The 54,645-nt window shown below is 63.6% G+C and carries 50 protein-coding genes (1 of these 50 only partly in view); 35 read left to right on the forward strand and 15 right to left on the reverse strand.

Translation table 11 applies throughout. The features are described 5' to 3' along the window. The 5 genes in view from ileS to dut are tightly spaced (at most 55 nt apart) and all read left to right on the forward strand, a layout consistent with a single transcriptional unit that may run on beyond the window. A protein-coding gene (gene ileS / locus IAG25_RS25640; protein ID WP_187607339.1) for an isoleucine--tRNA ligase crosses the window boundary here: on the forward strand, positions 1-620 show its 3' end. It extends 2,212 nt beyond the left edge of the window; only the last 620 of its 2,832 coding nucleotides appear in the window; the start codon falls outside the window, past its left edge; its stop codon occupies positions 618-620. Beyond that, entirely contained in the window at positions 620-1,126 is a 507-nt protein-coding gene (lspA, locus tag IAG25_RS25645) for a signal peptidase II (protein WP_187607340.1), read from the forward strand. The genes ileS and lspA overlap by 1 nt, the downstream gene beginning before the upstream one ends. Before the next feature lie 55 nt (positions 1,127-1,181). Continuing rightward, positions 1,182-2,390, forward strand: coding sequence for a bifunctional phosphopantothenoylcysteine decarboxylase/phosphopantothenate--cysteine ligase CoaBC (gene coaBC, locus IAG25_RS25650; protein ID WP_187607341.1), 1,209 nt, complete (start codon positions 1,182-1,184; stop codon positions 2,388-2,390). Between the two features lie 4 nt (positions 2,391-2,394). Beyond that, positions 2,395-3,396, forward strand: a complete 1,002-nt coding sequence (locus IAG25_RS25655) for an LLM class flavin-dependent oxidoreductase (RefSeq protein WP_187607342.1) — start codon at positions 2,395-2,397, stop codon at positions 3,394-3,396. A gap of 10 nt (positions 3,397-3,406) precedes the next feature. After that, entirely contained in the window at positions 3,407-3,853 is a 447-nt protein-coding gene (gene dut / locus IAG25_RS25660) for a dUTP diphosphatase (RefSeq protein WP_187607343.1), read from the forward strand. Between the two features lie 69 nt (positions 3,854-3,922). Here dut and clpA read toward each other — a convergent pair whose 3' ends face one another. Together clpA and clpS are read right to left on the reverse strand one after the other, a co-directional pair. Further along, on the reverse strand, positions 3,923-6,226 hold the full coding sequence (clpA, locus tag IAG25_RS25665; RefSeq protein WP_035497886.1) for an ATP-dependent Clp protease ATP-binding subunit ClpA: 2,304 nt from the start codon (positions 6,224-6,226) through the stop codon (positions 3,923-3,925). Beyond that, positions 6,223-6,537, reverse strand: a complete 315-nt coding sequence (clpS, locus tag IAG25_RS25670; RefSeq protein WP_014190611.1) for an ATP-dependent Clp protease adapter ClpS — start codon at positions 6,535-6,537, stop codon at positions 6,223-6,225. The genes clpA and clpS overlap by 4 nt, the downstream gene beginning before the upstream one ends. Positions 6,538-7,056: 519 nt before the next feature. Between clpS and IAG25_RS25675 the strand changes: the two genes are divergently transcribed. Then, on the forward strand, positions 7,057-7,263 hold the full coding sequence (locus tag IAG25_RS25675) for a cold-shock protein (RefSeq protein ID WP_035497884.1): 207 nt from the start codon (positions 7,057-7,059) through the stop codon (positions 7,261-7,263). Between the two features lie 157 nt (positions 7,264-7,420). Here IAG25_RS25675 and icd read toward each other — a convergent pair whose 3' ends face one another. Next, complete coding sequence (gene icd / locus IAG25_RS25680; RefSeq protein ID WP_187607344.1) at positions 7,421-8,677, reverse strand: NADP-dependent isocitrate dehydrogenase; 1,257 nt, start codon at positions 8,675-8,677, stop codon at positions 7,421-7,423. Positions 8,678-8,882: 205 nt separating this feature from the next. Here icd and IAG25_RS25685 point away from each other — a divergent pair, with 205 nt between their 5' ends. The 10 genes from IAG25_RS25685 to IAG25_RS25730 all read left to right on the forward strand — a co-directional run bounded on the left by IAG25_RS25685 (position 8,883) and on the right by IAG25_RS25730 (position 19,923). Next, complete coding sequence (locus IAG25_RS25685) at positions 8,883-9,458, forward strand: pseudouridine synthase (protein WP_187607345.1); 576 nt, start codon at positions 8,883-8,885, stop codon at positions 9,456-9,458. Between the two features lie 384 nt (positions 9,459-9,842). Then, positions 9,843-10,049 carry a hypothetical protein gene (locus IAG25_RS25690; protein ID WP_075583803.1) on the forward strand — a complete coding sequence of 69 codons (207 nt, stop codon included), beginning with the start codon at positions 9,843-9,845 and terminating at the stop codon, positions 10,047-10,049. Positions 10,050-10,301: 252 nt separating this feature from the next. Next, complete coding sequence (locus IAG25_RS25695) at positions 10,302-10,766, forward strand: DUF192 domain-containing protein (RefSeq protein WP_035497881.1); 465 nt, start codon at positions 10,302-10,304, stop codon at positions 10,764-10,766. Positions 10,767-10,980: 214 nt separating this feature from the next. After that, entirely contained in the window at positions 10,981-13,086 is a 2,106-nt protein-coding gene (gene fusA, locus IAG25_RS25700; RefSeq protein WP_035497880.1) for an elongation factor G, read from the forward strand. Positions 13,087-13,176: 90 nt separating this feature from the next. Beyond that, complete coding sequence (locus IAG25_RS25705; protein WP_187607346.1) at positions 13,177-13,659, forward strand: cupin domain-containing protein; 483 nt, start codon at positions 13,177-13,179, stop codon at positions 13,657-13,659. A 145-nt stretch (positions 13,660-13,804) separates the two neighbouring features. Continuing rightward, the gene (locus tag IAG25_RS25710; RefSeq protein WP_187607347.1) at positions 13,805-15,466 is read left to right on the forward strand and encodes an ABC transporter substrate-binding protein; all 1,662 of its coding nucleotides are present in this window, start codon (positions 13,805-13,807) and stop codon (positions 15,464-15,466) included. After that, positions 15,467-16,486, forward strand: coding sequence for an ABC transporter permease (locus IAG25_RS25715; protein ID WP_187607348.1), 1,020 nt, complete (start codon positions 15,467-15,469; stop codon positions 16,484-16,486). Next, the gene (locus IAG25_RS25720) at positions 16,483-17,346 is read left to right on the forward strand and encodes an ABC transporter permease (protein ID WP_187607349.1); all 864 of its coding nucleotides are present in this window, start codon (positions 16,483-16,485) and stop codon (positions 17,344-17,346) included. The genes IAG25_RS25715 and IAG25_RS25720 overlap by 4 nt, the downstream gene beginning before the upstream one ends. Further along, positions 17,343-19,412 carry an ABC transporter ATP-binding protein gene (locus IAG25_RS25725; protein ID WP_187607350.1) on the forward strand — a complete coding sequence of 690 codons (2,070 nt, stop codon included), beginning with the start codon at positions 17,343-17,345 and terminating at the stop codon, positions 19,410-19,412. The genes IAG25_RS25720 and IAG25_RS25725 overlap by 4 nt, the downstream gene beginning before the upstream one ends. A gap of 91 nt (positions 19,413-19,503) precedes the next feature. Continuing rightward, the gene (locus IAG25_RS25730; RefSeq protein WP_187607351.1) at positions 19,504-19,923 is read left to right on the forward strand and encodes a hypothetical protein; all 420 of its coding nucleotides are present in this window, start codon (positions 19,504-19,506) and stop codon (positions 19,921-19,923) included. A gap of 12 nt (positions 19,924-19,935) precedes the next feature. On the opposite strand, the gene IAG25_RS25735 is transcribed toward IAG25_RS25730, so the two are convergent. Next, complete coding sequence (locus IAG25_RS25735; RefSeq protein ID WP_187607352.1) at positions 19,936-20,784, reverse strand: aldo/keto reductase; 849 nt, start codon at positions 20,782-20,784, stop codon at positions 19,936-19,938. Positions 20,785-21,600: 816 nt separating this feature from the next. Between IAG25_RS25735 and IAG25_RS25740 the strand changes: the two genes are divergently transcribed. Beyond that, positions 21,601-22,599 (forward strand): LysR family transcriptional regulator, encoded by a 999-nt coding sequence (locus IAG25_RS25740; protein WP_187607353.1) that lies wholly within the window; start codon positions 21,601-21,603, stop codon positions 22,597-22,599. Positions 22,600-22,677: 78 nt separating this feature from the next. On the opposite strand, the gene IAG25_RS25745 is transcribed toward IAG25_RS25740, so the two are convergent. Beyond that, positions 22,678-23,184: a plasmid fertility inhibition factor family protein gene (locus tag IAG25_RS25745; RefSeq protein WP_035497871.1), complete on the reverse strand. Its 507-nt coding sequence runs from the start codon at positions 23,182-23,184 to the stop codon at positions 22,678-22,680. A gap of 234 nt (positions 23,185-23,418) precedes the next feature. Here IAG25_RS25745 and IAG25_RS25750 point away from each other — a divergent pair, with 234 nt between their 5' ends. From IAG25_RS25750 to pdeM, 4 genes are read left to right on the forward strand one after another with little or no spacing between them, the layout of a single operon-like run. Next, on the forward strand, positions 23,419-24,447 hold the full coding sequence (locus IAG25_RS25750) for a ligase-associated DNA damage response exonuclease (RefSeq protein WP_187607354.1): 1,029 nt from the start codon (positions 23,419-23,421) through the stop codon (positions 24,445-24,447). Then, the gene (locus IAG25_RS25755) at positions 24,444-26,099 is read left to right on the forward strand and encodes an ATP-dependent DNA ligase (RefSeq protein WP_187607355.1); all 1,656 of its coding nucleotides are present in this window, start codon (positions 24,444-24,446) and stop codon (positions 26,097-26,099) included. The genes IAG25_RS25750 and IAG25_RS25755 overlap by 4 nt, the downstream gene beginning before the upstream one ends. Beyond that, positions 26,096-28,702 (forward strand): ligase-associated DNA damage response DEXH box helicase, encoded by a 2,607-nt coding sequence (locus tag IAG25_RS25760; protein WP_187607356.1) that lies wholly within the window; start codon positions 26,096-26,098, stop codon positions 28,700-28,702. Before IAG25_RS25755 ends, IAG25_RS25760 begins: the two co-directional genes overlap by 4 nt. Further along, positions 28,703-29,392, forward strand: coding sequence for a ligase-associated DNA damage response endonuclease PdeM (pdeM, locus tag IAG25_RS25765; RefSeq protein WP_187607357.1), 690 nt, complete (start codon positions 28,703-28,705; stop codon positions 29,390-29,392). On the opposite strand, the gene IAG25_RS25770 is transcribed toward pdeM, so the two are convergent. Further along, a complete protein-coding gene (locus IAG25_RS25770) occupies positions 29,355-29,798 on the reverse strand; it encodes a hypothetical protein (protein ID WP_255503924.1) in 444 nt (147 codons plus the stop codon). The two genes, pdeM and IAG25_RS25770, sit on opposite strands and share 38 nt — an antisense overlap. 311 nt (positions 29,799-30,109) lie before the next feature. Here IAG25_RS25770 and IAG25_RS25775 point away from each other — a divergent pair, with 311 nt between their 5' ends. Beyond that, positions 30,110-31,282 (forward strand): MFS transporter, encoded by a 1,173-nt coding sequence (locus IAG25_RS25775; protein ID WP_187607358.1) that lies wholly within the window; start codon positions 30,110-30,112, stop codon positions 31,280-31,282. Between the two features lie 22 nt (positions 31,283-31,304). Beyond that, a complete protein-coding gene (locus tag IAG25_RS25780; protein WP_187607359.1) occupies positions 31,305-32,465 on the forward strand; it encodes an MFS transporter in 1,161 nt (386 codons plus the stop codon). A 654-nt stretch (positions 32,466-33,119) separates the two neighbouring features. Here the strand turns inward: IAG25_RS25780 and fahA are convergent. Then, positions 33,120-34,406, reverse strand: a complete 1,287-nt coding sequence (gene fahA / locus IAG25_RS25785) for a fumarylacetoacetase (protein ID WP_187607360.1) — start codon at positions 34,404-34,406, stop codon at positions 33,120-33,122. Further along, on the reverse strand, positions 34,403-35,740 hold the full coding sequence (hmgA, locus tag IAG25_RS25790) for a homogentisate 1,2-dioxygenase (RefSeq protein WP_187607361.1): 1,338 nt from the start codon (positions 35,738-35,740) through the stop codon (positions 34,403-34,405). Before hmgA ends, fahA begins: the two co-directional genes overlap by 4 nt. A 252-nt stretch (positions 35,741-35,992) precedes the next feature. Here hmgA and IAG25_RS25795 point away from each other — a divergent pair, with 252 nt between their 5' ends. From IAG25_RS25795 to IAG25_RS25825, 7 genes are all read left to right on the forward strand, one after another. Next, on the forward strand, positions 35,993-36,817 hold the full coding sequence (locus IAG25_RS25795) for an EAL domain-containing protein (protein ID WP_187607396.1): 825 nt from the start codon (positions 35,993-35,995) through the stop codon (positions 36,815-36,817). A 584-nt stretch (positions 36,818-37,401) separates the two neighbouring features. Beyond that, positions 37,402-37,899: a hypothetical protein gene (locus IAG25_RS25800; protein WP_187607362.1), complete on the forward strand. Its 498-nt coding sequence runs from the start codon at positions 37,402-37,404 to the stop codon at positions 37,897-37,899. Further along, entirely contained in the window at positions 37,896-39,275 is a 1,380-nt protein-coding gene (dalD, locus tag IAG25_RS25805; protein WP_187607363.1) for a D-arabinitol 4-dehydrogenase, read from the forward strand. The genes IAG25_RS25800 and dalD overlap by 4 nt, the downstream gene beginning before the upstream one ends. A 170-nt stretch (positions 39,276-39,445) precedes the next feature. Then, entirely contained in the window at positions 39,446-40,927 is a 1,482-nt protein-coding gene (gene xylB, locus IAG25_RS25810; RefSeq protein ID WP_187607364.1) for a xylulokinase, read from the forward strand. Between the two features lie 28 nt (positions 40,928-40,955). Continuing rightward, on the forward strand, positions 40,956-41,198 hold the full coding sequence (locus tag IAG25_RS25815) for a DUF4160 domain-containing protein (protein ID WP_187607365.1): 243 nt from the start codon (positions 40,956-40,958) through the stop codon (positions 41,196-41,198). Further along, on the forward strand, positions 41,182-41,436 hold the full coding sequence (locus IAG25_RS25820) for a DUF2442 domain-containing protein (protein WP_187607366.1): 255 nt from the start codon (positions 41,182-41,184) through the stop codon (positions 41,434-41,436). Before IAG25_RS25815 ends, IAG25_RS25820 begins: the two co-directional genes overlap by 17 nt. Positions 41,437-41,545: 109 nt before the next feature. Continuing rightward, positions 41,546-42,493, forward strand: coding sequence for a sugar-binding transcriptional regulator (locus IAG25_RS25825; RefSeq protein ID WP_187607367.1), 948 nt, complete (start codon positions 41,546-41,548; stop codon positions 42,491-42,493). Between the two features lie 4 nt (positions 42,494-42,497). Here the strand turns inward: IAG25_RS25825 and IAG25_RS25830 are convergent, their stop codons facing one another. The 7 genes from IAG25_RS25830 to IAG25_RS25860 all read right to left on the reverse strand — a co-directional run bounded on the left by IAG25_RS25830 (position 42,498) and on the right by IAG25_RS25860 (position 49,613). After that, entirely contained in the window at positions 42,498-43,361 is an 864-nt protein-coding gene (locus tag IAG25_RS25830) for an MOSC domain-containing protein (RefSeq protein ID WP_187607368.1), read from the reverse strand. Positions 43,362-43,498: 137 nt separating this feature from the next. Next, positions 43,499-44,635 carry an ABC transporter ATP-binding protein gene (locus IAG25_RS25835; RefSeq protein ID WP_187607369.1) on the reverse strand — a complete coding sequence of 379 codons (1,137 nt, stop codon included), beginning with the start codon at positions 44,633-44,635 and terminating at the stop codon, positions 43,499-43,501. Between the two features lie 46 nt (positions 44,636-44,681). Beyond that, positions 44,682-45,395, reverse strand: coding sequence for an HAD family hydrolase (locus IAG25_RS25840; protein ID WP_051626597.1), 714 nt, complete (start codon positions 45,393-45,395; stop codon positions 44,682-44,684). 10 nt (positions 45,396-45,405) lie between these two features. Next, positions 45,406-46,197 (reverse strand): carbohydrate ABC transporter permease, encoded by a 792-nt coding sequence (locus IAG25_RS25845; RefSeq protein ID WP_371881123.1) that lies wholly within the window; start codon positions 46,195-46,197, stop codon positions 45,406-45,408. A 56-nt stretch (positions 46,198-46,253) separates the two neighbouring features. After that, on the reverse strand, positions 46,254-47,192 hold the full coding sequence (locus tag IAG25_RS25850) for a carbohydrate ABC transporter permease (protein WP_035497854.1): 939 nt from the start codon (positions 47,190-47,192) through the stop codon (positions 46,254-46,256). Between the two features lie 68 nt (positions 47,193-47,260). Further along, on the reverse strand, positions 47,261-48,628 hold the full coding sequence (locus IAG25_RS25855) for an ABC transporter substrate-binding protein (RefSeq protein WP_187607371.1): 1,368 nt from the start codon (positions 48,626-48,628) through the stop codon (positions 47,261-47,263). 211 nt (positions 48,629-48,839) lie between these two features. Next, on the reverse strand, positions 48,840-49,613 hold the full coding sequence (locus IAG25_RS25860) for an L-iditol 2-dehydrogenase (protein WP_187607372.1): 774 nt from the start codon (positions 49,611-49,613) through the stop codon (positions 48,840-48,842). 51 nt (positions 49,614-49,664) lie between these two features. Between IAG25_RS25860 and IAG25_RS25865 the strand changes: the two genes are divergently transcribed. From IAG25_RS25865 to IAG25_RS25885, 5 genes are all read left to right on the forward strand, one after another. Next, the gene (locus IAG25_RS25865) at positions 49,665-50,690 is read left to right on the forward strand and encodes a hypothetical protein (RefSeq protein ID WP_187607373.1); all 1,026 of its coding nucleotides are present in this window, start codon (positions 49,665-49,667) and stop codon (positions 50,688-50,690) included. Between the two features lie 129 nt (positions 50,691-50,819). Next, entirely contained in the window at positions 50,820-51,278 is a 459-nt protein-coding gene (locus IAG25_RS25870; protein WP_187607374.1) for a Fur family transcriptional regulator, read from the forward strand. A gap of 41 nt (positions 51,279-51,319) precedes the next feature. Beyond that, complete coding sequence (locus IAG25_RS25875) at positions 51,320-52,201, forward strand: metal ABC transporter solute-binding protein (protein ID WP_187607375.1); 882 nt, start codon at positions 51,320-51,322, stop codon at positions 52,199-52,201. After that, complete coding sequence (locus IAG25_RS25880; RefSeq protein WP_187607376.1) at positions 52,198-53,085, forward strand: metal ABC transporter ATP-binding protein; 888 nt, start codon at positions 52,198-52,200, stop codon at positions 53,083-53,085. The genes IAG25_RS25875 and IAG25_RS25880 overlap by 4 nt, the downstream gene beginning before the upstream one ends. Before the next feature lie 8 nt (positions 53,086-53,093). Then, positions 53,094-53,882, forward strand: coding sequence for a metal ABC transporter permease (locus IAG25_RS25885; RefSeq protein ID WP_187607377.1), 789 nt, complete (start codon positions 53,094-53,096; stop codon positions 53,880-53,882). The last annotated feature ends 763 nt before the right edge of the window (positions 53,883-54,645 follow it).

A 54,645-nucleotide genomic window follows, 5' to 3' on the forward strand; every position in this document is an offset into this window, starting at 1 on the left:
CGGAAGACCTCGGCGGCTTCTATCTCGACGTGCTGAAGGACCGTCTCTACACGACGAAGGCCGATTCGCGCGAGCGCCGCAGCGCGCAGACTGCGCTGTACCACATCGCGCATGGCCTGCTGCGTCTGGTAGCGCCGTATCTTTCGTTCACGGCGGAAGAAGCGTACAAGGTGCTCAAGCCCGGTCAGGACACGATCTTCACCGAGGTCTACGCGCAGTATCCGGAGATCGCGAGCTCGGGCGAACTGCTCGACAAGTGGACGCTCATCCGCAACGCGCGCGGCGACGTGACGAAGGCGCTGGAAGAAGCGCGCACCGCGAACCAGATCGGCTCGTCGCTGCAGGCCGAAGTGGTGGTCCGCGCGAGCGGCGCGCGTTACGACGCGCTCGCAAGCCTCGGCGATGCGCTGCGCTTCGTGCTCATCACGTCATCGGCCGGGCTGGAAAGAGTGGCGAGCGAAGCGGAAGAAGGCGTCGATGTCACCGCGTCGAGCTACATGAAGTGCGAGCGCTGCTGGCACTACTGCGCGGACGTCGGCTCGCACGCGGATCATCCGGGTCTGTGCGGCCGTTGCTTCTCCAACCTCTTCGGCGCCGGCGAAACGCGAGGCGCAGCATAATGGCTCGAACGATGGCGAAACAAACTTCCAGCAGTGGATCGCTTGCGCCGTGGCTCGGCGTCGCGCTGATCGTGATCCTGTTCGACCAGTTGACGAAGATCGCCGTGCAGCGCGTGTTCGCCTATGGCGATCCGCACGCGCTCACGCCTTTCTTCAACCTGCTGCTCGTCTATAACCGCGGCGCGGCGTTCAGCTTCCTCGCGATGGCGGGCGGCTGGCAGCGCTGGGCGTTCACGGCGCTGGGCGTCGTCGCGGCAGTCGTGATCTGCTATCTGCTCAAGAAGCATTCGGGACAGCGGCTCTTCTGCACGGCGCTCGCGCTCATCATGGGCGGCGCGATCGGCAACGTGATCGACCGCATCGCGTACGGGCACGTCATCGACTTTCTGGACTTTCACGTTCACGCGTGGCACTGGCCGGCGTTCAATCTGGCCGACAGCGCGATCACCGTCGGCGCGGTGTTGCTGGTGTTCGATGAATTGCGGCGCGTGCGCGGTTCGAAGTGATGTTTCCAGTGCGGCTCCCTTCACGGAGCCGCTCTTTCTTTGCGATGGAGGCAAGTTGGAACTCGCGGGCAAACATCTCGTTTTAGGGCTGACCGGCGGCATCGCCTGTTACAAGATCGCGGAACTCACGCGCTTGCTTATCAAGGCCGGCGCGACCGTGCAGATCGTGATGACCGAAGCGGCCACGCAGTTCATCACACCGGTCACGATGCAGGCGCTTTCGGGCCGTCCCGTGTACACGTCGCAGTGGGATGCGCGCATGCCGAACAACATGCCGCACATCGATCTCTCGCGCGAGGCGGATGCCATCGTCATCGCGCCCGCTTCCACCGACTTTCTCGCGAAGCTCGCGCACGGCATGTGCGACGACCTGCTCTCGACGCTCGCCATCGCGCGCGACTGTCCGCTGCTCGTGGTTCCGGCCATGAACCGGCAGATGTGGCAAAGCCCGCCGACGCAACGCAACGTCGCGCAGCTTCGCGCCGACGGCGTCGAAGTGCTGGGACCGGATTCGGGTTCGCAGGCGTGCGGCGAAGTCGGCGACGGCCGCATGATCGAGCCGGAAGCCGCATTCGAAGCGATCTGTGCGTTCTTCCAGCCGAAGATTCTGCGCGGCCAGCGCGTGCTCATCACGGCGGGCCCGACCTTCGAGCCGCTCGATCCGGTGCGCGGCCTCACCAATCGCTCGTCGGGCAAGATGGGCTTCGCGCTCGCGCGCGCGGCGGCGCAGGCGGGCGCGGACGTGCATCTCGTCGCCGGTCCGGTGTCGTTGCCGACGCCCTGGGGCGTCTATCGCGAGGACGTGCAGACCGCGCAGCAGATGCACGACGCCGTCATGGCCGCGACGCCCGACGCCGACATCTTCATCGCGGTGGCGGCGGTCGCGGACTGGCGCGTGGATCATGTCAGCGCGCACAAGATCAAGAAGACCGGCGATGCGTTGCCCACGTTCAGCTTCGTCGAGAATCCCGACATTCTCGCGACGGTGGCGAAGCTGCCGAACCCGCCCTACTGCGTCGGCTTTGCGGCCGAGAGCGGCGATCTCGACGTGCACGGCGCCGAAAAACGCCAGCGCAAGGGCGTGCCGCTCCTGATCGGCAATATCGGACAGCTCACGTTCGGCCGCGACGACAACGAAGTCGTGCTCTTCGAAGCAAGCGGAACGACGCCGCTGCCGCGCGCCGGCAAGCAGGAACTCGCGCGCACGCTGATCGCGGAAATCGCCAAACGTGCGCCGAAAACCGGCGGCCCGCTGCTCTCCTGACACGATGACCAAGCTCTCCGTTCTCGACCAGACGCCGGTCATCCACGGCCACAGCGTCGCTGACGCCATCGCGGCGACGCTCGACCTTGCGCAGCTCGCCGATGATCTCGGCTATACGCGCTACTGGTGCGCCGAGCATCACGGTTTGTACGGCGTGTCGAACCCGTGTCCCGAAGTGATGCTCGCGCGCATCGGCAGTCTGACGAAGCGCATCCGCATCGGTTCGGGCGGCGTGATGCTGCCGTATTACTCGTCGTTCAAGGTCGCCGAGCAATTTCTGATGCTCGAAGCGCTGTTCCCGAATCGCGTGGATCTCGGCGTCGGTCGCGCGCCCGGCGGCGACATGCACACGGCGCAGGCGGTCGCAGCGGGTTCGTACAATCGCGGCGATATATTCCCGCAGCAAGTCGCCGAACTGATCGCGCTGTTCAACGGCAAGCTTCCCGACGATTCGCGCGCCAAGGGCGTGCTGTTGCAACCGCAGATCGACACGCGTCCCGAACTTTGGATGCTCGGCTCGAGCGATTTCGGCGGCTTGCTCGCCGCGCAGCTCGGCATTCGTTTCGCGTTCGCGCATTTCATCAACGCGCAATATGGGCATCGCGTGGCGGAGGCGTATCGCGAGCGCTTCACGCCGGGTCACGAAGCGAAGCCGTATCTCGCCGCTGCGGTGTTCGTGATTTGCGCCGATACGGATCGCGAAGCCGAAGCGCTCGAACGCGCGGTCGACCTGCGCCGCGTGCAGATGGCGTACGGGCTCAATCAGCCGATTCCATCGATCGCGCAGGGCATCTCGCAGGTCTATGGCGAGCGCGAACTCGCGGTGATCGCGCATGAGAAAGCGCGCAGCATCATCGGCACGCCGGAACGCGTGACGGAGAAGCTGCACGCGCTGCAGGAACAATTCGAAGCCGACGAACTGATCGTGATAACGGTCGCCGGCAGCTACGCCGCACGCACGCGGTCCTATCAACTTTTGGCCGAAGCGTTCGAGCTCGGCCGCTGAACATCGATCCATGAAACTCGACGTCAAGATTCTCGACGCGCGCATGCGCGACTTCATGCCCGCCTACGCCACGCCCGGCAGCGCGGGCCTCGATCTGCGCGCGTGTCTCGATGCGCCGCTCGTTATCGAGCCGCATCAGACCGTGCTCGTGCCGACCGGCCTCGCCATTCATCTCGCCGATCCAGGCTACGCCGCGCTGATCCTGCCGCGCTCGGGTCTGGGCCACAAGCACGGCATCGTGCTCGGCAATCTCGTCGGGCTAATCGATTCGGATTATCAAGGCCAACTGATGGTCTCGACATGGAATCGCGGCGACACCGCATTCACGCTCAACCCGATGGAACGTCTCGCGCAGATGGTGATCGTGCCTGTCGTGCAGGCGGCGTTCAATATCGTCGATGACTTCGAGGCGAGCGAGCGTGGCGCCGGCGGTTTCGGCAGCACGGGCAAGCACTGAGCTTTCTCGGCACGAAAAAAAACGGCGCGGTCGAAACCGCGCCGTTTTCACTTCCAAAGACCCCAACGATTAATCCACTTCGATTGCTTCCGGATTCGGATTGCGCGGCGGCGTCGAGTTCTCGTCGAACGTGAGCTGCACCTTGTCGTCCGCATCGACATCCACCGTCACGCGGCCGCCGTTGAGCAGCTTGCCGAACAGCAGCTCGTCGGCCAGTGCACGACGGATCGTGTCCTGAATCAGACGCTGCATCGGGCGCGCGCCCATCAGCGGATCGAAACCGTGCTTCGCGAGATGCTTGCGCAACGCATCGGTGAAGACCGCGTCGACCTTCTTCTCGTGCAGTTGATCTTCCAGTTGCATGAGGAACTTGTCGACCACGCGCAGGATGATTTCCTCGTCCAGCGAGCGGAAGCTGATGATCGAGTCCAGACGGTTACGGAACTCCGGCGTGAACATGCGCTTGATGTCGGCCATTTCGTCGCCCGACTCGCGCCGCGACGTGAAACCGATCACCGACTTGCCCATCGTTTCGGCGCCCGCATTCGTCGTCATGATGATGATGACGTTGCGGAAGTCCGCCTTGCGGCCGTTGTTGTCCGTCAGCGTGCCGTGGTCCATCACCTGCAGCAGCACGTTGTAGATGTCCGGATGCGCCTTCTCGATTTCGTCGAGCAGCAGCACGCAATGCGGCTTCTTCGTGACGGCTTCAGTCAACAGACCGCCCTGGTCGAACCCGACATAGCCCGGCGGCGCGCCGATCAACCGGCTGACCGCATGACGCTCCATGTATTCCGACATGTCGAAGCGCAGCAACTCGATGCCGAGCGTGAACGCCAGTTGCTTCGCGACCTCCGTCTTGCCGACGCCCGTCGGGCCGGAGAACAGGAACGCGCCGATCGGCTTGTCCGTCTTGCCGAGGCCCGCGCGCGCCATCTTGATCGATGCCGACAGCGCATCGATGGCCGGGTCCTGACCGAACACGACTGCCTTCAGATCGCGATCGAGCGTCTGAAGCTTGCTGCGGTCGTCCTGCGACACGCTCTGCGGCGGCACGCGCGCGATCTTCGAGATGATCTCTTCGATCTCGCTCTTGCCGATGGTCTTCTTCTGCTTCGACTTCGGCAGGATGCGTTGCGCGGCACCCGCTTCGTCGATCACGTCGATGGCCTTGTCCGGCAAATGACGATCCGTGATGAAGCGCGCCGACAGTTCCGCCGCCGCCGACAGCGCACCCGACGAATACTTCACGCCGTGATGCTCCTCGAAGCGCGTCTTGAGGCCGCGCAGGATCGCGACGGTCTGCTCGACGGTCGGCTCGGTGACATCCACTTTCTGGAAACGACGCGACAATGCCGCGTCCTTCTCGAAGATGCCGCGATATTCCGTGAACGTGGTCGCGCCGATGCACTTCAACTGCCCCGACGACAGCGCCGGCTTCAGCAGGTTCGATGCATCCAGCGTGCCGCCCGAAGCCGCGCCCGCGCCGATCAGCGTATGAATTTCGTCGATGAACAGAATGGCGTGCGGACGCTCCTTCAGTTCCTTGAGCACCGTCTTCAGGCGTTGCTCGAAATCGCCGCGATACTTCGTGCCTGCGAGCAGCGCGCCCATGTCGAGCGAATACACCTGCGCATCCGCCAGAATGTCCGGCACTTCGCCGCGCGTGATGCGCCAGGCGAGGCCCTCGGCGATCGCGGTCTTGCCGACGCCAGCTTCACCGACGAGCAGCGGATTGTTCTTGCGCCGGCGGCACAGCACCTGCACCACGCGCTCGACTTCCAGCTCGCGGCCGATCAGCGGATCGATCTTGCCGTCCTTCGCGAGCTGATTGAGATTCTGCGTGAACTGCGCGAGCGGCGTTTCCTTCTGCGCGGCGGCGTCTTCCGATTCCGGATTGGCTTCGCTGTTCGTCTTCGCGGCGTCGCCGGTGTTCGTCTTGGCGATTCCGTGCGAAATGAAATTCACGACATCCAGACGCGTCACGCCCTGCTGCTGCAGGTAGTACACCGCGTGCGAGTCCTTCTCGCCGAAGATCGCCACCAGCACGTTCGCGCCGGTCACTTCCTTCTTGCCGTTCGAGGTCGATTGCACGTGCATGATCGCGCGCTGGATCACGCGCTGGAAACCAAGCGTCGGCTGAGTATCGACGTCGTCCGTGCCCGGCACGGTCGGCGTGTTGTCATGAATGAAATTGCGCAGGTTCTGACGCAAATCTTCAATGTTGGCTGCGCAGGCGCGCAACACTTCAGCCGCGGTCGGATTGTCCAACAGGGCGAGCAAGAGATGCTCGACCGTTATGAACTCGTGCCGCGCCTGACGTGCTTCCATAAACGCCATGTGCAGACTGACTTCCAGTTCCTGGGCAATCATGCTTCCTCCATCACGCACTGCAGCGGATGTCCCGCTTGCCTTGCATGGCTAACGACTTGCTCAACTTTGGTCGACGCGATATCCCGCGTGTAGACCCCACAAACTCCCCTGCCTTCGCGATGAACCTTCAGCATGATCTGCGTCGCAGTCTCACGATCTTTATTAAAGTATTCCTGCACGACCATCACGACGAATTCCATCGGCGTGAAGTCATCATTCAGCAGCACCACCTTGTACATAGCCGGCTTCTTGAGCTTCTGCTCCTGCCGCTCCAGTACAGTGCCATCCTGCTTGTTGGGATTGATCGCCATACACCCATTCTAAACAACACGGACGTCCCCGCAATCACCGCTCCAGCACCAACCGCCCGGTCGGAATGAAACGCTGAAAACTGCAATTGCGCAGCTACCGTCCATCGAATCCTGCCGCTGCCCAACGCTTCGGCGCGGCCCGCTTGCACCTCGTCAAAACGAGTATCGCACAGCTTCAAAAAAAACAAACCGAGCACCAGGCGCCGCGGGCCGCCAGGTAACACACAAGTGAGTCGATTATGCGACTTTTCAAGATGGCGTGCTTGGACGGCAGCGCACACGCAAAGCAGGAATTACCCTACGAATGCGCTCTTTGCAACGAGCTTAACGGCCATCCCAAAAATTCCTTGACACCCGATTTAAGAGATTTAACAATCAAACTGGCACTTTTTTCCGGGGGCCAACCACGGACGAAAAAAGAGGCCGAGGTGAGCTTGTGAGGAGGGGGCGGTTCACATTGTGGGGTGGCCGCATTTCGAGCGTGCTCTGGGTGCGACAAGAGTTAGAGGGGAAGTACGAATGTCTACTGGTACGGTCAAGTGGTTCAACGACGCGAAAGGCTACGGATTCATCACGCCCGATGAAGGCGGCGAGGATCTGTTCGCACATTTCTCGGCGATTCAAATGAACGGTTTCAAGACTCTCAAGGAAGGCCAGAAGGTCAGCTTCGAGATCGTCCAGGGACCTAAGGGCAAACAAGCTTCGAACATCCAGGAATCGGCCTGACCGTTCGATCGGACTTTGCCTCGTGAAACCCGGCCCTGGCGCCGGGTTTTTTTGCGCCCCGCGCTTTCTCGCATATGAGGCACGGGCGCAATTTAAAAACCCCGAAAGGCATAGGCCTTCCGGGGTTTTTATTTAACACATCGAACCGAGGTGAGTCTCACATATTCTCGATCATCACCTGTCCGAATCCAGAACACGATACCTGCGTCGCGCCTTCCATCAGGCGTGCGAAGTCGTACGTGACGCGTTTCGAGAGAATCGACTGCTCCATCGACGCGATGATGCAATCCGCCGCTTCCACCCAGCCCAGATGTCGCAGCATCATTTCGGCCGAGAGGATTTCCGAGCCCGGATTCACGTAGTCCTTGCCCGCGTACTTCGGCGCCGTGCCGTGCGTCGCTTCGAACATCGCGACGGAATCCGACATGTTCGCGCCCGGCGCGATGCCGATGCCGCCCACCTGCGCCGCCAGCGCGTCCGAGATGTAGTCGCCGTTCAGGTTGAGCGTCGCGATCACGTCGTATTCGGCCGGGCGCAAGAGGATTTGCTGCAGGAACGCGTCGGCGATCACATCCTTCACGACGATGTCGTTGCCCGACTTCGGGTTCTTCACCTTCATCCACGGACCGCCGTCGATCAATTCCGCGTTGAATTCCTTCTGCGCGAGCGCGTAGCCGTAGTCGCGGAACGCGCCTTCGGTGAACTTCATGATGTTGCCCTTGTGCACGAGCGTCACCGAGCGGCGGTCGTGGTCGATCGCGTATTGAATCGCCTTGCGCACGAGCCGTTCCGTGCCCTCGCGCGACACAGGCTTGATGCCGAGCCCCGACGAATCCGGGAAACGGATCTTCGACACGCCCATTTCCTCGCGCAGGAACTTGATGACCTTCTTCGCCTCCGCCGATTCCGCCGGCCATTCGACGCCCGCATAGATGTCTTCGGAGTTCTCACGGAAGATCACCATGTCGATCTTTTCGGGCTCGCGCACCGGCGACGGCACGCCCTTGAAGTAGCGCACCGGCCGCAGGCATACATACAGGTCGAGCTGTTGACGAAGCGCCACGTTCAGCGACCGGATCCCGCCGCCGACAGGCGTCGTGAGCGGCCCCTTGATCGACACAACGTAGTCCTTCACCGCGTCGAGCGATTCGTCCGGCAGCCACACGTCCGGGCCGTAGACGCGCGTCGCCTTTTCGCCCGCGAAGATTTCCATCCATTGAATCTTGCGCTTGCCGCCGTAGGCCTTTTCCACCGCCGCATCGACGACCTTGATCATCACCGGCGTGATGTCGACGCCCGTGCCGTCGCCCTCGATGTACGGGATGATCGGCTGATCCGAAACGTTGAGCGAGAAATCCGGGTTGACGGTGATCTTGTCACCGTCCGCCGGAACCTTGATGTGCTGATACGGCATGGTCGACTCCAAATAAGGCCGGACTTGAATGGGAGCAAACAAACTGGATAGAGAGCGATGCGATGCAGCATGCGGGGGCGACGACGCACAGCCCCGATGTTGGTCACGACATCATTCTAACCATGATGGCCTGCCCCGGCGCGCCCGAGGCGGCCGTGCGCATGCATTAAGATGCCGCATCCGATCACGCCGCGCGCCGCCTCGCATGTCACTCATCGCCCTCAACAAGCCGTTCGGCACCATCTGCCAGTTCTCCGCGCACGAAACGCGCGCATCGCTCGGCGACTGGGTGAAGACGCCGGGCGTGTATCCCGCGGGCAGGCTCGACGCGGACAGCGAAGGCCTGCTGCTGCTCACCGATGACGGCGCGTTGCAGGCGCGCATCGCGGAGCCGCGTCACAAGCTCGTGAAGCGCTACTGGGCGCAAGTCGAAGGCGCGCCCGACGACGCCACGCTCGCGCGTCTCGCGAAAGGCGTCGATCTCGGCGACTATGTGACGCGTCCCTGCCGCACCGCGTTCGTCGATGAAGGCGACACCGGCGCGCTCTGGCCGCGCACGCCGCCGATCCGCTATCGCGCCGCCATCCCGACGACGTGGATCGAACTCGCCATCACCGAAGGCAAGAACCGGCAGGTCCGACGCATGACCGCGGCCGTCGGCTTTCCGACCTTGCGGCTCGTGCGTGTCGCGATCGGCGCGCTCGATATCTTCACTTTGGACATCGCGCCGGGCGAGACCGTTGAGGTTCCGCCGGGCGCGCCATGGCAGCGCCTTCGTTGAATCGCATTCAACTATCCCGAAAATAAGCGACATTGCTCGCTTCATTGCGATGCGCTTAAAGGCAGTGTCATGAAGATCGAGTAGCGCGTGTCTCGAATCGAATATTTTTTTGGTCTGCTGCGCAATTCTCTGTAAATCGCGTCAACCGACTCCTCTCGCGATGCGTTAAGGGCGTCAGATGCCGCGTAAAGCTATCCGGCATGAGCGAAAAACTGATTACAACAACCTGTGTGCTCCAGGGAGTTTGAAAGGTTCAAGCGTTCACAGTCGTATCGCGATTAATTTATCGAAGCGACTGTCAACCGAAAGGTAGGTGGCTCGTTTACCGACATGACTCAATGACCGGGTCGTTTGGTTAATTAACTCAAGCTGAGGATTCACAAGATGAACAAACTGATCGCTGCTCTCGTCGCTGGCCTGTTCGCAACTGCCGCTTTCGCACAAGAAGCTTCGGCTCCGGCCGCTGCTGCTCCGGCAGCTGCTTCGTCGGCTCACAAGTCGACGGCGCACAAGAAGTCGCACAAGTCGTCGCACAAGTCGCACAAGAAGGCAGCCGCTTCGGCTCCGGAAGCCGCTTCGGCAGCTCAGTAAGTTCGTTGTAAACGGCGGTATAGCGAAGTCAAGAACGAGCATTACCGCCGTTTTTACGGCGTTGAAGGGCAGATGGCCGCAAGGCGTCTGCCCTTTTGTTTTGTGCTTGCGCATCGAGTAACATGCGCGGGGCCGCCGGCTTTCCGGCACAACGTCTGTCTTGAGAGGAGCATCGTCGTGAATCTGTTGTTGCGTGCCTTGGTGTCACCATTCAGTTCGACGGCTTCGGCCCGGCGCTCGCGCATCGCCGCCATGATTCGCGCATGTGTGATCGCGTTGCTGCTGCCATTCGCGGCCGCGCCGCTCGCGCAGGCCCAGACGATGCCGCCCGGCGCCAAGCAACCATCCGATTTCCCGCGCGCGAAGCTCACCGCGGGCATGTACGTGATCGATGCCGCCGTCGCCGCGAACGATGCCGATCGCGAGCAAGGCCTCATGTATCGCACGCAGCTCGCGCCGAACGAAGGCATGCTCTTCGTGTTCAACGAAAACGCCGTGCATTGCTTCTGGATGAAGAACACGCTGATCCCGTTGTCGATCGCGTTCATTCGCGCGGACGGCACGATCACCGACATCGACGAAATGCAGGCCGAAACCGAGAACAATCACTGCCCGCGCAACAACGGCGTGTACGCGCTCGAAATGTCCAAGGGCTGGTTCGCCGCGAAGGGCATCAAGCCCGGCATGCAGCTCAAGGGCTTGCCGCGCGCGCAGTAAAGCCTTTTCGCCCGATCGGCAAACCGGCGTCGTCGCAGGACACGCCGGTTTTTTTGCGTCCGAAAAGTCCCTTCCTCCGGGCTGGCAGGATTCCTGCAAAGAGCTTGCCGACGCGCTATCCTAAAAAGATTCAGCGCGACGCATCTCACCACTTCAGGTCGCGCCGATGGCCGCCGCATGGTGGCCAGGGTCGACACATCCACAGGAGGTTCACGTGCCCCGCAAGACTCCCATAGAGCGCTATCGGAATATAGGAATCAGCGCTCACATCGATGCCGGCAAGACGACGACTACCGAGCGCATCCTTTTCTACACCGGCGTGACGCACAAGATCGGCGAGGTTCACGACGGCGCGGCCACAATGGACTGGATGGAGCAGGAGCAGGAACGCGGCATCACGATCACCTCCGCGGCGACGACGGCCTTCTGGAAAGGCATGGCGGGCAACTATCCGGAACACCGGATCAACATCATCGACACGCCGGGACACGTCGATTTCACGATCGAGGTCGAGCGCTCGATGCGCGTGCTCGACGGCGCGTGCATGGTCTACGACTCGGTCGGCGGCGTGCAGCCGCAATCGGAAACCGTGTGGCGTCAGGCGAACAAGTACAAGGTGCCGCGTATCGCGTTCGTCAACAAGATGGACCGCGTCGGCGCGGACTTCTTTCGCGTGCAGCGGCAGATCGCCGAGCGCCTCAAAGGCGTCGCGGTGCCGATCCAGATTCCGATCGGCGCGGAAGAGCATTTTCAGGGCGTCGTCGATCTGGTGAAGATGAAGGCGATCGTCTGGGACGACGACAGCCAGGGCATCAAGTTCAACTACGAGGAGATTCCCGACAATCTCAAGGAGCTCGCGCACGAGTGGCGCGAGAAGATGGTCGAGGCCGCCGCCGAATCGAGCGAGGAACTGCTCGAAAAATATCTCGAAGATCACGAGAGCCTGACGGAAGAAGAGATCAAGGCGGCGCTGCGCAAGCGCACCATCGCCAACGAGATCGTGCCGATGCTGTGCGGCAGCGCGTTCAAGAACAAGGGCGTGCAGGCGATGCTCGACGCGGTGATCGACTATCTGCCCTCGCCCGTCGATGTGCCCGCGATTCTCGGCCACACGGAAGACGACAAGGAAGCGGAACGCCATCCGAGCGATGACGAGCCGTTCTCCGCGCTCGCGTTCAAGATCATGACGGATCCGTTCGTCGGCCAGTTGATCTTCTTCCGCACCTATTCGGGCGTCGTGAATTCGGGCGACACGGTCTACAACCCGGTGAAGGAAAAGAAGGAGCGGCTCGGGCGCATCCTGCAGATGCACGCGAACGAGCGCAAGGAAATCAAGGAAGTGCGCGCGGGCGACATCGCGGCGGCGGTCGGTCTCAAGGAAGCGACGACCGGCGACACGCTGTGCGATCCGAATCACGTGATCATCCTCGAGCGCATGATCTTCCCGGAGCCGGTGATCTCGCAGGCCGTCGAGCCGAAGACCAAGGCCGACCAGGAGAAGATGGGCATCGCGCTGAATCGTCTCGCGCAGGAAGATCCGTCGTTCCGCGTGGCGAGCGACGAGGAATCCGGCCAGACGATCATCTCCGGCATGGGTGAGTTGCACCTCGAAATTCTCGTCGACCGGATGAAGCGCGAATTCGGCGTCGAGGCGACCGTCGGCAAGCCGCAGGTCGCGTATCGCGAGACGGTGCGCAACAAGGTTGAGGACATCGAAGGCAAGTTCGTCAAGCAGTCGGGCGGGCGCGGCCAGTACGGTCATGCGGTGATCGCGCTGGAGCCGGACCCGGGCAAGGGCTACGAGTTCGTCGACCAGATCAAGGGCGGCGTGATTCCGCGCGAATTCATCCCGGCCGTGGACAAGGGCATTCAGGAAACGCTCAAGGCGGGCGTGCTCGCGGGCTATCCGGTCGTCGATGTGAAGGTGCGGCTGACCTTCGGCTCGTATCACGACGTCGATTCGAACGAAAACGCGTTCCGCATGGCAGGCTCGATCGCCTTCAAGGAAGCGATGCGCAAGGCGAGACCCGTGCTGCTCGAACCGATGATGGCCGTCGAAGTCGAGACGCCCGAGGAATTCATGGGCAACGTGATGGGCGATCTGTCCGGCCGGCGCGGCCTCGTGCAGGGCATGGAGGACATCGCGGGCGGCGGCGGCAAGCTCGTGCGCGCGGAAGTGCCGCTCGCCGAGATGTTCGGCTACTCGACGTCTCTGCGTTCGCTGACGCAGGGCCGCGCGACCTACACAATGGAGTTCAAGCACTACGCCGAGACGCCGACGAACGTGTCCGAGGCGATCATCAACTCGAAAGCGAAATAATCGCGATCGAACCGTGTAGTATCGGAAGTCCGTTGCTCGCTCTGTTGGTGGCGGCAACGGACTTTCCTTATCCGCAGACGATAAACCGACATGAGCGACCCACATCAGCATACCGATTGGCGCGAACACGGCGTCAAGGTCATCAAGGGCGATCAGCTCGACACCAACACCCCGCAGACGCCGGGCATGAACCGCGCGGCCGCCATCAACGCGGCGCGCGTCGGCGCGCAGAAGATCTGGGCCGGCACGGTCACGATCCATCCGAATGCGAAGACGGGCGCGCATCATCACGGCGCGCTCGAGAGCGTCATCTATGTCGTGCGCGGTCAGGCGCGCATGCGCTGGGGCGAGCATCTGGAATTCACCGCCGAGGCCGGTCCCGGCGATTTCATTTTCGTGCCGCCCTACGTGCCGCATCAGGAAATCAATGCCAGCACCGACGATCCGCTCGAATGCGTGCTCGTGCGCAGCGACAATGAAGCGGTGGTGGTGAATCTCAACATCGATGCCGTGGAAAAGCCCGAGGAAGTCTATTGGGTCGATCCGATTCACAAGCATCCGCACGATCACTGAAGCGGGCGCGAGACACGCGCGACGCAGACTCGGCGCGCGCCTTGCTACCGGCCAAAGACGCGGCGGCGCTTTTCGGCGCGGCTAATCTGATCGCTCGCGCGGCGCGAAGCCCGGGCGAGCACGACAACTACAACATCCGCACACGATGAAAAAACCTTCGACCGACGCGCATCTCCTCGACCTCGCCCGCCCGCATGCGGGCGAACTGGGCAATCACGCGATCGACGAGTTCCTGGCCGGGCGCCTCACGCGCCGCGAGTTGCTGCGCCATGCGAGCATGCTCGGCGTGGCGCTATCGGCGGGCGGCCTCCTCGGCATGCCGTCCGCGCGCGCGCAAGGCGCGGCCAAGCCCGGCGGCACGATCCGCGTCGCGCATCTGACGCCCGCGGGCGCCGTCGATCCGCTCACCGTCACCGACGCGGCCGGTCTCGCGCTCATCAATCAGACGGGCGAATTCCTGATCGACGACGACAGCGAACATCTGACGCTCAAGCCCGCGCTCGCGCTGTCGTGGTCGTCGAATGCGAAGGGCGACGTGTGGACCTTCAAGCTGCGCCCGAACGTGAAGTTCCACGACGGCCAGCCGATGACCGCGAAGGACGTCGTCGCCACGTTCAATCGCCTGTCCGATCCGGGCGCGGGCTCGGCGGCGTTGTCGGTGTTGAAGGGCGTGCTGTCGAAGGATTCGGCGAAGGCCATCGACGATCACACCGTCGAATTCCATCTCGACGCGCCCAATGGCAATTTCCCGTATTACGTTTCCTCGGATACGTATAACGCGGTGATCCTGCCGGCGAATTTCACCGGGCCCTACGAAAAGACGTTCATGGGCACGGGCGCGCTGAAGCTCGAAAAATACACGCCGAAGGTCGGCGCGTCGTTCGTGCGGAATCCCGACTACTGGGGCGAGAAATCGCTGCCCGATCGCGTGACTTTCTCCTTTTACGCCGATCAGCAGGCGCAACTCCTCGCGATGCAAGGCCGCCAGGCCGACGTGATGGGCGACTTCACCGTGCAGGGCGGCGTTTCGATCCTCACGAATCCGCAGTTCAAGGTGCTCGGCACGAAGTCGAGCTCGCATCGCCAGATTCACATGCGCTGCGACATGGCGCCGTTCAAGGACAAGCGCGTGCGTCAGGCGCTCGCGCTTTCCATCGATCGCGAAGTCATCGTGAAGGGGCTGTTCCGCGGCCGCGCGACCGTCGGCAACGACAGCCCGTTCGCGCCGGTCTTCCCGTCGAGCGATCTCACGGTGCCGCAACGCAAGATCGACATCGCGCAGGCCAAGAAACTGATGAGCGAAGCCGGCGTCGCCAACGGCTTCGACGTCACACTCACCACCGAGAAGTACATGGAGATTCCCGATCTCGCCGTCGTCGTGCAGAACGCGGCGAAGGCGATCGGCATTCGCATCCAGTTGAAGGTGGAGAGCCAGGACCTGTATTACGGCTCGGGCGCGTTCGGCAAGTCGGACTGGCTGGATTCGCCGCTCGGCATCACGGACTACGGGCATCGCGGCGTGCCGAACGTGTTCCTCAACGCGCCGCTGACGAGCGCCGGCACCTGGAACGCGGCGCACTTCAAGAATCCCGACTACGACAAGCTCGTCGCGCAGTTCGTCGCGGCGCTCGATGTCGCGTCGCAGAAAAAGCTGTCCGGGCAGATCCAGCGCCTGTTGCTCGACGAAACTCCGGTCGTGATCCCCTACTTCTACGACCAGCTGATCGTCACGCGCGCCAACGTCTCGGGCGTGCGCTTCAACGCGATCTCGCAGATGTGGTTCGACCGCGCGACGGTATCGGCGTAAATGAGCACGGTCACGCCGACGGCGCACGTAGCCGACTTCGCCAAACTGAAACGCGTCGTGCGCTTCATCGGCGTGCGGCTGCTGCTCGCGCTCGTCACGCTCTGGCTTCTGTCGATGATCGTCTTCGCGGGCGGCCAGCTTCTGCCGGGCGACGTCGGCCGCGCGATCCTCGGCCCGCTCGCCGATGCGCGCGCCGTCGCGGCGCTCAATCATCAGCTCGGCGTCGATCGGCCGCTGCTCACGCAATATTCGAGCTGGATCAGCCATTTCCTGCGCGGCGACATGGGCGAGTCCTATGCGTTTCGCGCACCGGTCGCGCCGTTCATCGGCAACGCGCTGTGGAGTTCGGCGAAGCTCGGCGCGCTCGCGTTCGTCGTGGTGGTGCCGCTCGGCATCGCGGGCGGCGTCTACGCGGCGTTGCACGCGGGGCGCTGGATCGACAGGCTCATCAGCATCGGCGGACTGACGGCGACGGTCGTGCCGGAATTCGTCTCGTCGATCGTGCTGATCCTGATCTTCGGCGTGTGGCTGCAATGGCTGCCGATCGAAGCGACCGCGCCCGCCGGCGCGGGCTTCTTCACGCAACTGGAGCATCTGATCCTGCCGGTGCTGCCGCTCGTCTTCGTGTTCTTCGGCTATATCGCACGGATGGCGCGCGCGGGCACGGTCGAGGCGCTCGACGCCGACTACACGCGCACCGCGATCCTCAAGGGCCTGCCGCAGCACGTCGTGATTCTTCGCCACGTGCTGCGCAATGCGCTCCTGCCGACCGTGACCGTCGCCGCGACGCAGCTCGGCTACATGATCGGCGGGCTGGTCGTCGTGGAGACGCTGTTCCACTATCAGGGCATCGGCTCGCTGATCTACACCGCCGCGCGGGGCAAGGACTTTCCAATGCTCGAAGCGGGCGTGCTGAGCATCGGCGTGATCTATACGGCGGCGAATCTGATCGCGGACGCGCTCTATGTCGTGCTCAATCCGCGTCTGCGCACCGCCGATTCGGACGGAGACGCGCGATGAGCACGACCGTCGCGCCTCAGGCGCCCGTTAAGCCGCGCCGCTTCGAAGCACTCAACGCGCTGATGCGCTCGGTCACGTTCGATATCGGCGTGCTGATCCTGCTCTTCTGGGTCGTGTGCGCGCTCTTCGGCCATTGGCTCGTGCCGCACGATCCCTACGCATCCGATCCGCTCAACTCGCTCGTCGCTCCATCCGGCGATCACTGGTTCGGCACCGATCAGCTCGGCCGCGACGTGTTCGCGCGCGTGATCGTCGGCTCGCGCGACATCCTGACCATCGCGCCGCTCGCGACCTTGCTCGGCACCGCGGCGGGCACGGCGATCGGGCTGGTCGTCGGCTATTTCGACGGCTGGGTCGATGCCGTCATCGGCCGCGTAATCGATGCGATGCTGGCGCTGCCGCTCGTGATCGTCGCGTTGCTCGCGCTCGCCGCCGTCGGCGCGAGCAACACGACCGTGATTCTCGTGATCGGCCTGACGTTCGCGCCGATCACCGCGCGCACCGTGCGCGCGGCCGTCCTGAGCGAGCGCCATCTGGATTACGTGCTGGCGGCGCAACTGCGCGGCGAGAACGCGGTGTACATCATGTTCGCGGAGATTCTGCCGAACGTGCTGCCGCCGATCATCGTCGAGGCGACCGTGCGTCTCGGCTATGCGATCTTCGCCGTCGCGACGCTCTCGTTCCTCGGCTTCGGCATCCAGCCGCCGTCGGCCGACTGGGGCCTCGCGCTGTCCGAAAGCTACACGCTGATGGCGGGCGGCGCGTGGTGGACCGTCGTTTTCGATGCCGCCGCGATCGCGTCGCTGGTCATCGCGGTGAATCTCGTCGCCGATGCCGTGCAAGGAGTGCTCGACCGATGAACGGACCGCCGCCATCGGCTTTTCCCACTTTCGGCGCCGCGAAGGGCGATCACGCCGACGCGCTCACCGTCGTCGGCCTGACAGTCGCTTATCGTTCGCGCGGACGCGAGCGCGAGGTGCTGCAGGACGTCACGTTGCGCGTGAAGCGCGGCGAGGCGTATGGACTCGTCGGCGAATCGGGCTGCGGCAAGTCCACCGCCGCGCTCGCGGTCCTGCGCTACCTGCCGCGCAACGGGCGCGTGAAGGCGGGCCGCATTTCGATTGCCGGGCGCGATGTCGCATCGCTCGACGCCGACGCGCTGCGCGGCATGCGCGCCAATGCCGTGTCGATGGTCTATCAGGATCCGGGGCGCGCGCTGAATCCGTCGCTCACGATCGCGCGGCAAGTCTCCGAGGCGTTCGAAGTCACGGGCGCATCCGCCGACGAAGCGCTGTCCCGCACCGCCGAGATGCTCCGGCGCGTGCGCATCGCATCGCCCGAGCGCGTGATGGAGAGTTATCCGCATCAGTTGTCGGGCGGGATGCAGCAGCGCGTGGTCATCGCGATGGCGCTTGCGTGCAATCCCGAGCTCCTGATTCTCGACGAGCCGACCACCGGGCTCGACGCCACCGTCGAAGCCGAAGTGCTCGATCTCATCGCGCAGTTGCGCGCGGAGCTCGGCACGGCCGTGCTCTTCATCAGCCACAACCTCGCGGTGATCGGGCGCATGTGCGATCGCGTCGGCGTGTTGTACGCGGGCAAGCTCGTCGAGGAAGGCACGACCGCCGATGTGTTCGCGCGGCCACGGCATCCGTACACCGTCGGTCTGTTGCGCTGTCTGCCGCGCGAAAGCCGCAGCAAGGAGAGCGGTCGTCTCGATACGATTCCCGGCTCGCTGCCGCTGCCGGGATCGATCGCGCAGGGCTGCATCTTCGCGCCGCGCTGCAAGCTCGCCGACGAGCGCTGTCTCAAGGACGCGCCGCCGCCCTATCGCGTCGCGTCGGCGCACGGCGATCAGATGGCGCGTTGTCACTATCACGAACGCGCGCAGACGCTGCCGCGCTCCACCGAAGAAACGCCGGTGTACGTGGCAAACGGCGAGGATCAGCCGCTCGCGCTTTCCGCGCGCAATCTCTCGAAGACCTTCCGTGTCGGCGATGAAGAAGTGCGCGCCGTGCACGACGTCTCGCTCGATCTGGTGCAAGGCGAGACGCTCGGGCTCGTCGGCGAATCGGGCAGCGGCAAGACGACGCTCGCGAAGCTGCTGCTCGGACTCGTATCGCCCGATAAAGGCGCGTCGCTCGAACTCGACGGCGCAGCCCTGGCCGAGCGCGTGACCAAGCGCAGCGACGAACAGGTGAAGTCGCTGCAGATCGTTTTCCAGAATCCGGATTCCGCGCTGAACCGTGCGCATTCCGTGCGGCAACTGATCGCGCGTTCGCTGTCGAAGCTCGCGGCGCTGCACGGCGAAGCAAAGGAAAAACGCCTGCATACGCTGACGGAAGCCGTGCGCCTGCCGGCGCGCTATCTCGGCTCGCGCACGCGGCAATTGTCGGGCGGACTGAAGCAGCGCGTCGCGATCGCACGCGCGTTCGCGGGCGATCCGCGCGTCGTGGTCTGCGACGAGCCGACATCCGCGCTCGATGTCTCCGTGCAGGCCGCGATCCTCAATCTGCTCGCGGATTTGCAGCGCGAGCGGCGCGTGAGCTACGTGTTCATCTCGCACGATCTGCATGTCGTGCGCTATCTGTCGGACCGCATCGCGGTGCTGTATCTCGGGCGCATCATGGAGATCGGGCGCGCCGCCGCGGTCTTCGACGGACCGCAGCATCCGTACACCGAAGCATTGCTGTCGTCGGTGCCGTCGATCGATGGAACGCACGCGAAGCGCATCCGGCTGACGGGCGAATTGCCGAGCGCGGCGAATCCGCCTTCGGGCTGCGTGTTCCATACGCGCTGCCCGCGCAAGATCGGCGCGATCTGCGAGACCGAAACGCCGCCCTGCCGCGACGCATCCGACGGGCACGCGATCCATTGCCACATTCCCATCGACGAATTGCGCACGCTGCAGCGTCAGGAGCGCTGAGTTCGGAGGCGCGGCGGCCATTCGTCGGAACCAAAGCGGGTTCGCGTGTCTCTCATCGGTTCGATGTTCAACAACAACGAGGATTCAACCGATGAAACCCGCCCTTTCCGTCGCGCTCTGTGCCTTCACCTTGAGCGCCGCGATGTCCGCGCAAGCGCAGACCGCGCCGCCAGCGCCAGCGTCCGGCTCAGCCGATCCGACCTTCTCCGCTTACGCACTCGTGCAGCAATGCACCGCCAAGTCCGACAACGCGGCGCAGGGTCAATGCGTGGGCGCGGTGCGCGGCATCGTGCGCGGTTATCAATATGGCGTGCTGTTTCTGTCGCAGCGCGCATCGCTGCCGGTTGGCGAGACGAGGCGCGTATCGCTTTGCCTGCCGGACACGCAGGTATCGTCGATCGTCGACGACTTCCTCGCCGACGCGAAGCAGGTCAGCGAAGCCGATCTCCGGCGCACGCCCGCCGAAGTCGCCGTGCTCGGCTCGGTGCACGCGCATCACGCATGCACCTGATCCGGCGCGACATCAAAGCATTTCCAGCGAGCGCTTCGACTTCGGCGGCTTGAACTGCTGATCGATGTCCGCGAGTTCATCGGCGGACAGATGAAGGTCGAGCGCCGCGCGATTCTCGCGCACGTGCGCGACGTCCGCCGCCTTCGGAATCGCAAACACCTGCGGCTGTTGCAGCACCCACGCGAGCGCGATCTGGAACGCCGACACGCCGCGCGCCGCCGCGATCTTTTCGAGCGCGCCGCCACGCGGCAGGCGCGCATGATCGACGGGGCTGTACGCCATCGCGGGCATGCGGCGCTCGCGCAGCCACGGCAGCAGATCGAATTCCGGTCCGCGCCGCGCGACGTTGTAGAGAATCTGATCGGTGGCGCAGGCATCGCCGCCATCGATCGAGAAGAGCTCTTCCAGGTCGTCGGCGTCGAAGTTGCTCACGCCCCAGTGGCGAATCTTGCCGTCGCCCTTTAGTTTCTCGAAACCCGCGACCACGCCTTCCAGATCCTCGCCGCCGCGCCAGTGCAGCAGATAGAGATCGATGCGATCGGTCTTCAGACGCTTCAGGCTGCGCTCGCACGCGGCCTGCACGCCGCGTTCGCTGCCGTTATGCGGATACACCTTGCTGACGATGAACAACTCGTCGCGCCGGTCGCCGAGCGCCTCGGCGATGAGCTTCTCGCTTTCGCCGTCGCCGTACATTTCAGCGGTATCGATGAGCGTCATGCCGAGTTCGACGCCTTCGCGCAGCGCCGCGATTTCGCTCTTGCGCGCGCCGGGACGTTCGCCCATTTCCCAAGTGCCCTGGCCGAGCTTCGGGATCGCTTCGCCTGTCGGCAGCGTGACGGTCGTCGGATTGGATTGAGCCATGAACAGAGCCTCCTTGTGTGTCCGCCGATTATCGCGCAAGGAGCACGCCTGTCGTTTCGTACCGGTCCGGCCGTAGCGTCCACCGCGCCCGATGCTCGCGAAGAATCGCGGATCGCCGTAAAAAGCCGGGCGTGAAAATGAATAGCGCGAATGGGATATACCTAGATCGGGCGAAGCGCGCCAATTAACGTGCCACTAGCGCCGTCGATTTGAATCGGGCACACCTTCAAAAAACGAATGAGTAGCCGATCGCGAGGCAAAAAAATAGAGCAACTTCAGGCTGCGCGACGAGCGAGTTCTCAATAGTGAAGTCCGGCTTTTTATCGGCTCACCAAAATGACGCGACGGTCATTATCTAGATCGAAACCGGTTCCCGACAGTAATCCTTTAGCAAGAATATTTATCGCGAACTACACATCAATAAATAAAATCACTCACAGGCGCTTCCTCATATATCAATTCTCGAAATGGCCTAGGCGCAGTACAAAATTCGATATTTTAAGAAAGCGCTACATATATCATAAAAAAACGAATCAATTCCCTATCTGACTCGCCGAAAATCCTTATATATCAAGGTTTGCGACAAAATATGGACAGACTGCAGAGCCCACTCCTGCTTGGGTCCGGGCTTTTAAAGCAGGGCCAAACGTTTTCTCAAAAAATTAAGTCGTCGAATTCAAAAACCTTTTTGTTTAGGTATTGCAATCCTGTGTTTCTCTTAATATTATCGGTTTTATAGATCACCGAAACTGGACACCCGCGCGTAACGCAAGCACGAATCCAGATCCATGTAGTACAACTGCGAGGTAATCCAAGATGAACCAGATTCATGCAATGCGCGTCTTCGTGCGCGTAGCGGATACGGAAAGTTTCCGCCGCGCCGCACAACAACTCGACGTCTCTAATGCGCTGGTCACTCGGGCAATCGCCATGCTCGAAGCACATCTGCGGACTCGCCTCATCAACCGCACCACCCGCAATCTGTCGCTTACTGAAGCCGGCACGCGCTATCTCGAAGGCTGCCGCGCGCTGCTCGAAGAACTGGATCATCTCGAATCGACCGTCACGCACACCGAGGGTGAGCCGAGCGGCACGCTGCGAGTCGTCTCATCGAGCGCGCTTTCCCTGCTCACGCTGACTCCACTCATCGACGGCTTTCGAAAAATCTATCCAAAAGTAAACGTGCGCCTGACCCTCGCAGAGCGACACGTTGACCTCGTCGAGGACGGATTCGACCTCGGCATCGTTACGGCTTTCATGGTGTCGAGCACGGCGCTCATCGAGCGGCCGGTTGGAACCAACGCGCTGGTGCCGGTCGCGACGCCAGCATTCATCGCCGAACATGGCATGCCCAATTCACCCGCCGATTTGCAATCGCTGCCTTCCGTCGGACTGCCGAACGAGATGCGTAGTCAGACCTGGCACTTCCGGCATCGCCTCGGCGACACCGAACAGATTACGCTCGCGCCGGTGTACACGGTCAACAACGGGCTGATGGTGCGTCTCGCGACGCTGAAAGGCATGGGTTTCTCGATCGTCGCCGAAGGCATCGTGCGCTCGGATCTCGAAGACGGCACGCTCGTTCGCCTGCTGGATGACTACTCGGTCGACGACCCCGACGTAAAAGTGTCGATCGTCTATCCCGGACGGCAGTATCTGCCGGCGAAGACGCGCTATTTCATCGACTACGCGCTGGACTATCTGAGCCGCGAATTCGCCGTCAAAGGCACGCGGCCCGACGAGACCATGCGAGCGCCCTTGCAGTCCGTCATGACCTTGCAAACGATGCAGGGCGCGTCGGCGACCGCGAACTAACGACATCTCAACCCAAAGGGCCGGACGGCGTCCGAACGGTCTGGCCCATCTCCTCCGCGCAGCCGAACGTCTTCGCGTTCAAATCTCTCCGTATTCCGCACCCGACGCATCGGGCGCTGCGCACATCTCGCGCAGCAAGACCGCCTCGCGTTCGTGCACCTCTACCGGCATGCACAGCGCGCCGGCGTGCGCCATGTAGCGCGCACGATGCTGCCCGTTGCGAAACGCGACCACGCCTTCCCGATTCACGCCCAGAAGTCCGAGCAGCCCCGGCGAGCGCCGCACGCTGATCGTCACGTAGGGCATTTCGGGTACGCGCGGATTGTCCGGGTCGAGGAACTCGCGGATGCCGCGCACCTTGCCCGCGTGCCAATCATCGACGGCCTTGAGCACGTAATCCGTGTCGTCGCGATTGGCGCACGCGAGAAGCTTCCGGACGTCGACGAGCACGACCTGATGGCGCGAGCCCAAGTCGGTGAATACCCGCTTCAGGCGCACGAAGTCATACTGCGGATGACCCTGGAGCCTGACGATCCAGACCGCTTCTGCGGCGGTCGGCGCAACCATCGTGTCCATGTTCGGCATATGAAGAAGACCGCGGCGCGCGCGCCCCGTGCGCGCGTGTTTCGCTAACAAACGGCCCGAACGAGTCGCTAAGCAAAACGCCCGGGTCAAACAAACTTTTACACCCTAGACGCGATTCATGAAAGCGCCATGACGGGCACGTGACGTGCTTTTGTTGCCAGAATCGAACACCTCCACGTAGCCCGACGGCACGCATGTCACGCGGCTGTCATCACACGCAACCCTTATCGATCAGTGGACACTTCTTCCGATCTCATCGTCGCGCGGCCCGAAGGGCTTTTCTGTGTGCCGGGCAACTTCCATATCGACCCTTGGCGGCCCGTCGAACGCGCGGTCATCACGCATGCGCACGCGGATCATGCGCGCTTCGGCCACGCGCACTATCTCGCGGCCGAAGCGGGCGTCGGCGTATTGCTGTCGAGGCTGCCGGGCATCGATCTGCAAGGCCTCGCTTATGGCGAAGCGATCGACGTGAACGGCGTGCGCGTGTCGCTGCATCCGGCGGGACACGTGCTCGGCTCGGCGCAGGTGCGCGTCGAGTACAAGGGGCGCGTGTGGGTGGCGTCCGGCGATTACAAGGTCGAGCCCGATCCGACCTGCGCGCCGTTCGAGCCCGTGCGCTGCGATACGTTCATCACCGAATCGACGTTCGGCTTGCCGATCTACCGATGGGACACCTCCCGCGAGGTCTTCGACGGCATCGACTCGTGGTGGCGGCACAACGCGGCGCAGGGGCGCGCGTCGGTGCTGTTCTGCTATTCGTTCGGCAAGGCGCAACGCGTGCTGGCGAGCGTCGATGCGGCGATCGGCCCGATCTTCTGCCACGGCGCGGTCGAGCCGCTCAATCGCGCGTACGCACAGGCGGGCGTCGCGCTGCCGCAGACGCGCCTCGTCAGCGAAATCGCCGCGAAGGACAAGGCCGCCTTCAAGGGCGCGCTGATCGTCGCGCCGCCGTCGGCGCAAGGCAGCACCTGGATGCGCCGCTTCGGCGATTACAGCGACGCCTTCGCGTCCGGCTGGATGCGCCTGCGCGGCACGCGGCGGCGCAAGGGCGTCGATCGCGGCTTCGTGCTCTCGGATCACGCCGACTGGCCCGGCCTGCAACTCGCGATCGGTGCGACGGGCGCGCAACGCGTGATCGTCACGCATGGCCAGATCGAGCCGATGGTGCGCTGGCTCTGCGAGCAGGGACTGGACGCGGGCGCGTTCAAGACCGAATACGGCGACGATGCCGTCGAAGCCGACACCGCCGAGGCATCATGAAGCGCTTCGCGACGCTCTACGCCGCGCTCGATGCGACGACATCGACCAACGAAAAGCTCGAAGCGCTGATCGCGTATTTCTCCGGCGCGCAGCCCGAAGATGCGGCGTGGGCGTCGTACTTTCTCGCGGGCGGCAAGCCGCGCCAGTCGGTCCCCACGCGCCTGCTTGTCGAATTCGCCCGCGAGCGCGCGGGCTTGCCGGAGTGGCTTTTCGAGGAGTCCTATCAGGCGGTCGGCGATCTCGCCGAAACCATTGCGCATGTGCTGCCGCCTGCGTCGGGCGAATCGTCGCTCGGGCTCGCGCAGTGGATCGAGGAACGCGTGCTGACGTTGCGCGGCGCGAACCCGGCCGAGTTGCGCGACAAGCTTCTGAGCTACTGGGACGAGCTGAACTGGAGCGAGCGCTTTCTGCTGACGAAGCTGATCGGCGGCGGCTTTCGCGTGGGCGTCGCGCGGCAACTCGTCGTGCGGGCGCTGGCCGAAGTCGCGGGCGTCGATCACAAACGCATCGCGCAACGCATGGTCGGCTGGACCGATTCCCGGCAAGCGCCGAGCGCGGCGCGCTATCTGCGGCTGATCGCGCCGGCGGCCGAAGGCGACGATGTCGATACGCCCCACGAAAGCGATATCGGCCTGCCCTTTCCGTTCTTCCTCGCGCATCCTCTGCAGGCCGATCCGGCGACGCTCGGCTCGCCCGGCGACTGGATCGTCGAATGGAAATGGGACGGCATACGCGCGCAACTCGTGAAGCGCGCGGGCCGCGTGTGGATCTGGTCGCGCGGCGAGGATCTCGTCACGGAGCGCTTTCCCGAACTCGCATCGCTCGGCGCCGCGCTGCCGGACGGCACCGTGATCGACGGCGAGATTCTCGCGTGGGAGCCGGGCGCGAACGCGCCGCTGCCGTTCGCGCGCCTGCAGCCTCGCATCACGCGCAAATCGCTCACCAAAAAGGTGCTCGCCGATTCGCCCGCCGCGCTGCTCGCCTACGATCTGCTCGAAGCCGATGGCCGCGATCTGCGCACGGCGCCGCTGCACGAACGACGCGCCCGCCTGGACGCGCTCGCGTCGTCGCTCGCGGTCGATGTGCTGCGCGTTTCGCCGATGGTCGTCGCATCGGACTGGGAAGCGCTCGGAGCGTTGCGCGACGAAAGCCGTGCGCGCGGCGTCGAAGGATTGATGCTGAAGGAGCGCGCGTCGATGTACGGCGTCGGGCGCACGAAGGCGTCGGGTACGTGGTGGAAGTGGAAGATCGATCCGTATGCGATCGATGCCGTACTGCTCTACGCGCAACGCGGCCACGGACGTCGCGCGAGTCTCTACACGGATTTCACCTTCGCCGTCTGGGACGAAGCCGACGGCGCGCGCACGCTCGTTCCGTTCGCGAAGGCCTATTCCGGACTGACCGACGAAGAAATGCGCCAGGTCGATGCGATCGTGCGCAAGACGACCATCGAGAAGTTCGGGCCGGTGCGCAGCGTCACGCCGACGCTCGTCTTCGAGATCGGCTTCGAAGGCATCCAGGCGAGCCCGCGGCACAAGTCGGGCATCGCGGTGCGCTTTCCGCGCATGTTGCGCTGGCGTACCGACAAAAAGATCGAAGACGCCGATACGCTCGACATGCTCAAGGGCTTTCTGAACGAGGCGACGGCATGAGCGCGCCGGAGGCATCGGACAAGGACAAGGAAAGGCGGCGCGCGCCGCGTCCCCGCCGCATACCGCGCACGCGAGCGGCGCAGGCGAAGCTCGATGCAGCCGCCGATTCGTTCACGCCCGCGCCCTTCGCCTACGACGCGACGCAGGCCGCGACGCCGATCGATGAACGCATCGCGCGCTGGTTCGACGAGCGCGGCTGGCAGCCGTTCGAGTTTCAGCGCGAAGCGTGGCGCGAGATCGCACGCGGCGCGAGCGGCCTGCTTCACGCGACGACCGGCGCGGGCAAGACCTGGGCCGTGTGGCTCGGCGCGCTCGCCGCCTATGCGCACGCGCCGCCGAAACCGAACGCGCTGCCCGCGCCGCTGACCGTCCTCTGGATCACGCCGATGCGCGCGCTCGCCGCCGACAGCGCCCGCGCGTTGCAAAACGCGGTGACTGCGCTATCCGTGCCGTGGACGGTCGGACTGCGCACCGGCGACACGTCATCGACGGAACGCGCGCGTCAGAGTCGACGCATGCCCTCCGCGCTCGTGACGACACCCGAAAGCCTCACGCTGATGCTGACGCGCGCCAATGCGCAGGAGGAACTGAAGCACCTGCGCATGATCGTCGTCGATGAATGGCACGAGTTGCTCGGCAACAAACGCGGCACGCAGACGCAACTCGCGATCGCGCGGCTCGCGCGCTGGCGGCCGGAATTGCAGATCTGGGGCTTGTCCGCGACGCTCGGCAACCTCGCCCTCGCGCACGATGCGCTGCTGCATCCCGTGAAAACGCCGCGCGTGGTCGTGCGCGGCGCGCAGCCGAAGACGCTCGTCGTCGATACGCTGATTCCGGAGACCATCGAGCGCTTTCCGTGGGGCGGTCATCTCGGCGTACGGCAAGTCGGGCCCGTCGCCGATGAAATCGATCATGCGCAAAGCTCGCTCGTCTTCACCAACACGCGCTCGCAATCGGAAATCTGGTATCGCGCGCTGCTCGAATTGCGGCCGGAATGGGCCGGCCTGCTCGCGCTGCATCACGGCTCGCTCGACAAAGAGGTGCGCGACTGGGTGGAACTGGGTCTGAAGAACGGGCAACTGAAGGCGGTCGTGTGCACGTCGAGTCTCGATCTGGGCGTCGATTTTCTGCCGGTCGATCGCGTGTTCCAGATCGGCTCGCCGAAGGGCGTCGCGCGGCTCATGCAGCGCGCGGGCCGCTCGGGCCACGCGCCGGGCCGCGTGTCGCGCGTGACGATCGTGCCGACGCACGCGCTCGAACTCGTCGAGGCAGCGGCAGCGCGCTGGGCGATCGAGGAACGCCGCATCGAAGGCCGCGACATGCCTTTGAAACCCCTCGACGTGCTCGTGCAGCATCTCGTGACGGTGGCGATCGGCGGCGGCTTTAGGTCTGCCGCGATGCTCGACGAAGTCCGCACGGCGTATGCGTATCGAGATCTGACGGAGCCCGAGTTCAATTGGGCGCTCACGTTCGTCGAGCGCGGCGGCGCATCGCTCGGGGCGTATCCGGACTTTCATCGCGTCGTGAAGGGCGATGACGGCGTGTATCGCGTGCCGCGCGAGGATCTCGTGCGGCGGCATCGCAACAACGTCGGGACGATCGTTGCGAACGCAACCATCAACGTGGCGTATATGACGGGCGGGCGCATCGGCGCGATGGAGGAGTCGTTCATCTCGCGTCTGAAACCCGGCGATGTCTTCACCTTCGGCGGACGCGCGCTCGAACTCGTGCGCGTGCGCGACATGACCGCCTACGTGAAGCGCGCAAGCTCATCGCGCGGTGCGATGCCGCAATGGGCGGGCAGCAAGATGCCGCTCTCGTCCGAACTCGCGGACGCCGCGCTCGCGATGCTCGCGCGCGCCAACGACGGCATCTACGACGAGCCCGAAATGCGCGCCGTGAGGCCGCTGCTCGACCTGCAGGCGAAGTGGTCGGCGCTGCCGGGGCCGGGCGTGCTGGTCGTCGAACTGGTGCGCTCGCGCGAAGGTCATCACTTCTTCTGCTATCCGTTCGCGGGGCGCATGGCGCATATCGGTCTGGGATCGCTGCTCGGCTGGCGAGCGTCACGCGATCAGCCCGGCACGTTCTCCATTTCGATGAACGACTACGGCTTCGAGCTGCTGTCGGCACGGCCGTTCGACTGGGAGACGCTCATCGCGGAAGGGCTCTTTTCGCCGGTGAATCTGGAGCATGACATTCTGGCGAGTCTCAACGCATCCGAACTCTCGGCGCGGCGTTTTCGGGAAATTGCGCGCGTGTCGGGGCTGATTTATCAGGGCCATCCGGGGCAGCAAAAAAGCGCGCGCCAGTTGCAGGCGTCGAGCGGACTGTTCTACGAAGTCTTCCGCAAACACGACAGCGACAATCTGCTGCTCGCGCAGGCGGATCAGGAAGTGATGCTGCAGGAACTGGAACTGGGCCGCATCCGCGCGGCGTTGCAGCGCATGAGCGAGAGCCGACTCGCGCTCATGCACCCGAAGAAGCCGACGCCCTTCGCGTTCCCGCTGATCGTCGCGCGCTTGCGGGAAAAGGTGAGCACGGAGAAGCTGTCGGATCGCGTCGAGCGCATGCTCGCGGATCTGGAGAAGGCGGCAAAGGGATAAATGGCCATCGAAGCCCTGACCATCGACATCAACGGCCACGCGCTCGTGCTCTCCGCGGATCGCGCGGCCTTCGATCCGCGTCTGAACACGCTCTTCATCGCCGATGCGCATTTCGGCAAGGACGCCGTGTTCCGCGCGCGCGGCATTCCGGTGCCCGTCGGCACGACCGGCGAGAGCCTCGCGCGGCTCGATGCGCTCGTGGCGGCGCATCGGCCGGAATCGATCGTCTTTCTCGGCGATCTGCTGCACGCGCGCGAATCGCACGCGGACGAAACGCTCGACGCGCTGGCCGCGTGGCGCGCAAGACATCGCGCGCTGGAACTCGTGCTGGTCGAAGGCAATCACGACAAACACGCGGGCGCGCTGCCCGCCATGTTCGGCGTCGATGTCGTGAAGGAACCGCACGTGCTCGGGCCGTGGGCGCTTTGTCATCATCCGCAGACGGTCGATGGCGCTTACGCGCTCGCCGGACACGAACACCCGGTCTACCGCCTCGCGACGCGCATCGACAGCGTGCGGCTGTCGTGCTTTCGCTTCGGCGCGCGCGCGGGCGTGCTGCCCGCGTTCGGCGCGTTCACCGGCGGCTTCGAGGTGAACGGCGAAGTGCGCGCCGAAGCGCTGTACGTGATCGCCGGCGAGCGCGTGTTTCCGGTCAGTGATAGATCGTCGTCGACGATTGCAGCTTCGTGAGCTTGCCGCGCTGGAAGCCGAACCAGCCGAGGTTCGACTGCATCACCACTTCCTCGCCCTGCCAGAACACGCGCCTGACCGTCATGCGCTGACTCACGCGTTGCACGAGCGGCGGATTGCGGCGGAAATCGTAGAGCACGGGGCCGGTGTCGGATTGCACGAGCATGCGCGTGACGGTGTCGCTCGCGCCGGAGGTCTCATCGAAATGCGCGATGCGCTTCGCGTCGAAGCGATCGAACACCTGGGTGTCGATGAGCGCGGCCATGCCGGATTCGTCGCGCAGGAAATGCAGCGCGCCGGCCTCTGTGGCGATGGGACCGGCGGCGTCGCTCTGGGCGTGCGCGAGTGCGCCGAGGAGCATCGTGGATACGAGCGCGAAGCGGAGACAGATTTTTGTCGGTGACATTTTCGTTCGATAGTTGCAGCGTTTTTCCAACACTCTCCGGCGCCCGCGACGCGCAAGGAATGCGCGGCCGCGAGGGTGTTACCGGAAACATCTGACGCATGACGGCGTCGCATCGGCAAGAGCCGTGCGCCGTCGCCGCGTGCAAAAGAATATCCGTTCAGGCGCGGCGTGTTGCGGGCCGACGCTTATCAGGGTTTATACCAGCATCGAAAATTACCTTTCGGTACAATCCGAGCCTTCAACTCCGCCTCGGCGCCTGCATCGCTCAATCCGACGATGCGCCCAGACGTGACACTTCGTCCGCCTCCACCATGCCTCTGCCTCTTTTCGCTCTCGCCATTGCCGCGTTCGGCATCGGCACGACCGAATTCGTCATCATGGGCCTGTTGCCCAATGTCGCGCGCGATCTCGCGGTGACGATCCCGGCGGCGGGCATGCTCGTATCCGGCTACGCGCTCGGCGTCACGGTGGGCGCGCCGATTCTGGCGGTGATCACGGCCAAGATGCCGCGCAAGAAGGCGCTGATGAGCCTGATCGGCGTGTTCATCGTCGGCAATATGCTGTGCGCGCTGGCGCCGAATTACTGGGTGCTGATGGGCGCGCGCATCGTCACCGCGTTTTGCCACGGCGCGTTCTTCGGCATCGGCTCGGTGGTCGCCGCCGATCTCGTCGCGCCGAACCGCCGCGCGCAGGCCATCGCGCTGATGTTCACCGGACTCACGCTCGCCAACGTGCTCGGCGTGCCGCTCGGCACGGCGCTCGGCCAGGCTGCCGGCTGGCGCTCGACGTTCTGGGTCGTCACGCTGATCGGCATTGCGGCGGCGGGCGCGCTCGCCGTGTGCCTGCCGAAGCACATCGAGATGCGCGACACGAGCATCCTGCGCGAATTCGACGTGCTCAAGAATCCGCAAGTGCTGATGGTCCTCGGCATTAGCGTATTGGCGTCGGCCAGTCTTTTCTCGGTGTTCACGTATATCACGCCGATTCTCGAAGACGTCACCGGCTTTTCGCCGCACGCGGTCACGTACGTGCTGCTGCTCTTCGGTCTCGGCCTCACGGTCGGCAGCACGCTCGGGGGCAAGCTCGCGGACTGGAAGCTGCTGCGCTCGCTGCTGACGTTCCTGCTCGCGATCGTCGCGATCCTGACGATCTTCGCCGGCACGATGCACGAACCCGTTTCCGCGATGATCACGATCCTCTTCTGGGGGGTGCTCGCGTTCGCGATCGTGCCGCCGCTGCAGATGCTGATCGTGAATCGCGCGAGCGATGCGCCCAATCTCGCATCGACGTTGAATCAGGGCGCGTTCAATCTCGGCAACGCGACGGGCGCGTGGCTCGGCGGCTGCGTGATCAGCGCGGGCGCTCCGCTCACGTCGCTGCCGTGGGTCGGCATTCTGATGGCGGCGAGCGCGTTCGGCCTCACGCTGGTGTCGGCGACGCTCGACAAGCGCGCGCGCCGCCTTTCGATCGGACAGGCCGCCTGATTTCCGGCGAGCGCCACGCTGCATGAAGGGCATCCTCTCGCGTGACTTTCTCGCGCTGATCCTGAGCGTCGCGGTGGTCGGACTCGGCTTGGGCGCGACGTTGCCGTTGACCGCGCTCGCGCTCGTACAGGCGGGTTACGGCACTAGCATCGTCGGGCTGATGACGGCGATGCAGGCGGGCGGCGGACTCGCGGTCGCGCCGTTCGCGAGCCGCGTCGCTGCGCGTTGCGGCGCGCGCGAGACGATCGTCGGCACGGTGATCGTCGCGGCGCTCTCCACGATCGCGATGCAGTTCACCGTGGATCTGTGGCTGTGGGCGGTGCTGCGCTTTCTGTGCGGCGCTGCGCTGATGCTGCTCTTCACGATCGGCGAGGCGTGGGTCACGCAGCTCGCCGACGATTCGACGCGCGGCCGCGTCGTCGCGATCTACGCGACCAACTTCACCCTCTTCCAGATGACGGGCCCGGTGCTCGTCAGCGTGATCGGCGGACTGCATTCGATGCGCTTCGCGATCTGCGGCGCGATTTTTCCGCTGGCGTTGCCCGTGCTCGCGTCGATACGCGGTGCGCCGCAGTCGCTGGCTTCCGGCGACGGCGAACATGGCGACTGGCGGCAGGTGCTGCCGCGCATGCCGGCGCTCGTGATCGGCACGGGCTTCTTCGCCCTCTTCGACACGCTTGCGCTCTCGCTGATGCCGCTCTTCGCGATGTCGCACGGCATTGGCGAGGATGTCGGCGTGCTGTTCGCCTCGGCGATCCTGCTGGGCGACACGACGATGCAGTTTCCCATTGGCTGGCTCGCCGATCGCATCGGGCGCGCGAAGGTGCATGCGGGCGCGGGCGTCGTTGTGGTTCTGCTTTTGCCGTTGCTGCCTTGGGCGATGTTGCATCCGTGGATCTGCTGGCCGCTGCTCTTCGTGATCGGTGCGGCGGCGGGCAGCATCTACACGCTGTCGATCGTCGCGTGTGGCGAACGCTTTCGCGGTCCGATGCTTGTGTCGGCGACGGCGATCGTCGGCGCATCGTGGAGCGTGGCTAGCTTCGGCGGTCCGATGATCGCCGGGACGCTGATGCAGCGCGTCGGCGCGGATGCACTGATTGGTGTGTTGACCGTGGCCGCGGGCGCGTTTCTGGTGGCAGTTTGGTGGGAGCGGCGCAGCGACGCGACTCGTTTCTCGCGGTAGGGGTTGGGGTTGGTATGGGATGCGAAGGTTTTTCGCCGGATCCCAATTTCGTGCCGGTCTATTTGTGTTGCCCCTGTGCGGGGCGGCAGTCACTTTCTTTGCTGCTGCAAAGAAAGTAACCAAAGAAACAGCTTTCCCCAGCCTAAGCACTTCACACCGGCCGCGGCACAGACGATTGGCTGAATGGCCCGGCAATAGCGAGTGCCCTCGAAGGTCTCGCGGGGCTTGGACCGCGCACGGTCTGATTCATCGCGCCGCGTGCTTCACTGGTTCAGCACCAAATAGCTCCAGCCCGCTACGCGGCCGATGGGTCAATCGGGTCTGCGTGCGCTTCTTCTTCGACGGTTTCCCTTGCATACCCAACGGCAGCGCGTAGCGCTGTGCCGGAGCTATTTGGTGCTGAACCAGCGCGCTAAAACTTATAGCTCGTCAGACCGTGCGCGAGCCAAGCCCGACTGGGCCTGCGAGGGCGACACTTAGGCGAGTGCCACTCGCGGCTGGCAAGCATGGCCAACGTGCGTGTGACCGCGGGCGGTGAGAAGCTGCTTTCTTTGGTTACTTTCTTTGCAGCAGCAAAGAAAGTGACCCCCGCCCCGGGGAGGGGCAGTGCTAATAGACCACCGCGAACCCGGGATCCGGCGAAAAGAACAAACCTCAACCCCGCGCTGCCAAAACCTGCCCGGCACAATCGCCAAACCCAACCCGAAACCCTTCCCCCTGACACCACCCTCGTAGGGTGACTTCATCGCCATCCTGCAAAAACACGCGCTCGCCGCCTTCTTCAAGCTTCACGGGCCGCTGCCCGTTCCAAGTACTCTCGAGCAGGCTGCCGCACGACTCGGGCGTCGGCCCGCTGATCGTCCCGGAGCCCATCAGATCGCCGACGCGCGTATTGCACCCGCCGACCGTGTGATGCGCGAGTTGCTGCGCCATCGACCAGTACATCAGCCGGAAGTTGGTGCGCGAAAGGATCGTCGGCTTTTGCACGCCTTCGGCCCTTAGCGTCACTTCCAGCTCGATGTCGAACGCGTGATTGCCTTCATGACGTAGATACGCGAGCGGCTCCGGCTCCTGCGCAGGCGTCGCGGTGCGGAACGGCTCGAGCGCATCGAGCGTGACGATCCACGGCGAGATGGTCGTCGCGAACCCCTTCGAGTTGAACGGGCCGAGCGGCACGTATTCCCATTGCTGGATATCGCGCGCGCTCCAGTCGTTCAGCAGCACCATGCCGAAGATATGCGCCTCGGCGTCCGCGCACGCGATCGGCTCGCCGAGCGTGTTGCCACGACCGATGATGAAGCCCGTCTCCAGCTCGATATCCAGCTTGCGGCACGCGCCGTAGATCGGGCGATCTTCGTTCGGCAGCTTGATCTGTCCATTGGGCCGGCGCACCGGCGTGCCGCTCACGACCACCGACGAAGCGCGCCCGTTATAGCCGATCGGCATCTCCGACCAGTTCGGCAACAGCGCGTTCTTCGGATCGCGGAACATCGAGCCGACGTTGGTCGCGTGCTCCTTCGACGAATAGAAGTCCGTATAGCCGGGAATCTCCACCGGCAGATGCAGCGTCGCGCCGGCGCGTGGCACGAGCGCGTGGCGGCGCAGCGCTTCGTCGTCGCGCAGTGTCGCGTTGCCCTGCGCGAGCAAGGCGGACAGCGCGATGCGCACGTCGCGCCATGTCTCGCGTCCGAGCGCGATGAAGTCGTTCAGACGCGGCTTGTCGAACGTGCCGTGCGCATCGAGGAGGTTCGCCCGTTCGAGCGCGGCCAGATCGACGATCCAGTCGCCGATCGCGACGCCCGCACGCGGCTGCGCGCGCACCGCGTCGCTGAAAATGCCGAACGGCAGGTTCTGGATCGGGAAGTCGCTTGCAGGATCGTTCGCGGATTCGATCCAGCTCTTCAGGGCAGGCGCGAGTGTGGCCTTCAGCGCGTCGTTCATCGTTGCTCCGGGTTGAAGTGTTTCGTGAGGCCTTGCCAGCACTCGTAGTAGTTCGCCTGCAGTTGCGCGGTTTCGAGCGCGAACTGCGTCGGCTTGATGAGGGTGCGCGTCTCGAACATGAAGGCCATCGTGGCGTCGACCTTCGCGGGCTTCGAGGTATCGCTCGCCGATGCCTTCTCGAACGTCCCCGCATCCGGCCCATGTCCCGACATGCAGTTGTGCAGACTCGCGCCGCCCGGCACGAAGCCTTCGGCCTTCGCATCGTAGACGCCGTGCACGAGGCCCATGAACTCGCTCGCGACATTGCGATGGAACCACGGCGGACGGAACGTATCCTCGGCCGCGAGCCAGCGCGGCGGGAAGATCACGAAGTCGATCGTGTCGACGCCCGGCGTGTCGCTCGGCGATTGCAGCACGAGGAAGATCGACGGATCGGGATGATCGAAGCTGATCGAGCCGATCGTGTTGAAGTGGCGCAAGTCGTACTTGTACGGCGCGTAGTTGCCGTGCCACGCGACGACATCGAGCGGCGAATGGCCGATGTCCGCGCGCCACAGCACGCCGTTCATCTTCGTGACCAGCTCGAACTTGCCCTCGCGGTCTTCATAGGCGGCCTGCGGCGTGAGGAAGTCGCGCGGATTCGCGAGCCCGTTCGAGCCGATCGGACCGAGATCGGGCAACTGCAAGAGCGCGCCGAAGTTCTCGCAGATATAGCCGCGCGCGTCGCCATCGGGCAGCGCAACGGAAAAGCGCACGCCGCGCGGAATCACCGCGATTTCAAACGGTTCGACGTCCAGCTTGCCGAGTTCCGTCGAAATCGCGAGGCGGCCTTGCTGCGGCACGATCAGCAGTTCGCCGTCGCTGTTGTAGAAGAAGCGGTCCTGCATCGACCGGTTCGCGGCGTAGAGATGAATCGCGCAACCGCTCATCGATTCGGCGGCGCCGTTGCCGACCATCGTCACCCAGCCGTCGATGAAATCGGTCGGCGCGGCGGGCATCGGCAGCGGGTCCCAGCGAAGCTGGTTGGGCGGCGTCGGCGGCACATCGGCGAAATTGCCGACGAGCTTCGCGCGCAATGCGTCGGCGGGAACGCGGGTGAACGGCTTGTGCACGGCGCCCGGACGGATGCGATAGAGCCACGAGCGGCGATTGTGGGCGCGCGGCGCGGTGAACGCCGTACCCGAAAGCTGCTCGGCATACAGACCGTACGCCGCGCGCTGCGGCGAGTTGCGGCCGATCGGCAGCGCGCCGGGCAGCGCCTCGGTGGCGAAGTCGTTGGCGAAGCCGGATTGATAGTGCTGATTCGCGTCCGTATGCGTCTCGAACGTTGGCATGGTCGAAATCCTCGACGAAAAGTACGACAGGTCAGGCGACGACGGCGAGCGCGGCACGCTGTCGTCGCGTTTTACGCATAGTAAAACCAATTACGATTAGTGAAATTTCTCGTAAACCCTTAATCGACGCGCTTCCTTCGGCATATCAATATGTGAATTTGGTGCTGGACGCGGTGTTGCGCGCTGATACCATCGATCCTTCCAATGAAAATCGCCTGGTACGGCACGCCTCACGACTCGAATGCGCCATCCATGATCGCCCCGTCCTTGCCTGAACTTGTCGCCCGCGCCGCGGAACATCCGTTTCTCGGCGCGCATGTCGCGCTTGGTCAAAACGAGCATGCCGGCGAGGCCATCGCGCGTTACCGCGATCTGTGCATTTCGAGCGCTTACGAGCCGATCTTCGATGTCGGCACGCATAGCTTTCCGCAGACATTGAGCGCGTCGCCGGAGAGCGCCGAGCGTTTCGGCGATGAACTCGGCGTGCAGGCATTGACGCTGATTCAGGGCGATGCCCCGCGCGACCCGTTCGGGCAACTCGAAGACGACCGCGAGCTGGTCGCGCTCGATCGGCTGTCGCGCGCGGTGCATGCGTTCAATTTCTTCGGGCCGCATCGTCCGGGGCTTTTGTTTTTGCGTGTGCACGAGCGGCTGTTGAAGAGCGTGAAGTACGACCACGGGCTGCATTTCTCTTCGGTGCTGATGGAGTTCGGGCTGAGCCCGTCGCGCGTGGTGATCGAATTGCCGGCTGCGGCGGTCGCGCACAAGACGTTTCTTGGTTATCTCACCAAGAGCTATCAGCGTTACGGGTTCAAGGTCGCAGGGAATCTGCCCAATGCCGGACAGATCATGGCGGTGTCGGATATGGCGCGGCTCGATTTCATCAAGATGGATGCCGGCGCGGCATTACGCGATTCTGTTGTGAAGCATCTTGTGGGGTATGCGAACCGGTTGAAGATTCCGCTCATCTTTTCCAATGTCGGTGATGAAGCGCAGTTCAATGCGTTGCAGCAGTTTGATGTTCACTTCGTGCAGGGGCCGGTGTTTGATGCGCATCCGGCGTTTCATGGGCGGTAGGGTTTTTTCTTCGCCGGATCCCGTATTCGTGTCGGTTTATTAGCACTGCCCCTGTGCGGGGCGGGGGTCACTTTCTTTGCTGCTGCAAAGAAAGTAACCAAAGAAACAGCTATCCCCAGCCTAAGCGCTTCACACCGGCCGCGGCACAGGCGATTGGCCTAATGGCCCGGCTGTAGCGAGTGCCCTCGAAGGTCTCGCGGGGCTTGGACCGCGCACGGTCTGACACATCGCACCACACAACGGACTGGTTCAGCACCAAATAGCTCCAGCCCGCTTCGCGGCCGATGGGTCAATCGGGTGTGCGTACGCTTCTTCTTCGATGGTTTCCCTCGCATACCCAACGGCAGCGCGAAGCGCTGTGCCGAAACTATTTGGTGCTGAACCAGCGCGCTAAAACTTCTAGCGCGTCAGACCGTGCGCGAGCCAAGCCCGGTAAGTCCTTCGAGGGCGACACTTAGGCGAGTGCCACCGGCGGCTGGCAAGCATAGCCAACGTGCGTGTGACCGCGGGCCTCGACGAGCTGCTTTCTTTGGTTACTTTCTTTGCAGCAGCAAAGAAAGTGACCCCCGCCCCGGGGAGGGGCAGTGCTAATAGACCGACGTGATAACGGGATCCAGCGAAGCGAGAGCAAACAAGCAAAAAGCAACAATCACCCTCTCAACCGATGCACGGCTTCAAAGCCGGATAACCTCAAGATACACGCCGAAACGATCGGCATAAACCCGCTGCCCCGCTCCCTCTCCGGCAGCGCCCGCTCGACGAGCGTCACCCACCCGCCTTCAGCCGTCGCGCGAGAAACCGCCTATACGGGTTATTCCCGATCCGTCTTCGCCGATGAAATTTGTGCGCCGCAGCGCTCCCACGCCGCCGGCATCGACGGTGGATCGCCCGCCGCGAGGCGCGTAAATTGCGCGGCGTCGCAGGAAGCATCGCGCCTTGACTTTCGTCCGGGCGAATACGATCATTCGATCATCGATAGAGCAAATGCTCACCTCCACCGCCTTGAGCGCCCCGCGCGCCATCGCGACCAGCCGTCCGCGAAGAACGGACGCACCGCCAATCAGAAGGAAGAGACGACATGACTAGCGAAGCCAACGTGATCCTGCACATCGGCGCCGGGTCTTTTCATCGCGCGCATCAGGCGTGGTATCTGCATCGACTGAACGAGACGGGCGATCAAAGCTGGTCGCTCGCCGTCGGCAATATTCGCGGCGACATGAACGCCGTGCTCGATGCGCTCGCCGCGCAAAACGGCGAGTACACGCTCGAAACCGTCACGCCGAAGGGCGAGCGCGAATACGAGACCATCCGCGCGATCAAAAAGGTCGTGCCGTGGTCCGCCGACCTGAACGAACTGATCGCGACGGGCGCGGACCCGAAGACGAAGATCGTGTCGTTCACCGTCACGGAAGGCGGTTATTACCTCGACGAGCACGACAAGCTCGACACCGCCAACGCCGATCTCGCCGCCGACCTGAAAGGCGCGAAGACGACCATCTACGGCGCGCTCGCCGCCATTCTCGATGCGCGCATGAAGAACGGCGCGGGCAAGGTGTCGCTGCAGAATTGCGACAACCTGCGCAGCAACGGCGACCGCTTCAAGGCGGGCATGCTCGAATTCCTGGAGCGGCGCGGCGAGACCGCGTTGCGCGACTGGATGATCGCGAATACATCGTGTCCGAACGCGATGGTCGACCGCATCACGCCGCGTCCGACGCCCGACGTCGCCGAGCGCGTGAAGGCCGCAACCGGCTTCGACGATAAAGCGCCGGTAATGGGCGAGAAATTCATCCAGTGGGTCATCGAAGACAACTTCATCGCCGGGCGGCCCGCGTGGGAGAAGGTCGGCGCGGAGATGGTCGAATCGGTGCATCCGTACGAGGAAGCGAAGATCCGCATCCTCAATGCGAGCCATAGCTGCATCGCGTGGGCGGGCACGCTCGTCGGGCTGCAATACATCCACGAAGGCACGCAGGACCTGGAGATTCGCGCGCTCGCGGACGCCTACGTCACCGACGACGTGATCCCCTGTCTCACGCCCAGCCCGATCGATCTCGCGAAGTATCGCGATGTCGTGCTCGATCGCTTCAGCAATCCGTACATCAAGGACACGAATCAGCGCGTCGCGGCCGATGGCTTCTCGAAGCTGCCTGGCTTCATCGCGCCAACGCTCTCGGAATGCTTCGCGCGCAACGTCGATCCCGATTCGACCGCCATCCTGCCCGCGCTCTTCTTCCGCTTTCTCGAACGCTGGCACGAAGGCAAGCTGTCTTACACCTATCAGGACGGCGTGATGGACCCGGCGGTCGCGCATGCGTTCTTCACGGCGCCCGATCCGGTCAAGGCGTTCACGGCCGACAAGCTTCTGTGGGGCAGCATGGCGCAGACCGAGGGTCTGGAGCGCGTGATGCGCAACGCGATTTCGAAGGTCGATGCGTGGCTCGCCAACCGACCATAAGCCTGGTGTTATCGCCGTCCTAAACGCGAGTTCAAACCAGCGCCGCGTCGCTCGGGTAATGTGCCCATGGCGCGGCGCTTCGCGTGGCGTTAAATTAGCGCCTCCCGCTACATTGGCGCCACGCTTGGGTTTTGGCCGGGTCGATCCCGGCAACGACAAAGGGTCCGTTCATGTACTTAGGCATCGACCTCGGCACCTCCGAAGTGAAAGTTCTGCTGCTCGCGAGCGACGGCAGCGTCATCGGCACGGCGGGCACGCCGTTCACCGTATCGCGTCCGAAGCCGCGCTGGTCGGAGCAGAATCCGCTCGACTGGTGGGAAGGCACGCGGGCCGCGCTCTTCAAGCTGCGCGAGAAGTTTCCCGATGAATTCGCGCAGGTGCGCGGCATCGGCCTCTCGGGCCAGATGCACGGCGCGGTGCTGCTCGATTCGCACGACAACGTGCTGCGCCCCGCGATTCTCTGGAACGACATGCGCAGCGACAAGGAGTGCGCCGAACTCTACGAGCGCGCGCCGAATCTGCACGAGATAGCCGGCAATCTGGCGATGCCGGGCTTCACCGCGCCGAAGCTGCTCTGGGTCGCGCACAACGAACCCGAGATCTTCAAGCAGACCGCGTGCGTGCTCTTGCCGAAGGATTATTTGCGGATGCATCTGACGGGCACGAAGGTGTCCGATCCATCGGATGCCGCGGGCACGCTCTGGCTCGATGTCGCGCGCCGCGACTGGTCCGACGAGCTGCTCGCCGCGTGCGGGATGTCGCGTCAGCAGATGCCGTCGCTGGCCGAGGGCAGCGAGCCGTCGGGCACATTGAGGCCGGAACTCGCGCGCGAATTCGGCCTCGACGCAGACGTGGTCGTCGCGGCGGGCGGCGGCGACAATGCCGCGAGCGCGGTGGGTATCGGCGCGACCGATCCGGGCGATGGTTTTCTGTCGCTCGGCACATCGGGCGTGCTGTGCGTGATCGGCGATCGCTTCCGGCCGAATCCGGCGTCGGCGGTGCATGCGTTCTGTCACGCGATTCCGGATCGCTGGCATCAGATGAGCGTGGTCTTGTCGGCGGCGAGTTGTCTGCGCTGGGTGTGCAAGCTGACGTCGACGGACGAGCCGACCTTGCTCGCGGAAATCGAAGCCTTGCCCGCCGATGTGCTGCCTTCCGCGCCTTTGTTCCTGCCGTATCTGAGCGGCGAGCGCACGCCGCACAACGATCCGTACGCGCAGGGCGTGTTCTTCGGCATGACGCATGCGACCGATCGCGCGTTGCTCGGCTACTCCGTGCTCGAAGGCGTGACGCTTTCTTTGACCGATGGTCTGGATGCGCTGCAATCGGCGGGCACGCAGGCGCGGGCCTTGTCGATGCTCGGCGGGGGTGCACGCAGCGCGTATTGGGCGCAGATGTTCGCCGATGCCTTCGATACGCCGACGCGCACGCACGGCGGTGGCGAGACCGGGGCGGCGCTCGGCGCGGCGCGGCTCGGGTGGCTCGCGGCGGGCGGCGATCCGGCGACGGTGCTCGCCAAGCCCGAGATCAAGCAGGAGTTCACGCCGAACTCCGAGCGGCATGAGATGTTGCGGCAGCGATTGAAGGGGTTTCGCGAGCTTTATCAGCATGTGAGGCCGTTGTTTGATCCGGCGCGGCCGAGGTTGGCTTGAGCCTGCGCGTGAAAGGTAAAGGATCTGGATGCCGACGGTTTTTCGATACAAGGGTGTACGATTTCACTTCTTCTCCAACGAGGGAAATCCGCGTGAGCCGGTGCACATTCACGCAAGCTGCGCGAACGGCGAAGCCAAATTCTGGCTCGATCCGAACGTGCACGTAGCAAGCAGCGCTGGCTTCGATCGACGTACACTTTCTGAACTGTTGCTGGTGGTAGAAGGTCGTCGTGACGAAATTGTGAGGGCTTGGAATGAGTACTTCGGCTAAAGAGGTTCGCTTCGACGACTACACGATGTGGGTCGAACTTTCGGATGGCCGTACGCTCGGCGTTCCCCTCGCGTGGTTCCCCCGGTTGCTTCACGCCACGCCGGATCAACGGCAGCGATACGAAATCAGCTTCAGTGGCACCGGCCTGCATTGGGAAGATATCGACGAAGATATCTCCGTGGAGGGGCTGCTCGCAGGACGGGGGGATATGACCCATATGCCGCCGCGAGCCGCCTAGCGTTTTTTGTTTCATGCGGGCCGTGTTTTGATTCGTGGTTCTGATTTCAGGCCCGCGATGCCCCAATAAGAACTACAACTTAAGCAGAAGACAAGACACTCGACCACCAGTGCCCAAATCCACCGAAAAACTCGATCTCGCGACGCGCGCAGCATGGCTCTACTACGTCGCCGGCAACACCCAGAACGAGATCGCGGAAAAGCTGCAGATCTCGCGTCCGGTGGCGCAGCGGCTCGTCGCGTTCGCGGTCGAAAAGAACCTGATCCGCGTGCGTGTGGATCATCGCATCGCAGACTGTCTGTCGCTCGCGAAGGCGCTCAGCGACCGCTACGGTCTCGCGATGTGCGAAGTCGTCCCCATCGACGGCGACGCGCCCGAACAGGTCGATCGCAAGCTCGCCGTCGCGGGCGCGCAGGTGATGGAGCGCTATCTGCTCGAAGAGAAACCGCTCGTCGTATCGATCGGCAGCGGGCGCACGTTGAAGGCCTGCGTCGCACAGATCGGGCAGATCGACCGGCCGCAGCATCGCTTCGTCTCGATGGTCGGCGCAATCGCGCAGGACGGATCGTCGAATCGTTACGACGTCGCGCAGCAGCTATCGGAAAAGACCGGCGGCAAGCACTTCATGCTGCCCGCGCCGCTCATGGCCGACAGCGAAACCGAACGCGCGCAATGGGTCAATCACCGGCTGTATCGCATCGTCAGCGAACTCGCGCAGCAGGCGGATGTGGCGTTCGTCGGCATCGGCAACGTGGGCGTGAACTGCCCGCTCCACCAGGACGGCTTCATCACGCGCACGGAAGTCGACGAATTGATGTCGGCGGGCGCCGTGGCCGAATGGCTCGGCCTGCCGATCGATGCGCACGGCAAGCGCGTGACATCGAAAACCGGCGCGCGCGTGACGAGCCTCAAGCTCGATACGCCGCCCAAACGCCCGACCATCGGCTTCGCGGGCGGCGAGCGCAAGCGCGAAGCGCTGATCGCCGCGTTGAAGGGGAAATGGTTGTCGGGGCTCGTGACGGATGAGTTGTGCGCGAAAGCCGCGCTCGACGCGTGAATCGTCAGAAGTCGATTTCCGCTTCCACTTCCTGCCCGACTTCCAGCGCGACACCTTCGCCTTTCAGAACGATTGCGTTCTTGCCGAAGGTGAGCGCGCCGTCGAGCTGATCGCTGCCGCGATACGCGCTCATCGTGTCGAGCGGCTCGTGCGGCCATGATGGATCGTGCGCGCCCGTGTCCTGATCGATCGATGGAATCGGACAGCGCGTGCAGAGCTTCACGAGCCGCAATTGCACGTCGCGTCCCGGCACGCGAATCTGCATGTCGCCGACAAAATCCTCTTCGTACGCATCGAGCCCGCCGATCACGAGATTCGGCCGGAAGCGATTGGCCCCGATGCCCGGCGCTCCCTTCACCGACAGACGCGCGTTGAGATCGTCGAGCGATGCCTGGCCGACCACCAGCAGCGGAAACTGATCCGCGAAACGCGTATGCGTGCTGTGCGGCGCGGTCCATTCGTCGCTGACATCGCGACGCGAGGACGGCGAAAACCGCACGAGCCGCGCGGGAATGCCGAGAAACTCGCTGAACCATTGCGCGGTGTGCTCGCCCGAGTCGAGTGCGGCGACGGTATCGCGCCACACGGTCGCGCGGATCGGTCGCGCATCGATGAGCGCTTCGGCCGAGAGCGGCGTGCGAAGCGCCGGCATGCCGGGCGCGTCGATGACGAGATCGTCGCCATCGAACGCGGTTTTGATCAGCGCCATGCGCGGATGCGAACGTTGCGTGAACATCGCGCCAGCCGGATCGGTCACCATCCAGTGACGGTCGTATTCGAGACCCGTGTCGAGGAGCATCGCGCGGCGCAGCGAAATGCCGGCGCAGGACTTGATCGGATAGACGAAGAGTTCGTTCAGGACGGGCATGGCGATATCGTGTGGAGTCGGCGCCGGCCATCGAGTGTGGCGGGTCGAAAGAGAGATTATCGCGCGTGTGCGAGTCGTGCAAAAAACAACGGCGCCGCTCTTTCGAACGACGCCGCTCGTGTGCGATCAGTTGAGCATCACGCTGCCGTCGCGTGCTCCCGCAGCCACGCATCGACGATCCTGCGCGTGAACGCCTGCCCTTCCGCATTGAACAGATGGCAATGTTCGGGCGCCGTGCCGAGCTTCAGCTTCTCGCCGCGCGCGTGCTTCTCGAGCGGCGGAATGCGCGAGATCAGCCCGTCCGGCGCGACGTCCGTTTCGGCATAGAGATACGCCGCGTCGCCAAGCGTTTCGACCGTCATCGCCGATGCGGAGATGCCGTAATCGCCCGAACCGGGCGAGGTCGGCTGCAAGTGCTCGGGACGAACGCCGACCGTCACCGCATCGCCCGGCTTCGCATTGCCGGGCAGCACGCCGACGAGTTGCGTCTCGCCCGTCGCGTACTTCACGAGCACGCCGTCGTTCTGAATCTGCGCGACCGTGCCCGAGAGAAAGTTCATCTTCGGCGAGCCGATGAAGCCCGCGACGAAACGGTTCGCCGGCGCGTGATACAGCGTGTTCGGCGTGCCGACCTGTTCGATGTTCCCCGCCGACAGCACGACGATCTTGTCCGCGAGCGTCATCGCCTCGACCTGATCGTGCGTCACGTAGATCATCGTCGTCTTCAGGTCGTCGTGCAGACGCGCGAATTCGAGGCGCATCTTCACGCGCAGCGCGGCGTCGAGGTTCGAGAGCGGCTCGTCGAACAGAAACACCTTCGGCTTGCGCGTGATCGCGCGCCCGATCGCCACGCGCTGACGCTGGCCGCCGGACAACTGCTTCGGCTTGCGATCGAGCAGATGGTCAATGTGCAGAATCTTCGCGGCGTTCTTCACGGCGGCGTCGATCGCGGGCTTCTTCTCGCCCGCGAGCTTGAGGCCGAACGCCATGTTGTCGTACAGCGTCATGTGCGGATACAGCGCGTACGACTGGAACACCATCGCGATGCCGCGCTTAGCGGGCGCCAATTCGTTGACGCGCGCGTTGTCGATCATCAGGTCGCCGCCGCTGATGTCCTCCAGACCCGCGATCATGCGCATCAAGGTCGACTTGCCGCAGCCCGACGGGCCGACGAACACGACGAACTCGCCGTCGTTGATATCGAGGTTGATGTTGCGCATCACCTCGGTTTCTTCATAACGCTTGCTGATGTTGCGAAGTGTCAGGCTAGCCATGGTGTGTGTCTCCAGTCTTCATTAGCGATGCGCCGAGCGCTTGTCGCTATCTGATTTCGAACGTCGCGTTCTGCAGCCATTGATCGACGAGCGCAGGCAAGCGCGTCATGTCGTCGAATACCTTGTGCGCGCCCGCTCTTTCGAGCGCGCCGATCTGTCCTTCGGTCGCGTGCCCGCCGCCGATGAAGCCGAGCACCGGCATGCCCGCCGCCTTCGCCGCCGTCACGCCGGTCACGCTGTCCTCGACGACGAGGCAACGCAGCGGATCGATGCGCATCGCGCGCGCCGCCGCGAGATAGACGTCGGGCGCGGGCTTCGGATTCGCGACCATGTCCGCGCAAAAGCGCCGCTCGCCGAAGAAGCGCAGGAGGCCCGTGCGTTTCAGCACGGCATCGACATAGGTCGAAAAGCTGTTGCTCGCGCACGCCTTCGTGAACGGCACGGCCGCGAGCGCCTCGGCAATGCCCGGCACCGTCGGCGCCTCGATCGCGGCCACTTCGACGGCGCGCCGGATCGCGACGACCTGATCGTGCGTCAGCGTGCGGTTCACCGTGTCGGCGGCGCTCGCGAGCACCGCCTCGATGCGCAGGCCGAGCAGCGGCATCACGACCGGCTCGACATCGACGCCCGGCCACAGCGCCTCCAGCTCGGTGACGAGCATGCGCGCCGCCACCGCTTCGCTGTCGATCAGCACGCCGTCGCAATCGCAGATCAGCAGGCGGTCTTCGAGATTGGCCTCGTGGGATGGAGTGAGGTTCACGCTCGCATCCTCACTTCACCGCGCCAAACGTGAGGCCGCGTACCAGTTGTTTCTGCGAGACCCAGCCGACGATCAGAATCGGAGCGACCGCGAGCAGCGAAGCCGCCGAGAGCTTCGCCCAGAAGAGACCCTCCGGACTCGAATACGACGCGATGAACACCGTCAGCGGCGCCGCGTTCGAACTCGACAGGTTGATGCTCCAGAACGCCTCGTTCCACGACAGGATTATGAGCAACAGACCCGTCGATGCGAGCCCGGGCAATGCCATCGGCATCAGCAGATAGACGATCTCCTGCCACGTCGTCGCGCCGTCGATACGGCCGGCTTCGAGAATGTCCTTCGGCACTTCATTGAAGTACGTGTAGGCCATCCATACGGCGATCGGCAGGTTGATCAGCGTGTACACGATGATGAGCCCGGACACGGTATCGAGCAGGCCCGTGTTCTTCCACAAGAGATAGATCGGCACGAGCACGCCGACCGACGGCATCATCTTCGTGGACAGCATCCACAGGAGCACCGACTGCGTTTTCCTGGTCGGGAAAAAGGCCATCGCATAGGCGCACGGCACGGCGAGGATCAGACAGAGCAGCGTGACGCCCACCGAGATCAGCACCGAGTTCCACGCGAAGCCGAAGTAGTTGCTGCGCGCGAACACTTCGCGGAAGCTATCGAGCGTCGGCGTGAAGAACAGCGACGACGAATACGCCTGCTGCTCGGTCTTGAACGCGGTGATCGTCATCCAGAAGATCGGGAAGAACAGCAGGATGGAAAACAGCCACGCGACGATGCCGGGCACGATGTTCTTCGCGTGACCGAGCGCGGTGGTCCGCGGCGCTCCCGTAACGGTTTGAGTGCTCATGACTCGTACTCCCCTTTGAGGTTCTTCGCGAGCATTCTCACGAGGAAGAACGCGACGATGTTGGCGAGAATGACCGCGAGAATGCCGCCCGCCGATGCGAGACCGACGTCGAACTGCTGCAGGCCGAGCGCGTAGATCAGGTACGAGAGGTTGGTCGTCGCGGTGCCGGGGCCGCCGCCCGTCGTCGTGTAGATTTCCGCGAAGATCGACAGCAGGAAGATGGTTTCCATCATCACGACCACGGCGACCGCGCGCTTCAGGTGCGGCAGCGTGATGAAGAAGAACATCGCGAACGGACCCGCCCCGTCGATGCGCGCCGCTTCCTTCTGTTCCTGATCGAGCGATTGAATCGCCGTGAATAGAATCAGGAACGCGAACGGCAGCCATTGCCACGCGACGATCACGATCACCGCGAACAGCGGATACTCGGCGAACCAGTCGATCGGCTGCATGCCCATCGAGCGCATCAGGCTGGCGATGAGGCCGTACACCGGATGCAGGATCATGTTCTTCCAGATGAGCGCGGAGACCGTCGGCATCACGAAGAACGGCGCGATCACGAGCAGACGCGCGATGCCCTGACCTATGAACTTGCGATCGAACAGCACGGCGAGCAGCACGCCGCCCACGACCGTGATGACGAGCACCGAAATGATCAGCGTCAGCGTATGACCGATGGATGGGCCGAACGCCGGATCGGTAATGAGAAACTCGAAATTGTCGAAGCCCGCGAAGCCTTTGACATCGGGGTTCAGCAGGTTATAGCGCGAGAACGAAAACCAGATCGTCATCGCGAGCGGAATGGCCATCCACAGAAAGAGCAATCCGGTCGATGGCGAGATCAGCCATCGCACCGACTTCGCACGCCGCTTGTCGCGTTCGGCGGCGGACTCCTCCAGATGATGATCGGTGATGGGGGGATTCAGTTGACTCATCGTTTCACCTCTCGATGATGATGCTGGCGGGCCGCATCAGGCGACGCGGCCCGTGTGCTGCGGAAGATTTACTTCTGATAGCCCGCCTGCTTCACGGCGCGATCCGCGGCGGCATTCGCGGCCTTCAACGCGTTGTCGACGCTCGTCTGACCCGCGACGACACCCGCGATCGACTGGCCGACCACCGTGCCGAACGACTGGAACTCCGGAATGCCGACGAACTGGATGCCGCTATACGGCACCTTGTGCAGCGTCGCGTCGTTCGGGTCCGCGGTTTCGATCGCCTTCAGCACGAAGTCGCCGAACGGCGCGGCCTGCTTGTACTCGGGGCGCGCGTAGGTCGATTTGCGCGTGCCCGGCGGCACCGACGCCCAGCCTTCGTCCTTGCCGACCATCTCGATGTATTCCTTCGACGTCGCCCACGCGGCGAATTTCTTCGCGGCGTCCTGCTGCTTCGACGTCTTCGGGATCGCGAGCGACCACGACCACAGCCAGTGCGAGCCCTTCGGCGTGACGGCGATCGGCGCGGCCGCGAAGCCGATCTTGTCCGACACCTGCGACTGAGACTTGTTGTAGAGCATGCCCGCGGCGACCGTCGCGTCGATCCACATCGCGCACTTGCCCGAGGACATCAGCGTGAGGTTCTCGTTAAAGCCGTTCGAGCTCGCTCCCGGCGGCCCGTCGTTCTTCAGCAGGTCCGCGTAGAAACCCACGGCCTTCTTCCATTCGGGCGTGTCGAGCTGCGCCTGCCACTTCTCGTTGAACCATTCGCCGCCGAAGGTGTTCACGACCGTCGACACGAACGCCATGTTCTCGCCCCAGCCCGCCTTGCCGCGCAGGCAGATGCCGTACTGGCCTTTGGACTTGTCGGTGAGCTTGTCGGCGAACTGCTTGATCTGGTCGTAGGTCGGCTGGTCGGGCATCTTCAGGCCGGCCGCCTGGAACAGATCCTTGCGGTAGTACGTCATCGAGCTTTCGACGTAGAACGGCAGCGCGTAGAGCACGCCGCCCGACGAGAGGCCGTCGCGCGCGGTCTTCACGACATCGTCGAGATCGTAGTTGGCGGGCAGGCCGGTCATCGGCGAGAGCCAGCCGCGCTTGCCCCATTGAGGTGCCTCGTACGTGCCGATGGTGATCACGTCGAACTGGCCGCTGTTGGTGGTGATGTCGGTCGTCGCGCGCTGGCGCAGCACGTTTTCTTCGAGAATCACCCATTTGAGCTGGATGTCCGGATTGGCCTTCTCGAAGGCCGGGGCGAGCTTCTTCAGCTCGATCATGTCCGGGTTGTTCAACGTCGCGATCGTGATGGTGGTCGCGGCATGCGCCGACAGCGGCACGAGCGCGGCCGCGGCCAGCGCGGCCGTGAGCGCCCCGGTCACGAACGGGGCGCGACGCGCGCGCGGTTGTGCTCGAACGATGCGTTGAGTGCGTTTCATATGGGTTCGTCTCCTTTTTGTTTGCACGGGCACAGCGGACAGTCGATGCATGACCGCAAACGCCGTGTATGCCGCTGCCTGCTTTTGAGGGTGCGCGATCGGGGATCGCGTGTTGCCGGGTTATTCTTTGCCGCGCCTGCCTTCGTTACCCTGGCGCCTTCCACTCGGCGCCGTTTCACTATAGACGGTGCTTCCCGCGCTTCAAGCCGCGTCAACTCATCCAGTTGCCGCCATCGACGTTGATCGTCTGCGCGGTGATGTAATCCGAATCCGCTGACGCCAGAAAGAGCGCCGCGCCTGTCAGGTCCGCGGGCAAGCCCATGCGCCCGAGCGGCACTTCCTCGCCGACGAGCCGCTTCTTCTCGCCGAGCGGACGGTTCTCGTAGCGCGCGAAGAGCGCATCGACTTCCTTCCACATCGGGGTATCGACGACGCCGGGCGCGATGCCGTTCACGTTGATGCGCTCTTTAGCGAGCGCGAGCGCCGCCGATTGCGTATAGCTGATCACCGCCGCCTTGGTCGCGCAGTAATGCGACACGAGCGCTTCGCCGCGCCGTCCCGCCTGCGACGACATGTTGATGATCTTGCCGCCGCGGCCCTGCTCGACCATGCGTTTCGCGACCGCCTGCATCAGAAAGAACATGCCCTTGACGTTGACCGCGAAGAGGCGGTCATAGACGTCCCAGGATTCATCGAGGATCGGGCGCATGTCGAAGAGCGCCGCGTTGTTGAAGAGAATGTCGATGCCGCCGAAACGCTCGACGCTGCGCGCCACGATGCGTTCGATGTCTTCGCGCTGTGTGACGTCGGCCTTGAGCGCGAGCACGCGCGCGGAGACGTCCGCGAAGCGCTGGGCCATGTCGTGCTCGTCTTTCACGTCGACGACGACGACCTGCGCCCCTTCCTCCAGATAGCGCCGCGCGACCGCCTCGCCGATGCCGCTCGCCGCACCCGTGATGATCGCGACCTTGTCTTTCAGTCTCACCGATGTCTCCGATTCTTCGAATCGTCCCTCGCGTGAGCGAACGCTCTGCGAATGAACAATTGCTCTCTGTTTGATCGAATGATCGGCGCTGCGCGTGATCGTGTCAAGGCATCGGCACAGGTTTCGATGTTGCGACGCGCAAACGCGGAAAAACCTCGGGAAAACCCGTCTGGCGAGGACTTGGCAGCAAACGGCGTACCGCGCGCCGCCGTCTCATTCGGAAAGTTCCCATCGTCAGGCGAAGGAACTGAAAACCAGAATCGCGACTCCGCAAAGATCTCCGTGAGTCCCGCTTCCTTGCATAACAAATCAAAAACGGTCTTGGCCGCCGCGGCGTTCGTTGCGCTTATGAACTTGCCTGGCTCTTATGCCGCTACACGGTCGACGCATTCCGGCGAAACGGTCGAATCCTTCGATCCGCCGTACTTCGCGAGCGTGTCAGGCGATGCGTTGACCGCCATCGCCCTTTCGCCGCGGTTGCTGAAGCTCGACATGAATCCGGACAACTCGATCAAATCGGAGACCGGCGACTTCAAGCCCGCGCGCTATTCGTTCCCCGACGCGCACGTTCCACGCTCGGTGCTGCGACGGCTGCCCGATATCTACCGGTACGATCGCCGCAGGGATGTGCCGATCGTCTCATCGGGTGGCGACTGGATCATTGCCGAATATTTCGCTGCGAACTCGCACGTGCCGACGGCGCGCTTCCGGCTGCTTGGGCATCGTGTCCAGCGTCAGGAACAACTCGATCGCGCCGGACGGACGGTGAAGATCGTCATGGTGGGATGGGCTCGCGGTTCGGACCGCGAAGATGACGAAGCGCCGGATCTCTCCGAGTTGGGCGAGCATCCGGCCTGGATTCGCGTGTTCACCGTTAGCCGCGCCGGTATCAGAACGCTCGTTGCGCTGGCGTGGCGCAGAAGCCGCTTCACGACTGCGCCCCAGACAGACGACATCCCCCAGGACAGTGAACTCGCCTTCGGGGCGCCGGGCGGCGTCGTGAAATGGCGTACGAAATCGGAGTTTCTGAAGGCGAACCACATCGACCTCGACGCCAGAAGCTTGTCCGGCAGATGAACGGGCACGGCAACGATTCCGTGCGCCGCACGGCGATACGTTATATCATCTCGGAATCGTCCGACGAGCGCTACTCGCGCTCGTGCTTCAACCCTTTGCAGGGGCCACGTCTCGCGTGGCCGACATGACATGACCGCATCCGTCGAAACCATGCTTGCCCGCGCCGAAGTGCTCGCCGTCGAGCGCGGCGTCGCGCTCACGCCGCTGCGCCGCCAGGTCTACGAACTCGTGCTGAAGGCGCACAAGCCTATCGGTGCCTACGACCTCATCGACGCGATGGAGCCGCAGCGCGGCGCGCGCGTGCCGCCGACCACCGTTTATCGCGCGCTGGATTTTCTCGTCGAGAACGGCTTCGTGCATCGCATCGAATCGAAGAACGCGTTCATCGCTTGTTGCGACGCTGGCAAGCCGCACGAGAGCCAGTTCCTCATCTGCGACGAATGCGGCGAAACGCTCGAAATCCAGGGCCGCGAACTCGCTTCGTCACTGTCCGCGAGTCCGCCCGCGCATGGCTTTCAGGTGCATCACCAGGTCGTCGAACTGAGCGGACTCTGCGCCGATTGCCAGAGAAAGCATCGCGGCGCATGAGTCACGTCACGTCGAGAACAACGCATCCACAAAGGAAATCGATGAAATTCGCGCACGTCCTGACCTGCTTCGCCCTCGCGTTCGGCTTGTGCAACACGGCATCGGCACAGACCGCGCGCGTGCCGGTCGTCGCGGCGGAGAACTTCTACGGCGACGTCATCCGCCAGCTCGGCGGCGATCACGTGCAGGTGACGAGCATCCTCAGCAATCCGGACGAAGACCCGCATCTCTTCGAAGCGAGCCCGAAGACCGCGCGCGCGTTGCAGCACGCGGCGCTCGTCGTCTACAACGGCGCGGACTACGATCCGTGGATGGACAAGCTGCTCGCCGCATCGAAGAGCAATGAGAAGCGCACGGTGATCGTCGCGTCGAAGCTCGTCGGCAAGAAGTCCGGCGACAATCCGCACCTCTGGTACGACCCGTCGACGATGCCTGCCGTCGCGAAGGCGGTGAGCGCGTATCTCGTGAGCGCCGACCCTTCGCACAAGAGCGATTACGACGCACGACTCGCGACCTTCCTCGATTCGATGAAGCCGATCGACGCGAGCGTCGCGCAACTGAAGTCGCGCTACAAGGGCGTGCCCGTCACCGCGACCGAGCCGGTGTTCGGCTACATGGCCGATGCCATCGGCTTCGAGATGCGCAATCTGCGCTTCCAGATGGCATCGATGAACGAGACCGAGCCGAGCCCCGCCGATATCGCCGCATTCGAAAAGGATCTGCGCGAGCGCCGCGTGCACGTGCTCATCTACAACAGCCAGGCGACCGGCGCGTTGACGAAGCGCATGCTCAACATCGCGAAGGACGCGCACGTGCCGAGCATCAGCGTGACGGAGACGTTGCCCGCCAAACTGACGTATCAGCAATGGATGCAGTCGCAACTCGACACGCTGTCGGGCGCGCTGCAAGGATGGCAACGATGAACGCCGCCGCAACGCCGCAAGCCGCGCTCGAAGTCGATCGCGTGACGCTCGCGCTCGGCGGACGCGAGATTCTCAACGACACGAGCTTCACGATCCGCAATGGCGAGTTCATCGGCGTGCTCGGACCGAACGGCGCGGGCAAGACCACGCTGATGCGCGCGCTGCTCGGGCTCGTGCCGCTGAAGAGCGGGACGATCCGCGTGAACGGCGAAGCGGTCGAGCGCGGCAATGCGTCGATCGGCTATATGCCGCAGATTCGCACCGGACTCGCCAACCGGCGCGTGCTGGGCCGCGATTTCGTCGCGATGGCCGCCGACGGGCATCACTGGGGCCTGCCGCATCGCAACGCGCGCATCCGCGCCGATGTCGAGCGCGTGCTTGAACTCGTCGGCGCGCATCAACTGGCTTCGCGTCCGTTGTCGGAACTGTCGGGCGGCGAGCGCCAGCGTCTGTTGCTCGCGCAATGTCTGCTCGGCAATCCGCGTCTGCTGCTGCTTGACGAGCCGCTCATCAGTCTCGATCCGCGTCATCAGACGGGCGTCGTGGAACTCGTGCGGCGCGTTCAGCGCGAACTGAACATCACCGTGCTGTTTTCGGCGCACGAACTCAATCCGCTATTGAATTCGCTCGACCGCGTGCTGTATCTCGGCAGCGGGCGCGCCGCGCTCGGCACCGTCGATGAAGTCATCTCGAAGCCCGTGTTGTCGCGGCTGTACGGCTCGCCTATCGACGTGATGCGCGTGAATGGCCGCATCTTCGTGATGTCGGGCGATGTCGAGATCGACAAGCTTGATCACGCGCACGAGGAAGGCGAGGAGCATGAACACGAACACGAGCATGACCACGGCCATGCACACGATCACGGTCACAGCCACGCCAAATAGAAAACACAATGTTCGAATATGACTTCATGGTGAATGCATTCGCGGCGTCGGGGATCGTCGCGGTGCTGTCGGGGATCGTCGGGTACTTTCTCGTGCTGCGCGGGCAGACCTTCGCGGGTCACGCGCTGTCGCACGTCGGCTTTACCGGCGCGACGGGTGCGGTGCTGCTCGGCATGTCGCCGCTTTGGGGAATGGTGGGCTTCACGCTCGCGGCCGGCGTCGGCATGGGCGCGCTCGGCGAACGCCTCTCGGGCCGCGATGTGGCGATCGGCGTGATTCTTTCGCTATCGCTCGGTTTCGGCTTGTTGTTTCTGCACTTCTTCACCGCGTATGCGACGCAGGCCACGGCTCTGCTCTTCGGCAACGTGCTCGGTGTTAGCCATGAGACGCTGATCGTGCTGGCTGGTCTTGCCGTCGTGAGTCTTGGGGCGCTTGGGTTCATCATGCGGCCCTTGCTGTTTGCGTCCTTGCAACCGGAGCTTGCGGAAGCCAAAGGCGTGTCGTTGCGGCTCGTCTCAGTGCTGTTTCTCGCGATCACCGCGCTCGCGGTCGCGGCTTGTACGCAGATCGTCGGCGTGCTTCTGGTGTTTGCGTTGATGGTCGGGCCGGCGGCCGCGGCGCAGAATGTGACGACGCGGTTGTCGTCGGGATTGGTGCTCGCGGCCGTGTTTGCGCTCGGGCAGGCGTGGGTTGGGCTCACGCTCGCGTATTACACCGATTGGCCGACGAGCTTCTGGATCACGATGCTTGCTGCGATCGTTTATGGCGCGAGTTTGATTGGGCGGCGGGGGCATTGAGGGGTTTGTTTTTGTTGTCGCCGGATCCCGTATTCGTGTTGGTTTATTAGCACTGCCCCTGTGCGGGGCGGCAGTCACTTTCTTTGCTGCTGCAAAGAAAGTAACCAAAGAAACAGCTTTCCCCAGCCTAAGCACTTCACACCGGCCGCGGCACAGGCGATTGGCCTAATGGCCCGGCAGTAGCGAGTGCCCTCGTAGGTCTCGCGGGGCTTGGATCGCGCACGGTCTGACTCATCGCGCCGCGTGCTTCACTGGTTCAGCACCAAATAGCTCCAGCCCGCTACGCGGCCGATGGGTCAATCGGGTTTGCGTGCGCTTCTTCGACGGTTTCCCTTGCATACCCAACGGCAGCGCGTAGCGCTGTGCCGAAGCCATTTGGTGCTGAACCAGCGCGCTTAAATATTTGGGGCGGCAGACCGTGCGCGAGCCAAGCCCGACTGGTCCTTCGAGGGCGACACTTAGGCGAGTGCCACCGCGGGCTGGCAAGCATGGCCAAACTGCGTGTGACCGCGGGCTTAAACGAGCTGCTTTCTTTGGTTACTTGTATATTGATTCCAGGTGGGCGGAAACTGATCTCTTCCGCTCACCCGAAGCGGTAGCCCGTTTGTGTTACATGGGCTCGCAGCCCGAAAGAAAGCTTGTGGCGCCGCTTCTTCTTACCGCTTTGAACCCGGACAGTTGACTGAGCCTCGAGCTCGTATCTTTACAAGTATGGGTGCTGTGGTGAACCAAATTCCTTCCCCCTTCGCTTCGCCCTTGTTCG

The sequence above is a fragment of the Caballeronia sp. EK genome (assembly GCF_014384845.1).
GTDB lineage: Bacteria > Pseudomonadota > Gammaproteobacteria > Burkholderiales > Burkholderiaceae > Caballeronia > Caballeronia jiangsuensis.

Bases quoted from the DNA above. Each gene is read 5' to 3' on its own strand.
- lspA (WP_187607340.1), top strand. From the start codon at position 620: ATGGCTCGAACGATGGCGAAACAAACTTCCAGCAGTGGATCGCTTGCG.
- IAG25_RS25655 (WP_187607342.1), top strand. From the start codon at position 2,395: ATGACCAAGCTCTCCGTTCTCGACCAGACGCCGGTCATCCACGGCCAC.
- dut (WP_187607343.1), top strand. From the start codon at position 3,407: ATGAAACTCGACGTCAAGATTCTCGACGCGCGCATGCGCGACTTCATG.
- clpA (WP_035497886.1), bottom strand. From the start codon at position 6,226: ATGATTGCCCAGGAACTGGAAGTCAGTCTGCACATGGCGTTTATGGAA.
- clpS (WP_014190611.1), bottom strand. From the start codon at position 6,537: ATGGCGATCAATCCCAACAAGCAGGATGGCACTGTACTGGAGCGGCAG.
- IAG25_RS25675 (WP_035497884.1), top strand. From the start codon at position 7,057: ATGTCTACTGGTACGGTCAAGTGGTTCAACGACGCGAAAGGCTACGGA.
- icd (WP_187607344.1), bottom strand. From the start codon at position 8,677: ATGCCGTATCAGCACATCAAGGTTCCGGCGGACGGTGACAAGATCACC.
- IAG25_RS25685 (WP_187607345.1), top strand. From the start codon at position 8,883: ATGTCACTCATCGCCCTCAACAAGCCGTTCGGCACCATCTGCCAGTTC.
- IAG25_RS25690 (WP_075583803.1), top strand. From the start codon at position 9,843: ATGAACAAACTGATCGCTGCTCTCGTCGCTGGCCTGTTCGCAACTGCC.
- IAG25_RS25695 (WP_035497881.1), top strand. From the start codon at position 10,302: ATGATTCGCGCATGTGTGATCGCGTTGCTGCTGCCATTCGCGGCCGCG.
- IAG25_RS25705 (WP_187607346.1), top strand. From the start codon at position 13,177: ATGAGCGACCCACATCAGCATACCGATTGGCGCGAACACGGCGTCAAG.
- IAG25_RS25710 (WP_187607347.1), top strand. From the start codon at position 13,805: ATGAAAAAACCTTCGACCGACGCGCATCTCCTCGACCTCGCCCGCCCG.
- IAG25_RS25715 (WP_187607348.1), top strand. From the start codon at position 15,467: ATGAGCACGGTCACGCCGACGGCGCACGTAGCCGACTTCGCCAAACTG.
- IAG25_RS25720 (WP_187607349.1), top strand. From the start codon at position 16,483: ATGAGCACGACCGTCGCGCCTCAGGCGCCCGTTAAGCCGCGCCGCTTC.
- IAG25_RS25725 (WP_187607350.1), top strand. From the start codon at position 17,343: ATGAACGGACCGCCGCCATCGGCTTTTCCCACTTTCGGCGCCGCGAAG.
- IAG25_RS25730 (WP_187607351.1), top strand. From the start codon at position 19,504: ATGAAACCCGCCCTTTCCGTCGCGCTCTGTGCCTTCACCTTGAGCGCC.
- IAG25_RS25735 (WP_187607352.1), bottom strand. From the start codon at position 20,784: ATGGCTCAATCCAATCCGACGACCGTCACGCTGCCGACAGGCGAAGCG.
- IAG25_RS25740 (WP_187607353.1), top strand. From the start codon at position 21,601: ATGAACCAGATTCATGCAATGCGCGTCTTCGTGCGCGTAGCGGATACG.
- IAG25_RS25745 (WP_035497871.1), bottom strand. From the start codon at position 23,184: ATGCCGAACATGGACACGATGGTTGCGCCGACCGCCGCAGAAGCGGTC.
- IAG25_RS25755 (WP_187607355.1), top strand. From the start codon at position 24,444: ATGAAGCGCTTCGCGACGCTCTACGCCGCGCTCGATGCGACGACATCG.
- IAG25_RS25760 (WP_187607356.1), top strand. From the start codon at position 26,096: ATGAGCGCGCCGGAGGCATCGGACAAGGACAAGGAAAGGCGGCGCGCG.
- pdeM (WP_187607357.1), top strand. From the start codon at position 28,703: ATGGCCATCGAAGCCCTGACCATCGACATCAACGGCCACGCGCTCGTG.
- IAG25_RS25770 (WP_255503924.1), bottom strand. From the start codon at position 29,798: ATGTCACCGACAAAAATCTGTCTCCGCTTCGCGCTCGTATCCACGATG.
- IAG25_RS25775 (WP_187607358.1), top strand. From the start codon at position 30,110: ATGCCTCTGCCTCTTTTCGCTCTCGCCATTGCCGCGTTCGGCATCGGC.
- IAG25_RS25780 (WP_187607359.1), top strand. From the start codon at position 31,305: ATGAAGGGCATCCTCTCGCGTGACTTTCTCGCGCTGATCCTGAGCGTC.
- fahA (WP_187607360.1), bottom strand. From the start codon at position 34,406: ATGAACGACGCGCTGAAGGCCACACTCGCGCCTGCCCTGAAGAGCTGG.
- hmgA (WP_187607361.1), bottom strand. From the start codon at position 35,740: ATGCCAACGTTCGAGACGCATACGGACGCGAATCAGCACTATCAATCC.
- IAG25_RS25795 (WP_187607396.1), top strand. From the start codon at position 35,993: ATGATCGCCCCGTCCTTGCCTGAACTTGTCGCCCGCGCCGCGGAACAT.
- dalD (WP_187607363.1), top strand. From the start codon at position 37,896: ATGACTAGCGAAGCCAACGTGATCCTGCACATCGGCGCCGGGTCTTTT.
- xylB (WP_187607364.1), top strand. From the start codon at position 39,446: ATGTACTTAGGCATCGACCTCGGCACCTCCGAAGTGAAAGTTCTGCTG.
- IAG25_RS25815 (WP_187607365.1), top strand. From the start codon at position 40,956: ATGCCGACGGTTTTTCGATACAAGGGTGTACGATTTCACTTCTTCTCC.
- IAG25_RS25820 (WP_187607366.1), top strand. From the start codon at position 41,182: ATGAGTACTTCGGCTAAAGAGGTTCGCTTCGACGACTACACGATGTGG.
- IAG25_RS25830 (WP_187607368.1), bottom strand. From the start codon at position 43,361: ATGCCCGTCCTGAACGAACTCTTCGTCTATCCGATCAAGTCCTGCGCC.
- IAG25_RS25835 (WP_187607369.1), bottom strand. From the start codon at position 44,635: ATGGCTAGCCTGACACTTCGCAACATCAGCAAGCGTTATGAAGAAACC.
- IAG25_RS25850 (WP_035497854.1), bottom strand. From the start codon at position 47,192: ATGAGTCAACTGAATCCCCCCATCACCGATCATCATCTGGAGGAGTCC.
- IAG25_RS25855 (WP_187607371.1), bottom strand. From the start codon at position 48,628: ATGAAACGCACTCAACGCATCGTTCGAGCACAACCGCGCGCGCGTCGC.
- IAG25_RS25865 (WP_187607373.1), top strand. From the start codon at position 49,665: ATGAACAATTGCTCTCTGTTTGATCGAATGATCGGCGCTGCGCGTGAT.
- IAG25_RS25870 (WP_187607374.1), top strand. From the start codon at position 50,820: ATGACCGCATCCGTCGAAACCATGCTTGCCCGCGCCGAAGTGCTCGCC.
- IAG25_RS25875 (WP_187607375.1), top strand. From the start codon at position 51,320: ATGAAATTCGCGCACGTCCTGACCTGCTTCGCCCTCGCGTTCGGCTTG.
- IAG25_RS25880 (WP_187607376.1), top strand. From the start codon at position 52,198: ATGAACGCCGCCGCAACGCCGCAAGCCGCGCTCGAAGTCGATCGCGTG.
- IAG25_RS25885 (WP_187607377.1), top strand. From the start codon at position 53,094: ATGTTCGAATATGACTTCATGGTGAATGCATTCGCGGCGTCGGGGATC.